The sequence below is a fragment of the Arthrobacter sp. ISL-95 genome (genome assembly GCF_018613695.1).
In the GTDB taxonomy this organism is placed as follows: domain Bacteria; phylum Actinomycetota; class Actinomycetes; order Actinomycetales; family Micrococcaceae; genus Arthrobacter.
Genome location: NZ_JAGGPR010000017.1, coordinates 56,571 through 113,829, shown reverse-complemented (window position 1 = coordinate 113,829; position 57,259 = coordinate 56,571). Strand labels below are relative to the sequence as shown.

Annotated in this window: 51 protein-coding genes (2 of these 51 only partly in view); 27 read left to right on the top strand and 24 right to left on the bottom strand. The window is 61.9% G+C overall.

The features are described from left to right. From J7I86_RS20645 to J7I86_RS20635, 3 genes are all read left to right on the top strand, one after another. Nucleotides 1-882, top strand: partial view of a GDP-L-fucose synthase gene (locus J7I86_RS20645; RefSeq protein WP_214822730.1) — the 3' portion only. It extends 84 nt beyond the left edge of the window; only the last 882 of its 966 coding nucleotides appear in the window; the start codon falls outside the window, past its left edge; it ends in the stop codon at nt 880-882. A gap of 33 nt (nt 883-915) precedes the next feature. Next, nucleotides 916-1,836 carry a nucleotidyltransferase family protein gene (locus J7I86_RS20640; protein ID WP_214822729.1) on the top strand — a complete coding sequence of 307 codons (921 nt, stop codon included), beginning with the start codon at nt 916-918 and terminating at the stop codon, nt 1,834-1,836. Nucleotides 1,837-1,905: 69 nt separating this feature from the next. After that, complete coding sequence (locus J7I86_RS20635) at nt 1,906-3,285, top strand: UDP-glucose/GDP-mannose dehydrogenase family protein (RefSeq protein WP_214822728.1); 1,380 nt, start codon at nt 1,906-1,908, stop codon at nt 3,283-3,285. 5 nt (nt 3,286-3,290) lie between these two features. Here the strand turns inward: J7I86_RS20635 and J7I86_RS20630 are convergent, their stop codons facing one another. The 8 genes from J7I86_RS20630 to J7I86_RS20595 form a co-directional block, all read right to left on the bottom strand. Next, the gene (locus J7I86_RS20630; protein ID WP_214822727.1) at nt 3,291-3,839 is read right to left on the bottom strand and encodes a hypothetical protein; all 549 of its coding nucleotides are present in this window, start codon (nt 3,837-3,839) and stop codon (nt 3,291-3,293) included. 67 nt (nt 3,840-3,906) lie between these two features. Further along, on the bottom strand, nt 3,907-6,477 hold the full coding sequence (locus tag J7I86_RS20625; protein WP_286180077.1) for a LuxR C-terminal-related transcriptional regulator: 2,571 nt from the start codon (nt 6,475-6,477) through the stop codon (nt 3,907-3,909). Between the two features lie 324 nt (nt 6,478-6,801). Beyond that, nucleotides 6,802-7,776 (bottom strand): acyl-CoA thioesterase, encoded by a 975-nt coding sequence (locus J7I86_RS20620; protein ID WP_214822725.1) that lies wholly within the window; start codon nt 7,774-7,776, stop codon nt 6,802-6,804. Between the two features lie 63 nt (nt 7,777-7,839). Continuing rightward, entirely contained in the window at nt 7,840-8,403 is a 564-nt protein-coding gene (locus J7I86_RS20615) for a hypothetical protein (RefSeq protein WP_214822724.1), read from the bottom strand. Further along, nucleotides 8,400-8,729, bottom strand: a complete 330-nt coding sequence (locus J7I86_RS20610; RefSeq protein WP_214822723.1) for a PEP-utilizing enzyme — start codon at nt 8,727-8,729, stop codon at nt 8,400-8,402. Before J7I86_RS20610 ends, J7I86_RS20615 begins: the two co-directional genes overlap by 4 nt. Before the next feature lie 113 nt (nt 8,730-8,842). After that, the gene (locus J7I86_RS20605) at nt 8,843-13,204 is read right to left on the bottom strand and encodes an SGNH/GDSL hydrolase family protein (RefSeq protein ID WP_309476772.1); all 4,362 of its coding nucleotides are present in this window, start codon (nt 13,202-13,204) and stop codon (nt 8,843-8,845) included. Between the two features lie 406 nt (nt 13,205-13,610). After that, the gene (locus J7I86_RS20600; protein WP_214822721.1) at nt 13,611-14,045 is read right to left on the bottom strand and encodes a DoxX family protein; all 435 of its coding nucleotides are present in this window, start codon (nt 14,043-14,045) and stop codon (nt 13,611-13,613) included. A 68-nt stretch (nt 14,046-14,113) separates the two neighbouring features. Continuing rightward, on the bottom strand, nt 14,114-14,701 hold the full coding sequence (locus J7I86_RS20595; RefSeq protein WP_214822720.1) for an antibiotic biosynthesis monooxygenase: 588 nt from the start codon (nt 14,699-14,701) through the stop codon (nt 14,114-14,116). A 41-nt stretch (nt 14,702-14,742) separates the two neighbouring features. Between J7I86_RS20595 and J7I86_RS20590 the strand changes: the two genes are divergently transcribed. From J7I86_RS20590 to J7I86_RS20580, 3 genes are all read left to right on the top strand, one after another. Next, nucleotides 14,743-16,083: an MATE family efflux transporter gene (locus J7I86_RS20590; RefSeq protein ID WP_214822719.1), complete on the top strand. Its 1,341-nt coding sequence runs from the start codon at nt 14,743-14,745 to the stop codon at nt 16,081-16,083. A gap of 9 nt (nt 16,084-16,092) precedes the next feature. Next, nucleotides 16,093-16,677 (top strand): DUF308 domain-containing protein, encoded by a 585-nt coding sequence (locus J7I86_RS20585; protein ID WP_309476771.1) that lies wholly within the window; start codon nt 16,093-16,095, stop codon nt 16,675-16,677. A gap of 68 nt (nt 16,678-16,745) precedes the next feature. Next, the gene (locus J7I86_RS20580) at nt 16,746-17,090 is read left to right on the top strand and encodes a hypothetical protein (protein WP_214822718.1); all 345 of its coding nucleotides are present in this window, start codon (nt 16,746-16,748) and stop codon (nt 17,088-17,090) included. 103 nt (nt 17,091-17,193) lie between these two features. On the opposite strand, the gene J7I86_RS20575 is transcribed toward J7I86_RS20580, so the two are convergent. From J7I86_RS20575 to J7I86_RS20555, 5 genes are all read right to left on the bottom strand, one after another. Continuing rightward, nucleotides 17,194-18,135, bottom strand: a complete 942-nt coding sequence (locus J7I86_RS20575; protein ID WP_214822717.1) for a class C sortase — start codon at nt 18,133-18,135, stop codon at nt 17,194-17,196. A gap of 112 nt (nt 18,136-18,247) precedes the next feature. Beyond that, nucleotides 18,248-19,729, bottom strand: coding sequence for a SpaH/EbpB family LPXTG-anchored major pilin (locus J7I86_RS20570; protein WP_214822716.1), 1,482 nt, complete (start codon nt 19,727-19,729; stop codon nt 18,248-18,250). Nucleotides 19,730-19,823: 94 nt separating this feature from the next. Continuing rightward, on the bottom strand, nt 19,824-22,553 hold the full coding sequence (locus J7I86_RS20565; protein WP_214822715.1) for a SpaA isopeptide-forming pilin-related protein: 2,730 nt from the start codon (nt 22,551-22,553) through the stop codon (nt 19,824-19,826). Nucleotides 22,554-22,721: 168 nt separating this feature from the next. After that, complete coding sequence (locus tag J7I86_RS20560; RefSeq protein WP_214822714.1) at nt 22,722-23,324, bottom strand: hypothetical protein; 603 nt, start codon at nt 23,322-23,324, stop codon at nt 22,722-22,724. Nucleotides 23,325-23,452: 128 nt separating this feature from the next. After that, nucleotides 23,453-24,001 (bottom strand): CGNR zinc finger domain-containing protein, encoded by a 549-nt coding sequence (locus J7I86_RS20555; RefSeq protein ID WP_214822713.1) that lies wholly within the window; start codon nt 23,999-24,001, stop codon nt 23,453-23,455. Between the two features lie 71 nt (nt 24,002-24,072). Between J7I86_RS20555 and J7I86_RS20550 the strand changes: the two genes are divergently transcribed. Beyond that, the gene (locus J7I86_RS20550) at nt 24,073-25,113 is read left to right on the top strand and encodes a DMT family transporter (RefSeq protein ID WP_214822712.1); all 1,041 of its coding nucleotides are present in this window, start codon (nt 24,073-24,075) and stop codon (nt 25,111-25,113) included. 148 nt (nt 25,114-25,261) lie between these two features. On the opposite strand, the gene J7I86_RS20545 is transcribed toward J7I86_RS20550, so the two are convergent. Further along, nucleotides 25,262-25,525 (bottom strand): WXG100 family type VII secretion target, encoded by a 264-nt coding sequence (locus tag J7I86_RS20545; protein ID WP_011776688.1) that lies wholly within the window; start codon nt 25,523-25,525, stop codon nt 25,262-25,264. Nucleotides 25,526-25,682: 157 nt separating this feature from the next. Between J7I86_RS20545 and J7I86_RS20540 the strand changes: the two genes are divergently transcribed. After that, complete coding sequence (locus J7I86_RS20540) at nt 25,683-25,955, top strand: DUF2277 domain-containing protein (RefSeq protein ID WP_214822711.1); 273 nt, start codon at nt 25,683-25,685, stop codon at nt 25,953-25,955. A 90-nt stretch (nt 25,956-26,045) separates the two neighbouring features. Here the strand turns inward: J7I86_RS20540 and J7I86_RS20535 are convergent, their stop codons facing one another. Genes J7I86_RS20535 through J7I86_RS20525 form a run of 3 tightly spaced genes read right to left on the bottom strand, consistent with a single transcriptional unit; the run spans nt 26,046 to nt 29,051 of the window. Beyond that, on the bottom strand, nt 26,046-28,394 hold the full coding sequence (locus J7I86_RS20535; RefSeq protein WP_214822710.1) for a cation-translocating P-type ATPase: 2,349 nt from the start codon (nt 28,392-28,394) through the stop codon (nt 26,046-26,048). A gap of 8 nt (nt 28,395-28,402) precedes the next feature. Then, nucleotides 28,403-28,636, bottom strand: coding sequence for a heavy-metal-associated domain-containing protein (locus J7I86_RS20530; RefSeq protein WP_286180075.1), 234 nt, complete (start codon nt 28,634-28,636; stop codon nt 28,403-28,405). A 49-nt stretch (nt 28,637-28,685) separates the two neighbouring features. Continuing rightward, nucleotides 28,686-29,051, bottom strand: coding sequence for a metal-sensitive transcriptional regulator (locus J7I86_RS20525; protein ID WP_105691299.1), 366 nt, complete (start codon nt 29,049-29,051; stop codon nt 28,686-28,688). Between the two features lie 290 nt (nt 29,052-29,341). Between J7I86_RS20525 and J7I86_RS20520 the strand changes: the two genes are divergently transcribed. The 7 genes from J7I86_RS20520 to J7I86_RS20490 are packed head-to-tail and all read left to right on the top strand — an operon-like array spanning nt 29,342 to nt 36,011. Then, complete coding sequence (locus J7I86_RS20520; protein WP_214822708.1) at nt 29,342-30,634, top strand: extracellular solute-binding protein; 1,293 nt, start codon at nt 29,342-29,344, stop codon at nt 30,632-30,634. Nucleotides 30,635-30,689: 55 nt separating this feature from the next. After that, a complete protein-coding gene (locus tag J7I86_RS20515) occupies nt 30,690-31,682 on the top strand; it encodes a carbohydrate ABC transporter permease (protein ID WP_214822707.1) in 993 nt (330 codons plus the stop codon). Beyond that, nucleotides 31,679-32,590 (top strand): carbohydrate ABC transporter permease, encoded by a 912-nt coding sequence (locus J7I86_RS20510; RefSeq protein WP_214822706.1) that lies wholly within the window; start codon nt 31,679-31,681, stop codon nt 32,588-32,590. Before J7I86_RS20515 ends, J7I86_RS20510 begins: the two co-directional genes overlap by 4 nt. Beyond that, on the top strand, nt 32,587-34,224 hold the full coding sequence (locus tag J7I86_RS20505) for a beta-N-acetylhexosaminidase (RefSeq protein ID WP_214822705.1): 1,638 nt from the start codon (nt 32,587-32,589) through the stop codon (nt 34,222-34,224). Before J7I86_RS20510 ends, J7I86_RS20505 begins: the two co-directional genes overlap by 4 nt. Then, nucleotides 34,225-35,040: an IclR family transcriptional regulator gene (locus tag J7I86_RS23195; protein ID WP_214822704.1), complete on the top strand. Its 816-nt coding sequence runs from the start codon at nt 34,225-34,227 to the stop codon at nt 35,038-35,040. Continuing rightward, on the top strand, nt 35,037-35,441 hold the full coding sequence (locus J7I86_RS20495; RefSeq protein ID WP_214822703.1) for a rhodanese-like domain-containing protein: 405 nt from the start codon (nt 35,037-35,039) through the stop codon (nt 35,439-35,441). The genes J7I86_RS23195 and J7I86_RS20495 overlap by 4 nt, the downstream gene beginning before the upstream one ends. A gap of 39 nt (nt 35,442-35,480) precedes the next feature. Beyond that, entirely contained in the window at nt 35,481-36,011 is a 531-nt protein-coding gene (locus tag J7I86_RS20490) for an alpha/beta fold hydrolase (RefSeq protein ID WP_286180074.1), read from the top strand. 133 nt (nt 36,012-36,144) lie between these two features. Here the strand turns inward: J7I86_RS20490 and J7I86_RS20485 are convergent, their stop codons facing one another. After that, complete coding sequence (locus J7I86_RS20485; protein WP_214822702.1) at nt 36,145-36,822, bottom strand: hypothetical protein; 678 nt, start codon at nt 36,820-36,822, stop codon at nt 36,145-36,147. Between the two features lie 91 nt (nt 36,823-36,913). Between J7I86_RS20485 and J7I86_RS20480 the strand changes: the two genes are divergently transcribed. Beyond that, on the top strand, nt 36,914-37,924 hold the full coding sequence (locus tag J7I86_RS20480; RefSeq protein ID WP_214822701.1) for a YdcF family protein: 1,011 nt from the start codon (nt 36,914-36,916) through the stop codon (nt 37,922-37,924). A gap of 6 nt (nt 37,925-37,930) precedes the next feature. Here J7I86_RS20480 and J7I86_RS20475 read toward each other — a convergent pair whose 3' ends face one another. Both J7I86_RS20475 and J7I86_RS20470 read right to left on the bottom strand, forming a co-directional pair. Next, nucleotides 37,931-39,973, bottom strand: a complete 2,043-nt coding sequence (locus tag J7I86_RS20475) for a glycoside hydrolase family 3 protein (RefSeq protein WP_214822700.1) — start codon at nt 39,971-39,973, stop codon at nt 37,931-37,933. A gap of 46 nt (nt 39,974-40,019) precedes the next feature. Beyond that, nucleotides 40,020-41,312, bottom strand: coding sequence for an exo-beta-N-acetylmuramidase NamZ domain-containing protein (locus J7I86_RS20470; protein ID WP_214822699.1), 1,293 nt, complete (start codon nt 41,310-41,312; stop codon nt 40,020-40,022). Nucleotides 41,313-41,488: 176 nt separating this feature from the next. Here J7I86_RS20470 and J7I86_RS20465 point away from each other — a divergent pair, with 176 nt between their 5' ends. Genes J7I86_RS20465 through J7I86_RS20450 form a run of 4 tightly spaced genes read left to right on the top strand, consistent with a single transcriptional unit; the run spans nt 41,489 to nt 44,218 of the window. Continuing rightward, on the top strand, nt 41,489-42,394 hold the full coding sequence (locus J7I86_RS20465) for a MurR/RpiR family transcriptional regulator (RefSeq protein ID WP_214822698.1): 906 nt from the start codon (nt 41,489-41,491) through the stop codon (nt 42,392-42,394). Nucleotides 42,395-42,447: 53 nt separating this feature from the next. Next, complete coding sequence (locus J7I86_RS20460; protein ID WP_214822697.1) at nt 42,448-43,032, top strand: GNAT family N-acetyltransferase; 585 nt, start codon at nt 42,448-42,450, stop codon at nt 43,030-43,032. 53 nt (nt 43,033-43,085) lie between these two features. Continuing rightward, complete coding sequence (locus J7I86_RS20455) at nt 43,086-43,544, top strand: hypothetical protein (RefSeq protein WP_214822696.1); 459 nt, start codon at nt 43,086-43,088, stop codon at nt 43,542-43,544. Continuing rightward, complete coding sequence (locus J7I86_RS20450; RefSeq protein WP_214822695.1) at nt 43,541-44,218, top strand: hypothetical protein; 678 nt, start codon at nt 43,541-43,543, stop codon at nt 44,216-44,218. Before J7I86_RS20455 ends, J7I86_RS20450 begins: the two co-directional genes overlap by 4 nt. A gap of 78 nt (nt 44,219-44,296) precedes the next feature. Here the strand turns inward: J7I86_RS20450 and treS are convergent, their stop codons facing one another. After that, nucleotides 44,297-46,591, bottom strand: coding sequence for a maltose alpha-D-glucosyltransferase (treS, locus tag J7I86_RS20445; RefSeq protein WP_214822694.1), 2,295 nt, complete (start codon nt 46,589-46,591; stop codon nt 44,297-44,299). A gap of 232 nt (nt 46,592-46,823) precedes the next feature. On the opposite strand from treS, the gene J7I86_RS20440 reads away from it, so the two are divergent. The 3 genes from J7I86_RS20440 to J7I86_RS20430 all read left to right on the top strand — a co-directional run bounded on the left by J7I86_RS20440 (nt 46,824) and on the right by J7I86_RS20430 (nt 50,122). Continuing rightward, nucleotides 46,824-47,798, top strand: coding sequence for an NAD(P)-dependent oxidoreductase (locus J7I86_RS20440; RefSeq protein WP_214822693.1), 975 nt, complete (start codon nt 46,824-46,826; stop codon nt 47,796-47,798). Nucleotides 47,799-47,863: 65 nt separating this feature from the next. Further along, the gene (locus J7I86_RS20435; protein WP_214822692.1) at nt 47,864-49,177 is read left to right on the top strand and encodes an LssY C-terminal domain-containing protein; all 1,314 of its coding nucleotides are present in this window, start codon (nt 47,864-47,866) and stop codon (nt 49,175-49,177) included. Nucleotides 49,178-49,426: 249 nt separating this feature from the next. Beyond that, the gene (locus J7I86_RS20430) at nt 49,427-50,122 is read left to right on the top strand and encodes a polyprenol monophosphomannose synthase (protein ID WP_396019925.1); all 696 of its coding nucleotides are present in this window, start codon (nt 49,427-49,429) and stop codon (nt 50,120-50,122) included. 225 nt (nt 50,123-50,347) lie between these two features. On the opposite strand, the gene J7I86_RS20425 is transcribed toward J7I86_RS20430, so the two are convergent. From J7I86_RS20425 to J7I86_RS20415, 3 genes are read right to left on the bottom strand one after another with little or no spacing between them, the layout of a single operon-like run. Continuing rightward, complete coding sequence (locus J7I86_RS20425) at nt 50,348-50,752, bottom strand: RidA family protein (protein WP_214822690.1); 405 nt, start codon at nt 50,750-50,752, stop codon at nt 50,348-50,350. Then, nucleotides 50,749-51,555: an IclR family transcriptional regulator gene (locus J7I86_RS20420; protein ID WP_214822689.1), complete on the bottom strand. Its 807-nt coding sequence runs from the start codon at nt 51,553-51,555 to the stop codon at nt 50,749-50,751. Before J7I86_RS20420 ends, J7I86_RS20425 begins: the two co-directional genes overlap by 4 nt. After that, nucleotides 51,515-52,522: a sugar kinase gene (locus J7I86_RS20415; RefSeq protein WP_214822688.1), complete on the bottom strand. Its 1,008-nt coding sequence runs from the start codon at nt 52,520-52,522 to the stop codon at nt 51,515-51,517. The genes J7I86_RS20420 and J7I86_RS20415 overlap by 41 nt, the downstream gene beginning before the upstream one ends. Nucleotides 52,523-52,655: 133 nt before the next feature. On the opposite strand from J7I86_RS20415, the gene J7I86_RS20410 reads away from it, so the two are divergent. The 4 genes in view from J7I86_RS20410 to J7I86_RS20395 are tightly spaced (at most 23 nt apart) and all read left to right on the top strand, a layout consistent with a single transcriptional unit that may run on beyond the window. Next, nucleotides 52,656-53,990 (top strand): alanine racemase, encoded by a 1,335-nt coding sequence (locus J7I86_RS20410; protein ID WP_214822687.1) that lies wholly within the window; start codon nt 52,656-52,658, stop codon nt 53,988-53,990. 8 nt (nt 53,991-53,998) lie between these two features. Then, nucleotides 53,999-55,654, top strand: a complete 1,656-nt coding sequence (locus tag J7I86_RS20405) for an amidohydrolase family protein (protein WP_214822686.1) — start codon at nt 53,999-54,001, stop codon at nt 55,652-55,654. Next, entirely contained in the window at nt 55,651-56,286 is a 636-nt protein-coding gene (locus tag J7I86_RS20400) for a bifunctional 4-hydroxy-2-oxoglutarate aldolase/2-dehydro-3-deoxy-phosphogluconate aldolase (protein ID WP_214822685.1), read from the top strand. The genes J7I86_RS20405 and J7I86_RS20400 overlap by 4 nt, the downstream gene beginning before the upstream one ends. 23 nt (nt 56,287-56,309) lie before the next feature. Next, nucleotides 56,310-57,259 carry the 5' portion of a GntP family permease gene (locus tag J7I86_RS20395; protein WP_214822684.1) on the top strand. Its footprint extends 442 nt past the window's final position, so only the first 950 of its 1,392 coding nucleotides appear in the window; the start codon lies at nt 56,310-56,312; the stop codon falls past the right edge of the window.

The window sequence follows — 57,259 nt, the reverse complement described above, 5'->3', positions numbered from 1 at the left end:
TGGCGGAAACTCTCGGCGGAGGGTTTCACGAACACTATCGGGCGGACGTCCAAGGAACTGGACCTCAAGGATCGTGCCGCTGTATTCGCTTTCTTCGAAAAGGAGAGGCCCCGGTACGTCGCTCTGGCCGCTGCCAAGGTTGGTGGCATTCTTGCGAACAAGACGTACCCGGTCGATTTCCTCAGCGAGAATATCCGGATCCAGGTGAATGTGATGGATGCAGCCCTGGAACACGGGGTGGAACGACTGCTGTTCTTGGGTTCATCCTGCATCTACCCCAAGCTGGCACCCCAGCCCCTCAAAGAGGAGTACCTTCTGACAGGCCCGTTGGAGGAAACCAACGACGCTTACGCAATAGCCAAAATCTCGGGAATCATGCAGGTCCAGGCCGTCCGGCAGCAGTACGGCTTACCGTGGATTTCAGCTATGCCCACCAACCTGTATGGCCCCGGAGACAACTTTTCAGCCCAAGGTTCCCATGTCTTGCCGGCCCTGATCCGTCGCTTGGACGACGCCCGGGTTCGGGAACTTGAGTCGGTTACCAATTGGGGAACAGGCGCACCCCGTCGCGAATTTCTTCACGTGGACGATTTGGCCGATGCCTGCTTGCACCTGCTGGAAAACTACGATGGCCCGCAACATGTCAATGTTGGCGTGGGGGCGGACATGACCATTAAGGAGCTCGCCGGTCTGGTTGCCACCACTGTCGGCTTCGAGGGCGCACTCGAGTGGGACGCTACAAAACCCGACGGAACACCCCGCAAGCTGATGGATGTTGGAAAGCTGGAGTCGCTCGGATGGACCGCGCGCATCTCCTTGAAGGACGGGATAGAGTCCACATACGCCTGGTTCCAAGCGCACCGCAACGGACTCAGGGACTAGCTTGTGGCGCGGCTTCAACTTCTGCTGGCGGTCATGAGGCCGCCGGCCCCGGTAACACCACCGGGCGAAATTCTCAGGATCAACGAGTCGGTCCTGCTCTCTGCTGCGTTGGTTTCCCATGTCGCCGTGGAGTGCAACATCCGAATGCTGCTCATCAAGGGCCCAGCGGCGACCCTCATCGGTGCCCGTCCCGTGAGAGCATCTCTGGACCTCGACATCCTCCTTGAGCGCTCCGACGTCGAGGTTCTGCTGAATGCACTTAGGCGAAGGGGATGGGAGGCCAGAATCCGTGAAGTCTCCGAAGCGTTCCCTGATCACTCCACGACTCTCATCAACCCGGGGTGGCCCTCCGATATTGATGTTCATTGGAGGTTTCCGGGGTTCTACGAAGATGAGTCTGAGGTTTTCGAGCGTCTTTGGGCTGACAGGCAGAGCATCGAGCTAGGCGGCCGACAGGTGTGGACGCTCTCGCACAATGACGCCCTCCTGGTTACCCTCCTGCATGCATTGCGAAGTCCAGCACAGGGTGTCCTCCACGACGACGTTTCATTCTGCCTCCGGGAGATAACGGCATCCCCGCAGAGGCACTATGACAGGGCCTTGGAACTCGGGGCCATGGGCCCCTTGGGGCCGTTGTTTGCGACGATGCCGGAGACTCGGGCCTTTGATGTCGGTGAGCCGCCCTTTGATTGGGTTCTTCGGACGACGGCACAACGGTCCGCCACGCTCCGTCTCTTCCACCTCATGGAGATCCCATGGTCCAGGAAGCCGGCAGCGCTGTGGCAAGCACTGGTCCCCTCCCGGGAATCCATCAGCTGGAATGACCTGGAACTTCGCAACATGAATCAGTGGCAACAAACTTCTTTCCGGCTCCGCAGACTGCGGCGGAGTTTGAGTGAAGGTCTCCAAACCCTGAACGAAGTACGCGAAATCCGTGCCCGCATCAGGAAATAGACGGACACCACCGCTCTTTGGCGGCCCCACACTTTTGATCATTGTTGTCACTCCGAAAAGCGAGAACTCATGCGTATAACCGTCATAGGCACCGGCTATTTAGGTGCTACCCACGCCGCCTGCATGGCCGAACTCGGCTTTGAGGTGCTTGGACTCGATATCGACCCCACCCGGGTCGCGTCCCTTTCAGAGGGGCTATTGCCGTTCCACGAGCCCGGCCTTCCCGAACTTCTTGGAAAGCATGTGAAGAGCGGACGCCTTCGCTTTACCACGTCCTACCAGGAAGTGGGAGCCTGGGGAGATGTGCACTTCATTGGTGTGGGAACTCCCCAGCGCGCCGGCGATGGTGGTGCCGATATGTCATTCGTGGATGCTTCCACCGTTGCCCTGGCCCAAAGCATCACCAAGGATGCCCTTATTGTGGGGAAGTCCACCGTCCCGGTGGGTACCACGAGGCGTTTGAAAACCCTTGTGCAGGACAACAAACGCCCCGGCGTCACAGTGAACGTTGCTTGGAACCCTGAATTCCTCCGGGAGGGCTTCGCCGTAGTGGACACCCTGACCCCTGACCGGCTGGTTATTGGTGTGGAATCGCGGGAGGACGAGGCAGTCCTGCGAAAGGTGTACGCAACAGCCCTCGCTGGCGGCGTGCCCCTGATCAGCACCGACTTTGAAACCGCAGAACTGGTGAAGGTTGCAGCAAATGCTTTCCTGGCGACAAAGATTTCCTTCATCAATGCCTTCTCCGAAGTAACCGAGGTCATTGGGGGAGACATCCGCACGTTGGCGGACGCCATAGGCATCGACACCCGGATTGGGCGGCGCTTCCTGAACGCAGGCATCGGGTTCGGTGGCGGGTGCTTGCCCAAGGACATCCGGGCCCTTCAGGCGCGCGCGGCCGAGCTCGGCGTGGATCGCAGCATGCGATTTCTCGATGAAATGGATGGGATCAATCTGAGGCGACGGGAGCGCGCTGTTGATTTGGCCCGCACGATGCTCGGATCCCTTTCGCAAAGCAGGATCGCCGTTCTTGGCGTCGCGTTCAAGCCCAACAGTGACGACGTCCGTGACTCACCGGCCCTGGACATCGCCAACAGGCTGTCTGACGAAGGCGCGCAGGTATGGATCTACGACCCGGCAGGCAACTCCAACGCTTCCCGGCGATCGCCTCAACATCACTACGTTTCCTCAACGGAGGATGCCGTCAAGAACGCCGACCTTGTCCTCCTTCTGACCGAGTGGGACGAGTTTAAAGCCCTGACGCCGGAGGGTCTTTCCGTGCAAACAGGAACGCGGAAGATCATTGACGGCCGAAATATACTGCAGGCCCGGGTATGGGAAGACTCAGGTTGGTCTGTTGCTTCGCTCGGCCGACGCTACGTAACGACTCAGACGACTCACAGGCCTCCCAGTGAGCAACTGCAGATGAGTTCCGGCCCAGCCGTATAGGGGTACTAAGCCGATTGCTTCGAAGGTGCCGCCTGCCTCACGGTAGCGCGGTACCTTCGGCTCACTGCCGAGCGGCTGGCCTGCGGGGGGACTCCCAATTTTCGTCTGACCGACGCCAGTTGGTTTCGTAGAGTCGAGTCAGCAATACCCAGCCGTTTCGCCACTTCACTCCGAGGTAGTTCCTCGTCATTGAGGAAGTAGGCATTGGCCGCTACTTCCTCAGCAGCGGTCAGCGGGACGTAATTCCGGCCGGAAGCAGGATCAAACGGCAGGTGTGTTCCGTCGGCGGCAACGCTCTTGACCGCGGCCAGCAGCACGGGGAGTGTGGCGGTTTCAGGTACGTAGCCCCGTACGCCAAGATCCATCAAACGTAAGACGCGCGAGCTGTGCAGCACGCCGCCGTAGACAAGCACCCTGTAGCTTTCATGGACTAGGTCCACCACATCGACTTCAAGTTCCGGCAACGTCCCATCAACCACAGCTACTTTGCCTGAGGACACGGTATGCAATGAATTGGTGGCCCAATGAATCAGCGCAGTGAATTGCCGATGCATGCTGACAACTAGTATCTGGGGCAACTCTGTACTCCTGTTTTGTGGATCAAAGGTTCTCGCAAGAGCGCTATGAGGTGGCTTGGGAAGCCGCAATGGTTCCTGCTGCCAGCGACTTGGGCGCGTTTCGAATGAGATCTGCTAGTTGTTTTCGGGTGGTCGTATCGGTTTTTCGCAGAGCATTTGATATGTGGCTCTCCACAGTCCGGATGCTGATGCCGAACTGCTCTGCGATGTCCTGGTTGCTCTGTTGCCCGGCGACGAGGGCAACTTCAATCTCCCTTAGGGTCAAGGAAGAGCCGGGAGGTTCCGACCTGAAATCAAGCAACGTCCCCACCACACCGAAACGGGCGGCGAAATCCTTGGCCGCCCTTCTGATCTCGCTCGCAACAGCAGGCTCGCCGCTGAGCTGACACCTCTGCTCTGCCCCGCGAAGAAGCATGGACACCTGGAACGTGTCTCCGTCCAGCACGTAAGAGTCCAGCAAATGACGTAGCCGCGGAAGGTCCATCTCTATTGCGGCACCCGCCACGGTAAGGAGCTGCTGGTGCACAGTCATGGCGCGGTCCTCCAGGATTCTTTGGAGGAGACTACGGACACGAGGGCCCGGGAGGAGTCCCAGCGCGAAAAGCCCCGTATGCATGGCTTCGAAGACAAAACCGCGCGCCAAGGACTTTTCGATGATTCGGCTGGCGCGTTCGTCGAAAGCTTTGGCGCTCGCGGGTCGGCTGGCGGCGAGGTCGTGCAAACCCGTTCCAAAACCGGGGAGCGGGCCATTTTCCCTTCCGTTGGATTCGGGTGTTAATCCCAAGGAAGTGGCCGGAACTGCGTCCCTCAGTGAGGATAGGCGCAGCATGGCCACGTGCAACGACTCAACCAAAAAACCAGGTTTGCCCAAGGAAAAGGCCCGGCCCGCGAGATATTCGGCTTCATCAAACAAACCGTGATGAAGAAGGGAAAGGGCAGCTATGTAACTCTGGCTGACGAAGGCAACCTGATCGACATTCTGTAAAGCCTTCTCCCGAAATTCGAGCGCCATCACAAGGGCTGCTTCTTCCCGACCGTCAGAGAGCATTGCCATTCCGCGAATAAAAGATTCGACGGGTGGGAAACCGGGGTTGCCCTCAGCTGAGTCCATGATGCTCTGGGCCTTCCGGGGGTTGAGATGATAAAGCTCCAGCATTGCTTTGATGGTTGGGATAATGCCGCCCTGCGACCCTTGCTCTGGGATATCAGCAAAAAGATGATCCTGGTTGACGGGGACGCCGCCATGGGATGTGCGTAGAAATGCGATGATTGCTTCGGCTTCGCGCCGCAGGCCCGGTTCCTTGGAAGACAGAGCCTGCATTGTGGCTATTGCGCCGGGCAGGTTCTTCTCATGTGAGAGCTGCCAGCAAGCCAGGGACATGGTGAACAGGACGAGATCTCCTGGTTCACCTCCGTCAGAGTCGGTTTGACGCAGCACCTCGTGGATTCGATGAGGATTGGCAGGCGCCCCCCAATAGACCTTCAGGATCGCGACGGCATTGGACAGGCTGGGATCGCGTTTCCAGCTCTGGTAGCACGACTCTTCAAAGGCATCGCGGCGCTGCTGGAAGTACCGGGTAGCGGCGGCGTGGTTGCTTCCCATTTGCTTGCGAAGGACGGAAATCGAGGCCGACAACATGTCATCTGCATCTACCGGCGCGGGGTGGTGGCCGGGTTCTGCAACGACGTGATCAGTTACTGCGCTCCGGAGAATTCTCCGGGAGCTAAGGGTGTGGGCCCGAAGGTAGTCGTCCACTATCGGCGGAAAGACAGCAGCGAGGAGGGCTCCATCCGGGCCTTCAATAACCGAGATCAACCCGTTGTATTCAAGGTTATCCAGGTTGTCCTCACCGACAGCTGCGACCAGACGGTCTACGGGGCTGGGACCAAGAAGCGACATCTTGTTCAGTGCCCGGACTTCCTCGGGCCGCAAACCTTGGAACAGAGCTTCCACGGTTCCGTGGAGATGTTCGTTGATCAACGTGGTGCCGTTCATGCACCACCGGCCGTCCTTGAGGATCACTCGCCCGCTGAGGGCCGATGTCTGGATGATTCGAATCGCCAACCGCAAGTTGCCGCCGGATTTAGTCAGAACATTTGCTACCACATCCACTTCGGCCGGATGACCAAGCGTTTCCACGATGAGTTTGCTCATTTGTTCGTACTCCAGCGGCGCAAGGGAGACTGTCGCTTCGGGAATGCTCCCGAGGTAGCCGGAGGTTCTGGGCTGGAACGGTCGGTCGTTCATGGTTGTGATCAGCGGGACGTTGCTCCTTCTCCGCAAAACGTCCACTACCGCCAAGGACTCGCGGTCCAGGTTCTCGAGATCGTCGATCGCGATCAGATGTACCCCGGTCCTGGCCATCTGGACTGAGAGAAGATCTACGATGCCAAGAATTCCGACTGTTCTGGAACGAAGATCCAAACCCAGGGAAAGCACGCCGGCAAAAGGCACGGCGGCAAGTGCCGGCGCAGCGAACATGGTGTAGACCGTGGCGCCATCTTCTTCCAGCTTGGCAACGACGCCCTTGAGGAGACTGGTTCGGCCACTACCGGGTGCCCCGACGATTCTCACGCCTAGACCTTTGGCGACATAGTCCAGGACGCTCGTCATCTTCCGCTTATACAAATGCTGACCCCTTATGGAAGCGGCTGCTGGACCATTTGACGCTGCCAATAGCCGTGCTTCTGTTCGACCTACCTGTTTGTCCGAGAGTCATCGAAGAAAGGAAGTACAGACCTTTCAACAAACGGAAGTGGGGTCCCGAAATGACATGCCTTCGCCCCCTTCACGTATTACTCAGATCTCAAGTGCCTCAATGACCTGATTCGTGTCGAGGAATCGGGATGTTGCTTAGTACTTCCGAATGGCAGCAAAAGGCACAGCGAAGCCGTCCCGGCACCTAAGCCGTGGCAGCGTTGAAGAAATAAAAGTCCGCTAGCTTCCAGCGAGTTTCTGCAGATGGTCCGGCAGCCGGTTACCAGGTGCCCGGCCTCGGATCTCCAGCAGCTCGCGGGCATGTGCGTGCAGCTTCTTGTCCTCGTCAGAGACTGGCTCCCAGGCAGGTACGGGGACTGCCGTCCCCGTTTCATCGCGCGCAACCATCACCGTGAGGCAGTAGGTGGTCAGGTTCATGACCCGGCTCTTGGGGTCACCCGAGCGGACGTGTACCGCGATGTGCATGCCCTTGGCGCCGGTGTAGACCAAGCGCGCCTCCACTTCGACGACGTGGCCGATCAGCAGGGGCCGATAAAAGCGGACGCCGCCGGAGAACACAGCTACGGCGTCCATGCCGCAGTAGCGGGAGGCACAAACGTAGGCGGCTTCGTCAATCCACTTCATCACAATGCCGCCGTGGACCTTGCCGCCCCAGTTCACATCAGTGGGTGACGCCATGAACCGCAGGACGACGCGCTCGGCGGTCCCGGCGTCGGTATATTCCTGCGCGTTCATCGCGTTGACAATCTGCTCCCGGACCTCGATGCGTGCCAAGGCGTGGTCGCGCTGCTCGATCTCCGCAGCTGTGGACGGGGCAAATTGCGGTACGGGAATCGGCTTGCCGTCCGGACCGACGGCAACGAAGATCACCATGCATTGGCTGTGCATGGTCTCCGGGCCGCCTTTAGGATCCCGGGAGCTGACCACGGTGTGGATATGCATGGAGGAGCGCCCCGTGTAAACGATGGTGGAGGTCACCTCCACCATGTCGCCGCTGTTGACCGGATCCGTGAAGTGAATGTTGCCGACGTACGCCGTAACGCAATATGCCTTGGCCCAGCCAACAGCTGCCGCATACGCTGCTTTGTCCACCCACTCAAGGACAGTGCCGGCGTCGACGGATCCGCTGTGTCCCACGTCCATGGGAGCCGCGAGGAAGCGGAGGGTCACTGAATTGGCGGCGTCATCGCTCATGCTTGGAATCTTACTGGCGCCACGTTTCTGTTACGTGACTAAGTCTGACTACCAGGGGCCAGACTACCGTCGCTGGATACCGAGGGTGGCGATAAGATCCTCGTGGAGCTCGAACCAGACCCGGTGGAAGGAATCGCGATCGGTGGCGGTGAGCCATGCCGTGTCCTGGACAGCGTGCTTGAGTGCGCGCAGCAGCCGCTCAGCGTAGCCCTCACAACGAGGCAGCACACCTGTTAGCTCAGCCTCGAGTGGACGCCATGACGCCAAGGCGCCCATCAGGACATCCATGGCATCCTCGCTGGCCTGAGTATGCAGCTGGATGGCACTACAGGCCTCCACGACGCCGGTGTTGATGTCCGCAAAATCATCATGCACGGCCAGCACCGCTTGCCGTGCCTGGGTCCGGTCCAACTCTTCGGCCAGTAACCGCTCATTTTCGGTTCTCCCGAGACTCGACAGCGACCAACCGCTGATCCCCGCGAAGGTGCTGTGCGAAACCAAGCCGTTCACGCCGGCGTCGATGAGCTGGGATTCCACTAGACCGGGCTCCTGGAAGAACCGGGCCGCCACCGTTTGCGTATCAGCGAAACCAAGGAGGCGGACCGCATGCAAGGTCAGGAGGGTCATTCGCTGTCCATCAGGGTGACGGTTCCCCGGGCTCCATCAATGGCCAACGATTCTCCGTCGGCAAGGAGGTCCAGCGCATCCCGAACACCCAGCACGGCTGGGATTCCGAACTCGCGGGCGACGATCGCAGCGTGCGACAACATTCCGCCTGTCTCCGTGACCACCGCTGATGCCATGCTGAAGAGGGGTGTCCATGCGGGGTCGGTGGTGCGGCACACCAGAACGTCGCCGGACTGGAATTGCGTGAAATCGTCCGGGCCGTGGATGAGCCGGGCAAAGCCATGGGCCGTACCGGTGCTGGCTCCCACTCCAATAAGGATGGTCATCCGGCTATTTCTACCACCGAAAGCTCCGGGTACCGAACAGCACAGCTTCGGCAGAAGAAAAGCACGGCCCCGCACCAACAGGTACCGGGGCCGTGCCCGCTAGGAAGGACGAGCTATTTGGCGCCCGTATATGCAATATTCGGCATAGAAGGCGCATCCATGCCTACACCGATATAGAAGCCCGGGTGCGGCGGCTGGTTGTAGGCGATGTTCTCGCGCGCAACCGAGAGCCGGTACACGGGATCGTGCATCAACGTCCGGAGCCGGACATCAGTACCGGAAGTGGTGGTGTAGATCCGGAGTTCCGTGCTGTCCGCTGAACGCCAGGCAATTTCTTCACGCCAGTCGCCCAACAGGTCGGCTTGGATTGCCGGGTTGCCCTTGGTGCTGTTGTTGGTCAGCGCACCCGAGGCCGTCAGCAGGCGATCGCTGCTTTGGGTGTTCCAGTTCCACTTGCTGATGCTTGGGGTGCCGCTGTTGCTTGCGACGTCCCAGTCGTGGTCCACGATTTCGCGGAGCAGATCTCCGTCCCACCAAGCAAGGAAGTTCGCTGCCGGGATGTTGGTGGAGATCAGCTCTCCCTTGGCCGAGCGGAGTTCGCCTACCGGTGAGTTCCATGCAGCGTCGCCGCCGACGGCCCATCCTTCGGCTCCCAGGTAGCGGGGGTCGATGTCTCCTGCGGCTCCGCGGCCGGTATCCCTGACGGCCGGGATGCTCCAGAGCACCTCACCAGTGGCGGAATCACGGAAGGTGGCTCCGAGATTTCCACTGGAGGCCATGTCTTCGTGGACTGCGAAGGTTTCCAGACCGGGACGCGATGGATCCAGGTCGCTGGTGTGGATGGCATCGCCGTGGCCGAGGCCGGTGGTGTAGAGCGGCTGACCATTGTCATCGATGGTCATGGAGCCGAAAATGAACTCGTCCTTGCCGTCGGCATCCACGTCAGCCACGGACAGGTTGTGGTTGCCCATGCTCCGGTACTGATCCCCGGAAACGTTGGAGTCGAACACCCAGCGCTTCACGATCTTGCCGTCCACCAGGTCATAGGTGGCCAGCACTGCCCGGGTGTAGTAGCCGCGGCTGAACATCATGGACGGGTGCTCACCGTCGAGGTAGGCAACAGCACCAAGGAAGCGGTCCACGCGGTTGCCGTACGTGTCGCCCCAAGCGCCCACGTCACCGCGAGGCGGGTCATACGCCACGGTGTCCATGATGGTTCCCGTCTGCCCATGGAAGACAGTGAGGAACTCCGGACCGGTGAGGACATAGCCGCTGCTGTTGCGGTGATCTGCGTTGGCATTGCCGATCACGGTTCCTGCAGCATCCCGGGTCCCATCGGCAGTCTTCATGGCCACTTCAGCCTTGCCATCGCCGTCGAAATCGTAGGCCAGGAGTTGGGTGTAGTGAGCGCCGGCGCGGATGTTCTGGCCGAGGTTGATGCGCCAGAGCTTGGTGCCTTCCATGGTGTAGGCGTCCACGTAACCGGTGCCCGTGTAGCCGGCCTGCGAGTTGTCCTTGGCGTTGGACGGAGACCACATCTGGATGATCTCGTACCGGCCGTCTCCGTCCAGGTCGGCGACTGTGGCGTCACCCGCCGAGTAGCTGTAGGGCTGCCCGTCTTTGGTGTAGTCGTCAGCCGGCTTGTCCAGCTTGATGGCCAGGTAGTCCTGCGCCAGAGGGCTGAACTCCTTGGTCTCCTTGTCGCCGCTGTTTCCGCCGCCAGCTGCTTTGATCACGTACTTCGAGGTGGCGGTCCCGGTGGTATCCAGGTAACTCGTGCTGTTGGTAATGGGCGAGGAGGTGATCTTCTTGCCGTCCCGGAAGACGTTGAAGCCGATCTTGTCTTCATCGAGGCCGAGCATGCGCCAACCGATGCGGATTCCCTCCGTCGTTGGAATTGCCACAGGCGCCCGGTCCAGCTTCTCCATCTGGCGGTCCAGGACAACCACGTCATCTGTGCCGACGGTTTCCGACGGAGCCGATTCTCCGCCGGGGTTCAGTGCCGTAACGCGGTAGTAGTACTTGATGGTGGTCAGGACTGTGGTGTCCGTGAACTTTTTGTCATCGGTTTTACCCACGTAGGTGAAGGTGCCGTCAGGTGCCGTTGAGCGGTAGACGAGGTACGCCGTCGAGCCCTTAACTTCGCCCCACTGAAGCGAAACGCTGGTCTTTTCAACCTTCTTGGTTTTCAGCTTTTCGGGTGCGGCGGGCGCTGCAGTTGCGGGGTCGACCAGCGGCACGTCCAAAGTGTTGGACGGGACGGACTCCAGACCAGTGCGGTCTACGGCCGTGACGTAGTACTTGTAGGGCAGGCCGGCCGTAGCGGTGGTGTCCGAATACGCCGGTTCGGAGACGTTCTCCGCGATCAGCTGCGCAGACGTCTCGAACGGTGCCTGACGGAACACGCGGTAGCTGGCGGCGTCGGCAACAACGTCCCAGGAAAGCCCGACGACGGGCGGCTGGGCGCCGGCGTCGACGGACGTGGTTTTGAGGTTGCTTGGGCCGACCAGGAGGGGCGTGACCTCGAGCCCGTTGAGGCGCTGGCCGGATCCGCTTATGCTCAGGTTGAGTTGACCGTCGGTTACCAAGACTTCGTTGATGACTTTGGTGGCTGACGCGGCTTTGCCGGAGGTGACGGTACCGAAGCCCTTGCCTTCCACGGCGATGTCAGTCCGCGTGGAGCCGATCCAGTCGCTGTGGTACGTCTTCAGGGCGTAGGTGCCGTTGGGAACGTCCAGTTGGAATTCGAAGCTGGCGCCGCTGAGGACGAAGTCCCGGAGCAGGTTGGTGGTGGTTGCACCGCGGTCGCGATCGCTGAGGACCGTGATGTCCTTGAAGCCATAGCCGCGCTCGGCAGAGTAAGGCATGGTGCGGTTGACCTCGGTGTAGCCGCCCTCCACGGGGGCGCCGACGGGTCCGAAGTCGAACTTGTAGGTGGCCTGCTTGGTGGTCAATGCCAACGCGTCGCTGTACTCGGAGAGGCCTTTGCCGTTCATCGCCGCCACGCGGACGTTGTAGGCGGTGCCTTCGGCGAGGCCACTGAGGTTGGTGGTGGGAATGGTGGAGGTGGTGGCCAGCTTGTAGGCGCTGTCCGGTTCAGTGGCCAGCTTGCGGTAGACCTTAAAGATGTCTGCTCCCTCTACCTGCTGCCACTTGAGCAGCGCGCCGGCGTTGGAGACGCTGCCGGCAACCAGGCCTTGCGGCTTGGCAGGAAGGTTCGACGGCGGTGTGACTTCCTGGACGCGCGATGCCAGCGGAACGTTGAGCTGCTTCATGCCGCTGGCGAGAAGGCGGGCGATCTGGATGGCGCCGTATTCCTGGAAGTGGGTGTCATCAGCGGTGCCGCTCGGACGCCCGGGGTACACGCCGGCGTCGACATGGAGGAAGACCGACTTGGTTTCTTCCGGTCCGATTTCGTCGTAGTAGCCACGGCTGAGGGCGGACAGATCCACCAGGGCTACGTTCTCTTCAGCGGCGAGTTCCTTCATCTTGTCCACGTACTCCGGGAAGCTGACGCGGAACTTGCCGGTGGTGGCGTCGAAGTCACGGCGTCCCACCGGAGTGACCAGGATGGGGGTGGCGCCGCGCTGGCGGGCACCGTTGACGTAAGTGCGGAGGTATTCCTTGTAGTCCGCGGGGGACGCGTAGCGGTCGTCGACGCCGATGGTTGCGTCGTTGTGGCCGAACTGGACCATGAGGTAATCGCCGGGGTTGATGACGCGGAGGATCTCGTCAAGTCGGCCTTGGCTGATGAAGTTCTTGGAGCTGCGGCCACCGATTGCGTGGTTGTACACGGGGACTTTGTCGTCAAGGTAGCGGTCGATCATCTGGCCCCAACCCGCTTGGGGAGCGTAGCCGGGATCGTAGGTCTGGACGGTGGAGTCGCCGGCCAGGTAGACGCCGGGATCCGTTGTCGCCGCGCGGGGAGCGCGGGCCGCAATGACCAGGGAGTTGATTTTGGCAGCCGTGCCGGTGATGTCCAGGTTGAGCTGGCCGTCCACCAGCGAGATGGGGAATTCCATCTCCAGGAACTGGCCGGCCGGCTTGTCAGTGAGCTGGACCTTGGCCATCTTCTCTGCCGTGATGGCGATATTGGTGGCTTCCGTTGCGTCGCCTGCTATGAGCTTTACCGTGTAGTCGCCATTGGGAAGGTCTACTTGGAAGGAGCTGCCCTGGGCTTGGACGAAGTCGCTGCGCAGGGTGTCCGGGGTGCCTCTGTCAGTTTCTGAGGTGAGGGCGGTGTCCGTGAAACCGAATTTTGTGGCGGCGGTATAGGCGCTGCCCGCGTTCACTTGCGTGTATCCGTCGGCCACGACGCCGGGCCCGAAGTCGAATTTGAAGCCGCTTCCGGCCGGGGGGAGTGATGTCTCGGCGTGCGCTGCAGGAAGCCCGGTAAAGGCGAGAGCAGCCGAGGCGACGGCGGCAGTCAGGGCAGTAGCGCCCGTTCTGACCGCGCGTTGAGGGGGGTGTTTCACGAACATCTCCTTTGATGACGCGTGGGGTGTGTACCAACCACACTGTCGGACTTTGTATCGTTTCATTGACGGGGTAAGCGCATCCAGAGTGGTTTGGCGGGGGACCGCCGGTCGGAAGGGGGATGCGGGTGGAACAGCTGGAAAACGCTTGCCCGGTGGGACATGTTTACCAGTGTTTGAAATCGCGAGTCAAGGAATTGACGGGAGAATTTGTTGTTTTGTGTTCGAAGTCGTGAAGTATGACATCAGCCCGCCGCCCTGGAAGCCGATCCTCTCTCACTTCCCATGGCCTAAACGCCATCGCTCTCTCCCTTTCTTGAAGCAAGGGAGAGAGCGATGGCGTTTAGGGGCTGTTATGTGGAAGAGCGTCCGGGGGTGTTGGTGGAGGCTGGCGGTGCGGGGCGGCTTAGGCGAGGACGCGCAGCTTGGAGCCGGAGCGGCCAAAGAGTGCGGCGTCGGCGGAGATCTTGCCGGCACCTGCCAGCGCGAGGGCCAAAGCGGCGCCGGCGAAAAGCAGAACCAGTTCGTATCCCCCGTTGCCAACAAAAACGCCGGCCGGGGCATGCACCAGGAACAGGGCGCCGAGCATGTTGACGGCCAAGAGCGCGGCGAAGATGCGGGTCAAGAGGCCGATGATCAGCGCGACGCCACCCACCAGCTCAAGGGTTGCTACTACCGGGGCCACTGCAGACGCGCCGGGCACGCCCATCTGGGCGAACGATGCCTGCGTCCCGGCAATGGTGAATTCGTTGAACTTCTGCCAACCGTGCGCGGCGAAGAGAAATCCTGCAATAACGCGCAGGATGGTCAGGGCTGTGGTGGTCATGCTGGACTTGTTCATACCTTCAACCCTTCCGGAGGTAAGTTGAAGTGTCAACTAATTGAGGCTCTGTATGACCAAAGCCTCAGCTACCTGCTTTGTCTCCCTGCCACATTGCGCGGTTTCGCCTGTAGCCACGGCTGCAGCAGCCTCGTGGTGATCGGCAGGAAGATGTAGGTCATCAGCGGTGTGAGGATCACGATGTTCAGCAGAACCGCAAGTACCAGAGGCCAGTCCTGCGTCAACGGGTGCAGCAGGAAGTTGGCCAGCAGGCTGAGCGGGAAGAACGGCAGGAAGATGCTGATGGCCTGCTTCCACCGCGGTGGCACCACCGTTTCGGGCACAACTACCGAGACGTCGCCGGGCCGCGCGAACCAGCCCTCAATGCCTGTGTGCCGCTCCACCCGGGTGGTCTCCATCATGTCCCTGGCGCTATCGATCCACCAACGGCGCTCCTCAGAGTCTTCCCAGTCCTGCAGAGACTCAGCATCTGAGAAGCGGTAAAGCATGTGCCATTCAGTAGAATCCACACCATTGCGCACCCAGCCCGACCCCAAATATCCGGGCCATTCGCGGGCAAGCTCCTGACCGGCATGGGCCCAGGCATTGGCTTGCCGGGTATAGCCGGGGAGGATGGTGCGGGCGACTGAAACGGTGACGGGATGCTCGTGTGACACGGCCCAAATGTACCCGGCCATCGGCGGACTAGGCTTGTTTAGTGCCTCAAACCACAACCACACCCACTCGCTCCAACGCCCACGAGATCCTGCGCCTGGCCGTCCCGGCCTTCGGTGCACTCATCGCCGAGCCGCTGTTCCTGCTGGCTGACTCCGCCATTGTGGGGCACTTGGGGGTCGACCAGCTGGCAGGTGTCGGCCTCGCGTCCACCCTCCTGCACACCGCCGTAGGGCTCATGGTCTTCCTCGCATATTCGACAACGCCGGCAGTGGCCCGGGCCATCGGCGACGGCAAACTGGGGAAGGCTTTGGCAGCAGGGCGCGACGGCGTGTGGCTGGCTCTACTGCTCGGATTCGCGCTCGCCGTGGTTGGTTTTGTGGCGGCCGAGCCGCTGGTTGGCTTCATGGGAGCTACCGGTGACGTCCGCCAGTTCGCCGTCGATTATCTGCGATGGTCCATGCCAGGCCTGGCCGCGATGCTCCTCATCTTCGCCGGCACCGGTGTTCTCCGCGGCTTGCAGGACACCCGGACACCGCTGGTTGTGGCAACCGCAGGCTTCGCCCTGAACATCGCCCTCAACGTGTTCTTCGTCTACGGATTGAACATGTCCGTAGCCGGCTCCGCGATCGGCACGAGCATTGCACAGTGGGCCATGGCCGCCGTCTACCTGGTGATGGTCAGCCGGAATGCGCGCCAACATGGGGTGTCCCTTAAGCCCGACTGGCACGGCGTCCGGGCCATGACCAAAGTGGGTTCCTGGCTCATGCTCCGTACGCTGAGCCTCCGCCTCGCCATATTGGCGACAGTCCTGGTGGTGACCGCGCAAGGCGCCGTGAACTTGGCCGCGCATCAGTTGGCCATGACCATTTTCTCCTTCCTCGCCTTTGCCTTGGACGCGCTGGCAATCGCCGCGCAGGCCCTGATCGGCAAGGAACTGGGCGCCAGAAACGCCCAACGCGTCCGCGAACTGACCCGCACCATGATCCGCTGGGGCCTCGGGTTCGGTGTGATCACCGGCGTGCTCCTGGCCATCGCGGCGCCCTGGGCCGGCTATCTCTTCACGTCCGACGCCGGCGTCCGGTCCGCTCTCACCGTTGCCCTCTGGGTTCTTGCGGTGGGACAGCCGTTGGCAGGCTACGTCTTCGTCCTGGACGGAGTCCTCATAGGCGCCGGCGACGCACGCTACCTGGCGATTGCCGGCGTCGTAAATCTGGTGGTCTATCTGCCGCTGCTGGTGGCAATCCACCAGATAAAGCCCGACGGCGAGGCGGGGCTCCTCTGGTTGTGGGCTGCGTTCGCGCTGGGCTACATGCTGGCCCGCGGGGTGACTTTGGGGCTGCGCGCGCGGACGGATCGGTGGATGGTGCTGGGTTCGCACTAAACTGGACGGGTGACTCTCCCAGCGACTCCTGCCCAGACTCCTTCTGCCACTGCGGCCGGACTCTGGAAACCCGTGCTGATCCGCTCCACGGTCGCCCTGGTGTTCGGCGCGGTCACCATCTTCTGGGCTTCTCCGTCCGTGAACGTCCTGGCGTGGGCCGTGGGTCTGTATCTGTTGGCGACCGCGGCGGCTGTGTGGATGTCCCGCGCTTTGCCTGTTGCTGTTCCGGTGGTCGTTGCGCTCGGAGGCATCGGAGCTTTGGTCACGCAGTCGGACCAGGGCGTTGCGCTCTCGGCCATGTTTGCGCTGCTGGTGCTGGGCCTCCTTGAGTTCGTCCATGGCCTCCGGAAGCGGGATCCGTTGGCGCGCGACTGGCTTGTGTCCGGCGTCATTGCTGTGGGCACCGCAGTGCTGCTGCCGTTCTTCACGTCGTTGGGTGCGCATGCGCTGTTGGGTGTGGCTGGTGGTGGGGCCATCATTTCCGGCGTGCTGTGGATTCTCTCCGGGTTGACGCTGCGCCACGAAGCCCGGACCGCTGTGGGCGGACCGGCTCAGGCTGCTGCTCCCGGCGCTTCGCCCGAGGCCGTAAACTAGTAGCTGGACGTTCTACTCGTTGTAGAACTTTTGCTGACCGGCGGAGACCAACCGCCATCATTGGAGGAATGACCGTGGCAGACCAGACACCAGGAGAACCGCGCAGGATGCGGACCTCGGTCAAGGGACCCCTCATGTTCTCCGCGTTCTTTGCAGTGCTGGCATTCGTTGCCGTGCTGATCTTCGCCTCCGGCGGCAGCGCCAAAGCCCCGCGGTTCGACCTCGCCTTCACCGGCGCGGGCATCGCGTTCATCGTGAGCCTCGTCGTAGCGGCCATGTTGTCCATGAGCCACAAGGAGAACGCCGATCACCTCGGCAAGGGTTCCGGCGTCAACCTCAGCTCCAAGCGCCCCAGCCATGGCGGTCCGGGTGCTCCGGACGACAGGCCTGAAACGCCCGACGCCGGCCGCTAACCTTCAGGCGCTTCCTCACCTTGGGTGGGGGAGCGCTTTTTTGTGGTCTCGCCTGGTCTTCCGCACACGTCACGCGGTGCACACTTCGGCCGGACAACGCGAGCTAGTGCAGCAGCGAGTCGGCCAGATCCTCTTCACGGGTGAGGGCCGTCCGTTCGGTCCGGGATTTGCGGGGATGGGTGACTACCACCATGAGAATTGCGGTGCCAACGAGCGCTAACGCCCACCAAGGGAAGCCCGGGTCCAACGCTTGGCTGGGCAATGTTTGGGCGGAACCAGCGGATGGAGGGTCAACGCGCCCGCCACGTACCAGGAGCCTGTGGCTGTTGACCCCTGTTGGCGTGCACGTCACCAGAGTGACGTAGTCCTTGTCCAGGACCTTGCGGAGATCGTCCGTTTCCTCCGGCAGAACGGTCTTGATCTGATCCACTTTGTAATAGAAAGACTCGCCGAGCACGGTTACGGAGAAGACATCGCCTTCGCGTACCTGGTCCAAGTCATCGAAGAGAGTCGCGTTGACGAAGCCGGAGTGGGCAGTCAGGACACTGTGGGTTCCCGTCCCACCAACGGGCAGGCCGGAGCCGAACAAGTGCCCGGCGCCCTTGGCGAGCGTTTCCTCATCAGTGCCGTGGAAGATCGGCAAGTCAGAGTGGATGGAGGGGATGCTGAGGCGGCCCATCATGCCGCCGGGGCCGACGCTGAGCATCTTTTTATACGCCTCCGAACCAGCTCCGACGACGGTCTTCTCGCCGTCTTCGTTCAAGGAGTACGGGTCGCGAAGCGGCCCGGATGGCAGGTCCTTGTTGAACTGCCTCGCCTCAACCAGAAGGGTCTTTTGGGCTGACGCGGAAAGGTTCTCCACGCTGTCCACATAGCCGCTGATCTCTGTGGCGTGAACCCGGTCGGAGAACCATGCGGCGGCGGTGGGATACAGCATCACTCCCACGCCCAGGATCGCGACTACAACGATAATGATGCGCTGGGTGGTCCATCCGGCGCGGAAAGTTCCCTGCGACCGCTGTTTGGAGTGTTGGTGCTTTGACATGAGAGTCCTGGGGGGATTTGTGCTCTGGGGGAACAAAGCGGGGAAGAGCGCGTGTTCGGCGTTCTTCCCCGCTTTGGTGTTCAGGCTGCGAACCTTTGCAAGTTGGCAGTGACTAGCTGTTGGTGCTGCGGCGTGAGCGGACCAGCAGGAGTCCGGCGCCGGTTACCAGGAGTGCGCCGGCTGCGTACAGCAGTCCGGTTCCCACACCACCGGTGAGCGGCAGCTCGAAGCCACCGTTGGACGGGATGTTCTTGACTTCAAGGTCAACACCCACCGTGGTGCTCGTCGCGTTGACCAGGAAGGAGATCGGCTCTGCGAGCAGCTCGTAGCCTTCCGGTGCGGTGGTTTCCACCAGGTAGTACGTGCGGAAATCGGCGGAGCCGGGAAGTACTGCAGCGCCGTTGGCCCAGTCGGAGTAGCGCAGGCCGGAGACGGTCAGGGTTCCGTCGACAGCAACGGTGAAGGTGCTCTGGCCGTTCAGGACAATCGCGTTGGTTCCAGCCAATGCGTCAGCCTGGTTGGCGTAGACGGAGAAGGAAGCGCCGGCAAGGGCAGCGCCATTCTCGTTGGTCTTCAGGAGGGTCATCTCGCCCCACTTGGTGACAACCGGGGGAGTGACAATCGGGCCGCCGGGCTGGCCGGGAACGGTGGTGAAGCTGCCCAGGTTCGGATAAACCATGGCATCGTTCTCGATTTCACCGATGGTGTTTACGGTGGTGTTTACAACAACCTGTACTTTGGTGTCGCTGTGGGCGGCCAGTACTGCGAGGCCTGCAGGGGTGAAGACGATGGAGACCGTGTTGGTGGCTGCGTCGAATTCAACCGTGTAGTGAGTGCCTTCGGTGATGACCGTGCCATCAACCAGTGTGGCGGTGGCATCAAGGTAGGTCAGTTTGGCGTCCAGCTGGTCCACGATCTTGTAGCCGTCAATGACTGCTTCGTTCGGGATGTCACCGGTGATAGTGAAGTCGATCTGATCGCCGAGCTTGACGTCAGGAGCGTCTGTGACGGTCTTCTGTGCGCCCGTGATGGAGTTCTTGGGGTAGACGTGGACGTTATAAATCCAGTTGGCCTTGTTGTCCGGGTCAGTCAACGGCACTGAAACCAGGAACGGAGCTGAGGGGGTTACACCTGCCGGGTAGTTGGTTTCCGTTACCAGGTACAGGCCTACGGGGAGGTTGCCGAAGGCCGCAGTGCCGGCGGCGTCGGTGACCTGAGCTTGGCCGGCACCCAAGGTGAACCCGGCGCCAGTGATGGAACCTTCAGGGTTGGCGGGGGAGAAGACGCTGCTCAGGTTATGGGCAGCGTCCCAACCGGCATTCGTGGAGAGGTCGACGGCGTTGACCTGCTGAATGGTGAATTCGATACCGGCCAAGGCGGTTAGCCCCGTGGAGTCCACGGCCGTGCCGTTATTGGGCAGGCCCGTGGGCGTATCCGGGCGTTCGAACTTATGGACGGTAATGGAACCGATCTGGTCCCCGTCCACCAACGGAGCGGCCAAGGCCGGGGCAGCGGAGAAGGACATTGCCAACACCGCTCCGGCAATGGTGGTGGCGGCGGCCTTCCAAAGGCGCCGGGAGCTTTGATTACTCACTTTTTCCTCTTTCATGGGTGATGCGATGCTCGGGAGCGAACATTTTTCTGGGGGGTGAGGCCTGCCGCTTTTGCTGCAGGCCGGGGAATGACGTTTATGGGTGGTTTCGAGTGCGCCGGGCATTGCTGGATGCAAGGGCCATGGCCACCAAAAGCAGCGACGTTCCAGCGGCCGCAAACGGCCACCAACCGGTGCCACCGGATTCCGGCATTTTCAGTGCAGGCACGTCACGAACAGTGACCAGGAAGATGCCGTTGCCGTCGGCGTCGCTTGTTGTCACGACTCCGGCGCCGCTTCCTTGGCCGAGCGTCACGGCACCGTTGGGAGCCACTGTGAACTGCACGGCTTCGGCCAGCAGGTTGAAGCCATCCGGAGCTGTGGTCTCTTCGAGCCAATACACGCCGGGCTGAATGCCTTCGAGTTGGAACTGTCCGGTTTGGGACGGGATGGGAGCTACCGTAACGCTGGTATTGACGGCCCCCGGGGCTCCGGCTGCGTCATTATGGATGGCCCAGGTAGAGCCGGCCATGGGAACCCATTCCTCGTCTGAGGATTCACCGAGTTTTTCAATGAGGATTTTGGCCGGCGTCAGGTGGGTTGTGGTGCATTCCGCTGCCAACGGTGTGGTGCCGGTTGCGCAGCGGATGGGCGTGACGCTGCCTGCGCCAGTGACGACGTTGACCAGTTGGGCACTCCAAGCGTCTGCCTTGACGGTGACCCTGTAGCTGAGAACTGCAGTCTGACCGGCCGGCAGCGTGAACGGCTGGGTGGTCAGCGTGGTGGACGGGGCTACGGGATTGGCGACGGCGGCCGGTGCCGCGGTGCCGATGGTCAGCACTGCGGATCCCGGAACGAATGTGCCCTGATCCAGGACATCGGCGAGGTTGTCAGTGAGGACGACGTTATTGATTTGGCCGCGGTTGCTGGTTGCGGTCACGGTGTAGGTGATCGTGTCGCCGGGCTTTACCCATTGGCCGTTCGAGGACGTGCCGGCCACCGTGGCGGTCTTGGCGATGGTCCATTGGGGATCCACGGGTGTATTCACCGTTGCGGAGCAGCCAACCCCGGGCAAGGGCGGGCAGGCCAAATCCACGGTGGGAACCATGGTGGATGATCCGGGAACAGGAACGGTTCCGCCGCCCGGCATGTTGGGAACAGACGTCTGGGCTGCTGGCGCGATGGTGGCGTTGTTGGTCATGATTCCGGTGGTGCCCGGTGCCACAGTGCCCTTGACGGTGTACGTCAGGGTTCCGCCAACGTTGATTCTTACGGTGCCGGATATGTTGCCGGTGCCGCTCGGAGCGTTACATGCGGTGGGTCCGGCCGGCGCAAGATTTGAGGTTCCTGCGATGGTGACAGCGCAGGTCCATGTTGCACCTGTGATGGATGCGGGCAGGGGATCGGTGAACACGGCGTTGACAGCATCGCTGGGCCCGTTGTTGTGGACTACAACCGTGTATGTGATTGGCTGGCCCGGGATGTAGGCCGTGATGTTGGCACTCTTGGTGATGGAGAGGTCCACTACCGGCCGCACGGTCAAGGTCGCCGTCCCGGGAGAGTAGAGTCCCGTTATTGTGGGGAAGTTATTGGTGCAGTTCGGAATGGCCGCACCATCGTTAGCCAGGCATCCTGAGTTGTTGTAAACGCCGGGGATGTTGCTGGTAACGGTTACCGTGATGGTGCACGAGGCGCTGCCCTGTGCGAGGTTCCCGGTGACGTCCACGGTACGGCCGGAGACAGTGCCCGCGGTGAGGACGCATGTGCCGCCGAGCGGGCCAACTGCAGCGAGGCCGGTAGGCAGTGTGTCAACGAAGTGCCAGCCATTCTTGGCCATCAGGTCACTGGTGTTGGTGACGGTATAGGTCAAGGTGGTGTTCTGGCCCTGGAAGATGCTGGTGGGGCTGAAGGCCTTATCCAATTGCGGCGTAACGTCTACCAACTGCGGGAGGTCGAATCCGACGTCGTTGCCGGTGCCTGTCGCCTGCAGGTTCCTTACGCGAATACCGAGCGTGGGCGTGGTGCCGGTGATGGGCACCTGGATGGCGCCGGACTGCAGTTTGGCCACGCTGAAGTTGGTGTTGTCAACCACGATGAGTTGACGGCTGGCATCCGTGCAAGGATCCAAATTGGTTCCAACGACCGTGGCAACACCGTTGACCAGGATGGAGAATTCCTGAAGGGCGTGGTTGGAGAAGCAGTTCGTTTCGCCGAAGATTCCTGAGACTGCATAGTAGTGCCCGGCGATGGTGGGAATGGTGTTCTTGGTGGTCTGCAGCTGCAGGCCTGCGGACTGCACTCCACTAACGCTGTTGGTGTATTCGCTGAGGATCTGGTTTTGAGTAGCCTGCGCGTCGGTCATGCCTTGGTACTTGCCCATGGCGTAGGCCATGTTGCCCAGGATGGTGAAGGCCGTGTTTCGACCGCACTGATCACTGTTTGTGATAGCTCCACCGTTAACGGGCAGGGGAGTACCTTGCCTAAGAACCCAGCCATTGCATGCCTGCGCCCCGGGAAGCCAGGCGGAATCTGCCGTGTATTGCTCGTTTTGGGCCGCCGTGCTGCCCGTATAGGAGCCTAAGGGGAGCGGTGCAGTGGCCGCGCTCACATTGGAGAAGTCTTCGCTGTAGATCAAGGAGCCGGACTGAGTCACTCCGGGGGAGCCGGGTAGTGCGATCCCGGGCGTGGGGGCGTTCACCACTCCATAGGCGGTCATCCCCACTACGACGAGAAGCGCGCATGCAATGAGCGCTAGCAGCGATCTGCCCTTGCCTTCACCCCGTCCACCCTGATCATGGGCACGTTTGTGCTCAAACTGCTTCCGCATGGAGTCCCTTTTCTTACTGCCCTAGCCAATCAACCCTTCTGGAGGGCTGCCCTTTTTCACTACTGAGGAGTAAGTACGGCCAGAGCGGGAATCGTGACGCACTAGGGAATGTGGCGCTAATCACATACAGCTCGGGGATGGGAAAGCCGATGCCTGGAGAGGTGGGTTCTAAGAACCGGCCCGGTTCGTCCAACGCAGCGGTAGAGAGGCGTTGACCAGAAGCAACGCCAAGAGAAACCAGCCGCCGCAAACGAGGGTGGGATCCGGAGTCACCGTGTCGTAGGGAATTCCGTCCATTTCGCCAATCTGGCGCACGGTTTTGATGAATCCGGCTGCAATGAGGCCTACGGCGATGGCTGCGATGGAGACGTAGGTGCGCGCGTTGCCTGCCCACCAGCGGTTTATCGCCGGGACAAGGCGAAGCGGCAAGCCGACGGTGATGGCTGCAACGATTGCGATAATTGGCATGATGACGGTGGTCAGTATCACGCCGATCATGCTCAGCAGCCCGTCATAATCCACCATCAAGGATGCCTGCAGAATAAACCAGCTCGGCGCGAGCACGGCGAAGGCCAATGCCAGTTGGCCCACCGGCATTATGCCCGTGCTTCCGTAGTGCTTTCGTGGAAGGGTGCCCAATGTTTGGGGCCGCATCGGCGGTGGCGCCACGAAGCGCTGCCGGTTGGCGTCTTCGTAGTGCGATTTCGGGCTGACGGGGTAGCGCGGGGGCCCTTGCGGGGCAGGCGTCGATTCCGAGTCGTGTTCGGTCATGGCAGCCCTACGCCGGCCTTGCCGGGCGGCCGCACCCAGGCGCGCGGTTCCAGCGCTCGCGCCCCCGGATTCCCTCGCATATGTGCATGTGAGTCTGCGTGTTCCCCCATGCCGTCATTATGCCGGTATTACCCGCCCTCGGCGGCTTTCCTTGCCCGGTATGCCGCGACGTGGGCGCGGTTGGCGCAGTTGCCGGTGTCGCAGTAGAGCTTGGAGCGGTTGCGGCTGAGGTCCAGGACGACGGCGTCACAGTCGTCCGCTGCGCACACGCGCATGCGGTCCATTTCCTTGCTTCGGATGACATCGATGATGGCCATGGCAGCTTCGGTGCCCATTCGATCTGCCAAGGGGGCTTCCGGGGTTGTGGCGTGGAGATGCCAGTCCCAGTGGTCATGTTTCACGAGCTGTGGGAGTGCCTTTGCGTCGGCGAGCAGCTTGTTGACGGACTTCGCCGCCGTGTCCTCATCGGCGCTCCACAGCGCTGCCAGTTCGCTGCGTAGACGCTTGACGCTGTTCAATTCCGCTGGCGTGTTCACCCGTGAGCCGGTGAACTCTTCCGCGTCCAGGAATGAGTTGAGCTCCTGCGCGGTGGCCAGGGCTTCTTCACCGTTGGCAGCAGTGTTGATGAGATTGACGGCGCTACGGAGGGCTACCTCGGTGTCAGGCGCAAAAAGCACTTTGACTCCTTACATATTCCGGGAGTACTATCATGACCATAAGCCCACTTTACTCCTGACAGGAGGCTGCTGTGTCAGCTCCAACGACGAAGGCTGATGCAAAGAGTTTCCTGGCATCAGGACTCGGCATCGCACTCTTTTCCTCCGCTGTTTTCGGCACGTCCGGCTCGTTTGCCAAGTCGATGCTTGAAACCGGCTGGTCACCCGGCGCCGCAGTTGCCGTGCGCCTCACCGGTGCCGCACTGATCTTGGTGATTCCCGCCGTCGTGGTTCTGCGCGGACGCTGGCATCAACTTAAGGACAACTGGCTCACCATCCTGCTGTTCGGGCTGATCGGAGTAGCAGGCTGCCAGCTTTTCTACTTCAATGCCGTGGCCCGGTTGTCCGTGGGCGTAGCGCTGCTGCTCGAGTACCTGGCTCCGGTAATGATTGTGCTGTGGCTCTGGATCGCAAGCCGACGGCGGCCGCGCGCGCTCACTGCGGCCGGCGCCCTGTTGTCCTTGGGTGGCCTGGTTCTGGTGCTTGACCTGACGGGTGCCGTGAAGGTGGACTTCGTTGGTGTTCTGTGGGGCATGGCCGCCGCCGTCTGCTTGGTGATCTACTTCTTCATTACCGCGAAGGAGAACGACACCCTCCCGCCACTGGTGCTTGCTTCGGGTGGTCTCCTTGTGGGAGCGCTGGTCATGTGGCTTGTGGGCCTGTTGGGGCTCCTGCCCATGACGTTCAGCACCACAGACACAACCTTGGGACCGTGGACCACCCCGTGGTGGGTCTCCGCAGTCGGGCTTATCATCCTGGCCACAGTGCTTGCGTACGTTAGCGGCATCATGGCCGCACGCAGTCTTGGGTCCAAGGTGGCGTCGTTCGTGTCCCTGACCGAAGTGCTCTTCGCCGTGATCTGGGCCTGGCTGCTGCTGGGCGAACTGCCGGGGCCGATTCAGCTGCTGGGCGGTCTTCTCATTGTGGCCGGCGTGGTCCTGGTTCGCGTCGATGAGCTGCGCGGAGATCGCAGGGAGGCCCGTGCCATTCGGGAAGCTGCCCGCGAATTGGACCATCCGAATGATGTTGAACCCGTCCCCTCCGGGCGGGCAACCAAGCTTCCGGGCAATTAGCTAGCCGGGCAACTAAGCCGCAGGACTCCCGGGTTTGATCGAAGTGCCCGCGCACAACGACAGCGTGCGCGAACAACCCCCGGTCCTAAGGCCAGCTTTAACGGCGAAAACCCCGGACGCTGTTGCGTCCGGGGTTTTCCCAACTGTCTTAGTTGGAGGCCTGCTGCTGCTGCTCAGCGTTCTTCTGAGCGCGATCGCCGGCTTCGCGAAGTGCGTCGGCAACCTTCTTCAGGTTCGAAGCGTGCTGGCTGTCCCACTCGCCGCGGAACTTGTCAGCGTCCGGGCCCTTCCAGTCGGTGCCGTCAAGTGCGCCCTTGAGCTGTGAACGCTGCTGCTCGATGTTCTCAGCACCAGCCTTCAGCTTGTTACCGAGCTGACGAAGCTGATCAACATCTGCACCCCAAATAGCCATGAGATTCTCCTTCATTATTCGGACCCGAGCTCTTCGGCATCCCCAGCGGCCTCCGGCTCATCCGGAAGATCCAATAACTAAAACCTATCCCGGGAATCCAAAAACCGTCGATGGGCACCCCTCCCCATGTAGCACTGCCCATAGTTAGCATGGGGTTATGTGCCGCAATATCAGGACCCTGCATAACTTTGAACCGCACGCCACGAGCGCTGAAGTGGAGGCCGCTGCCCTGCAATACGTGCGAAAAATCAGCGGATCCACCAAACCCTCCAAGGCCAACGAGGAAGCCTTCGCAGAGGCTGTCCATGAGATCGCGCATATTACGCAGCATCTCCTTGACTCCTTGGTAAGCCATACCCCGGCCAAGAACCGTGACGAGGAAGCCGCCAAAGCGAAGGCCCGGGCTGCGGTCCGTTTCGGGGCTGCGTAGCCTCAGCTGCCACGGCAGACGACAGACAGCAGAAAGCAGTTGCGGGTGATCTGAAGTTTCAGAACACCCACAACTGCCCAGCAGTTGGGTCTACTTCCCGAACGAGCGCAGCCTCAGCGAGTTCGCAACCACCAGCACTGAGCTGGCTGCCATTGCTGCGCCGGCGATCATGGGATTCAGGAATCCCAGCGCTGCCACCGGGATGCCGATCGCGTTGTAGAAAAAGGCCCAGAACAAGTTGGTTTTGATGGTGGACAGGGTCTTGCGCGATAGCTCAATCGCCTGCACCAGCTGACCCAGATCACTGCCCATCACGGTCAGGTCCGAGGCCTCAATGGCGACATCAGTTCCGGAACCCATCGCGATGCCAAGGTCAGACTGGGCCAAGGCTGCGGCATCGTTTACGCCGTCACCGGCCATGGCAACAGTTGCACCTGAAGCCTGAAGCTTCCGGACCGCCTCAACTTTCCCCTCCGGCAGAACGCCGGCGAAGACGTCTTCCAGTGAAATCCCGACGGCGGTAGCTACTTGGGCGGCTACTGCGGCATTGTCTCCGGTCAGGAGGATGGGGCGGATTCCCAGGTCCTTCAACTTCCGGATTGCCGCAGCCGAGCCGGGCTTGATGGTGTCGCTCAGGCTCACGATCCCTGCAGCTTTGCCGTCCACCGCAACCCAGATGGCCGTGGCGCCACTGTTTTCCTCTGCCGCCAAGGCGTCCCGTTGGTCTGAATCGAGCGGGATGCCGTTCTCCTCCAGCCAACCGGAGCGCCCAACGACCACTGTCTTGGAGTCTCCGTCAACGGAAACAGTCCCCCTCACGCCGCCGCCCGGGGCGGAACTGAAGCCGTCAACACCCGGGAAGGTCCCGGCGTCGGGCATGGCGTCCTGCGCTGCGGCCGCTATCGCATGCGCGATCGGATGCTCGGAGGCTGATTCAACAGCCCCAGCCAAGGTCAGGACGGTTTCCGGGGAGTAGCCATTCAGGCCGACTGTGTGGTCCACAGCGAGCTTGCCACTGGTGACGGTACCCGTCTTGTCCAGCAGGATGGTGTCCACGTGGCGGGTATCCTCAAGGACCTGTGGGCCTTTGATGAGGATGCCCAGTTGAGCTCCACGGCCCGTCCCCGTCAGCAGCCCCACCGGAGTGGCCAGACCCAAGGCGCAGGGGCAGGCAATCACCAGAACGGCAACGGCTGCCGTAAAGGCTGCGTTGAGGTCGCCCGAGAAGAAGAGCCACAGAAGGAACGTGACCAGGGCGATGACCAGCACAATGGGGACGAAGACAGAGCTGATTCTGTCAGCGAGCCGCGCAATGGGTGCCTTTCCCGTCTGTGCTTGGCTGACCAGCCGTCCCATCTGAGCGAGAGTCGTGTCCGAGCCCACGCGAGTGGCCCGGACCAGCAGCCGGCCGGAGGTGTTGATGGTAGCGCCCGTTACCAGGCTTCCCGGCCCAACCTCAACCGGCACCGATTCGCCTGTGACTAGTGAAGCGTCGACGGCGGAAGCACCGTCCATGACCAGGCCGTCCGTGGCAATCTTCTCGCCGGGGCGGACAACAATGACGTCGTCCACAAGGAGTTGATCCGCCGGGATCTTCTGTTCAACGCCATCCACCAGGATGGTTGCGTCCTTGGCGCCAAGATTCAGCAGAGCTTTGAGCGCATTGCCTGCTTTGGCTTTGGCGTTCGCTTCAAGGTAGCGGCCCAGAAGCAGGAAGGTTGTGACCACGGCTGCGACCTCGAAGTAGAGGCCGCCGCCCATGTTCTCCATGCCGGGATGCTCGGTCATGCGGGGATCGGCGAATAATTGCCACGCCGAGTAAAGGTACGCAGCAATCACACCGATGGAGACGAGCGTGTCCATGGTGGAAGCGAAATGCCGGGCATTGATGGCAGCCGCCCGGTGGAAAGGCCAAGCCGCCCAGCTCACCACCGGTAAGGCCAGAGCGCCGGCAACCCATCCCCAGTGGGCGAACTGGAGGGCGGGAATCATGGAGATTGCGAACACGGGAATGGTGAGGAGAGCCGCAAGGATCAGGCGCGGACGCAGCGTAATGGCCGCTGGTCCGTGAGCCATGTGGTCTTCGTGCATAACGCCGTCGGCGCCGTGCTCTGCATGCTCGGTGTGTGCGTCGACGTGCTCCTGGGTTTGTTCGGAGGGAGTGCTTTCGTGGGGTTCTCGGGTGTGCGGCGCCGGTGCGTGGCGGACGGTGGCTTTGTAGCCCGTTGCGTTGACGGTGTCCACGATTTGCTGGTCTGTCACGGTTGCCGGGACTGTGACGTGGGCTGATTCGAGGGGCAGGTTGACGCTGGCCTCTACGCCTTCAAGTTTGCCCAGCTTTCGTTCTACTCGATTGACGCACGAGGCGCAGGTCATGCCCTCGATGTCCAGTTCGATAACCCGTTGTGCGGGTCGGTTGAAAGTCTCCTGGCTACTCAAGACGACTCCTAAGCTTCGTTGGCTACCACCAAGTAGCCGGCTTCTGCCACGGCCTCGCCGATTTCCGACGGCGAGAGCTCCTTGGTTGATGTGATGGTCACGGTGGACAGGCCACCGGGATTGAGGTCTACTGCAACGTTTTCGACGCCGTTGAGTGACTCAAGTTCTTCGCTCACGCTGGATACGCAGTGGCCGCAGGTCATGCCTGAAACGTTGACGTTGGTCTTGATGGTCTGGCTCATGGCTGTCTCCTTGGTGATGAGTTGAATGGTGTGGTGGTTGTTGGCGGAATTACCGCAGCAGGCGCCCGATGGCATCGGTGGCCTCCTTCACTTTGGCGTCGATCTGTTCGGCGCGGGCTTCCGGGTTGGGCTCGGAGGCGGCACCCACGACGCAATGGCCGATGTGCTCCTCTACAAGTCCCAGGCTGACGGCATGGAGGGCCTTGGTAGCGGCGGCTATTTGGGTGAGGATGTCGATGCAGTATTTGTCATCCTCCACCATTCGGGCAATGCCGCGGACCTGCCCTTCGATCCGTTTTAGGCGCTTGAGGTATGCGTCCTTGTTGCTGGTGTACCCGTGGGGCGCGGCGTGCTCCAAGTCCACCTCGATGATGGGTGCATCCGGATGGCTCATGCTCAGGTCTGGCGTGCTCATGATTCGAAACTATACCCGCAGGGGGTATGCTGTCAACTACCCCCAGGGGGTATCTGGTTGGAATTTGAGACGGCAGTCCAGAGAACGTCTGCCAGACCCCGCCGGGGCTAAAGGACTAGGCCAAAGACTTGAGTAGGTATAGACCAAAACCACCAAAACATGGATTCTTGTTTTGCATTGCAAACCATTTGGCGAATGTGCTTCCGCCCACACCCGGGCGTTCATAGTGTTTGGTTCCATAGCCGCGGAGGGGGAAGTCCCGCGGAAGCCACTTTCTCCATGGAGGACACTTGAAACTCGCACGCTCCGCCGCGGCCATAGCAATCGCGGCTCTCGCATTGACCGCCTGCGCTCCACCCACCTCAAACAATGCAGCCTCAAGCTCGGACGAGCAGACGGGCACAGTCCGCGTCTGGCTCTTCTCCGAGGTCAACCAGGATCCCAAGTCCGCAGTGGTCAAGGAAGCCGTCACTGAATTCGAAGCGGCACATAGTGGTGCCAAAATCGAGGTCCAGTACATTCCCGTGGACAGCCGCGCCGAACGATTCAAGGCCGCTTTCAACGATCCTTCCAGCGCGCCGGATGTGGCTGAGTTCGGCAACACGGACCTCGCCAGTTATGTGGCATCCGGTGGCTTGGCTGACGTCACCGAGGACATCAAGTCCTGGGATGAGGCGAAGGACCTGGATGCAAAGATTCTGGACACCACCGAAATCGACGGCAAGAACTACGGCGTGCCCTGGTTCGTCGGTGTCCGCGCCCTTTACTACCGCACGGATCTCCTGCAGCAGCTCGGCCTCCAGGTCCCCAAGACCTTGGATGAGGTAGAGACAGTGGCCCGCGCTGTTCGGGCAGCAAACCCGGATCTTCTGGGCATCTCGGTCGGTGGGGCCGCGCAGTTCTCTGCCATGCCGTATCTGTGGGCCAACGGCGGTGAAATCGCTACGAAGGAAGGCGACACCTTCGTTTCGGGATTGGATTCCGTGGAGTCACGCGAAGGCGTGGCCGCCTATACCCGCCTCCTCAAGGACGACATCTGCCCGGCCCAGACCTGCGCGGAGTTCGGCGGCAACGCCAGCGTCCAGCAGTTCATTGCGGGTAAGTCGGCCATGACCATCGGCGGCGACTTCAATTACAAGGCTGTTGCAGCCAGCGCCATCAAAGACAAGTTCGCCGTGGTTCCCGTTCCCGGCAAGACTGCCGGTTCCATCGCTCCGGCCTTCGCCGGCGGCAACAACCTGGGCGTTTTCAACAGCAGCAAACGCCGCACCCTCGCGGCCGACTTCGTGAAGCTCCTGGCCAGCAAGAAGTATCAGCAAAAGATGTTCGATTCCATGGGCAACCTCCCTACGTTCAGTGACGTCCAGAAGTCCGTTGCGGAGAATAACAAGCAGGTTGAACCGTTCATTAACACCCTGGGTGCCGGCACCAAGTTCGTCCCGGTCACGGAAAATTGGTCCACCATTGATGCGCAGGGTGTCTTCACGGGCATGTACCAGAAGGTTGTCACGGGCAAGGCTGACGTCAACGCGGCAACCACCGAGGCCGCAACGGCCATGAACGCGGCATTCGGGTCCAAGTAATGCACTGCACTCTGATATCCATCAACTGCTCTCCAGAAGCAGTCAAAGGCGCATCATGACAGCGCTCACCCCGGTTCTGCCCGATGCGCCGCAGGGCGGCACCCCAAGCAAAGGCTCGACGACGGCGGCACGCAAATCCCCGCGTTTCTCCAACGGAAAGCGCGGCCTGGAGCCCTGGCTCTACCTTGCCCCCGCGTTCATCGTCCTGATCGCGCTGCTCGGCTACCCGATCTTCCAGCTGATCAACGTCTCGCTCTACGACTACCGTCAGGCGCAGGTCAGCGGTAAGGCGCCTCTGAACTTTGTGGGTTTGGAGAACTACCAGAAGCTCTTCGCCGACCCGCAGTTCTGGACTGTCCTTGGCAACACGGTGGTGTTCGCCACGGCCTGCGTGGTGTTCACGTTGCTGGTGGGCAGTTCCCTGGCGGTGCTGGCCACAAGACTGCGCCCTTGGGTCCGTTCGATGCTGTTCGTGGTTTCGCTCGGCGCGTGGGCTACCCCGGCGGTCACGGGCAGTGCTGTTTGGCTGTTCCTGTTCGAGCCAACCTTGGGCCTGGTCAACAAAACCCTGGTGGCAATAGGGCTGACGCAGTTTGAAGGCTACTCCTGGACCTACGACAAATGGTCGGCTTTCGGACTTGTCGCAAGCGAAGTGGTGTGGTGCTCGTTCCCGTTCGTGCTGGTCACGGTGTATGCAGGTATTCAGGCCATCCCCACGGAGGTTATTGAGGCGGCGCGAATCGATGGTGCTTCCATGCCACGCATCGCGCGGAGCATCATGCTCCCCATGCTCAGGCCAATCGTGATCGTGGTGACCATCCAGTCCATCATCTGGAACTTCAAGATCTTCTCGCAGATCTACATCATGACCAACGGTGGTGGTATCGCCGGCCAGAACCTGGTGCTGAACGTTTACGGCTACCAACAGGCTTTCGCGGCCAGTCTCTACGGGCTCGGTTCGGCCCTCGGCGTGATCATGACGGCCCTGCTCATGGTCATCACACTGGTCTACCTCCGGATCCTCAAAAGAACAGGCGAAGCCCTATGACCGCCGTCGACGTTTCATCAGTGTCCCGCAGCGCCACAGCAGCTGATGCGCCGCAGAAGCTGCGCAAGCAAGGCAAACGCCGCTTCGGCGCCGATGCCGCGGCCATCGTGATCGCCCTGATAGTTGCTTTCCCGCTGTTCTGGATGGTGCTGTCCGCGCTGAAACCCAAAACAGCGCTCGACGCCGGTGATGCGGCGCCGTACACACTGGAACCCTCGCTGGACTCGTTCGGTCGCGTCCTGGGAGTGAACAACTTCGGCCAGTATTTCCTGAACAGCGTGATCGTGGCCCTGGTTGTGGTGGTGCTGTCCACCGTCCTGGCGTTCCTCGCGGCGGTGGCCCTGACCCGCTACAACTTCAAGATGCGCACCAAGTTGCTGATCATCATCCTGGTCTCGCAAATGGTGCCTGTTGAAGCCCTGACCATTCCGCTGTTCTTCCTGTTGCGCAACGCCGGCGAGGCCATTCCGTTGGTGGGCCTGAACCAGTTGGGTTCGCTGGTGCTGGTCCATGTGGGATTCAGCATTCCGTTTGCCATCTGGATGCTGCGTGGATTCGTGGCCGCTGTACCGCTGGAAGTTGAGGAGGCCGCCCGTTTGGACGGCGCCAGCAGCTTCCGGTTTGTCCGCTCCATCCTGTTCCCTTTGGTGGCGCCGGGGGTGGTGGCATGTTCGGTTTTCTCGTTCATTTCCACGTGGAACGACTTCCTGTTCGCCAAGACCTTCATCATCTCCGCCCAAGAGAACCAAACGCTGCCCATGGCCTTGCTGACGTTCTTCAAGCCCGACCAAAACGATTGGGGAGCCATCATGGCCGGCTCGGTCATCATGACCATTCCTGTGCTGATCTTCTTCGTATCAGTCCAGCGCAAGCTCGTGTCCGGACTGGCCGGGGCGGTGAAAGGATGAGTGCCGTTAACCAGGTGATCCCGGCCCGGTTGGTCCCCGCGCCGTGGTCCATCTCCGCGGGCTCGGGCGAGTTGGAGCTCGACGCCGGCACCACCTTGGGCGCCGATCCTGAACTGCGTGGACCTCGCCGCTGGCTTTCCCGGGCTTTGGGGGCAGCGACGGGTTGGGATCTGGCCCCTGCAGAGGCCGGCGAAGCCGGCATTCGGCTCTTGCTTGACCCCACGTTGGACGCCGAGTCGTACCGCCTGGACGTGAGCGACGCCGTCGTGATTTCTGCGGGTGGTGCCGCTGGCGCCTTCTACGGTGCGCAGACGCTTCTTCAGTTGATGGGGCCGGCGGCCCTGCGGCAGGCTCCCGTCGCTGCCGTTGCCGGTTGGTCTGTGCCGCGGGTTTCTGTGGAGGACAAGCCGCGTTTCGGTTATCGGGGGACCATGCTGGACGTCGCCCGGCACTTCATGCCCAAGGACAACCTGCTGCGGTTCATCGAGGTGATGGCCATGCACAAACTCAACGTCCTGCACCTGCACCTCACGGACGATCAAGGTTGGCGGATCCAGATCAACCGGTATCCCAAGCTGACTGAGACTGGTGCGTGGCGCCGTGAATCGTCTCTCGGTTCATGGCGGGCAGGGGTCTTCGACCACCGCCCGCACGGTGGTTTCTACACGCAGGATGACCTCCGCGAGATCGTTGCCTTCGCCGCTGAACGGCACATTACGGTGATCCCGGAGATCGACGTTCCGGGCCACAGCCAGGCCGCCATCGCCGCGTATCCGGAGCTCGGCACGGCCCCGGCAGACGGTTCAGCACCTGTGGAGGTGTGGACGCGGTGGGGTATCAACGAGTCCGTCCTGGAAGTGTCCGAAACCTCGCTTGAGTTCTACCGGAATGTGCTGGACGAAGTAGTGGAGATCTTCCCCTCCCCATGGATAAGCCTGGGTGGGGACGAAGTTCCACTCACGCAATGGCAGGCCAGTGCGCAGGCTCAGTCAAAGGCGAGCGAGCTTGGCCTGAGCGATGTGTCGGGCCTCCACAGCTGGTTCGTCGGACAACTGGCGCAGCATCTGATGCATCACGGCCGCGCCACGTCCGTATGGGATGAAATCGGCGACGGCGGCCTGCCGGACGGTGCGCTGGTGGCGTCCTGGCGCGGATACGAAGGCGGAATCGATGCCCTGAAAAAGGGGTACGACGTTGTGATGTGCCCTGAGCACAAGCTGTACCTCGACCACCGCCAAGCCGAGGGTGATGACGAGCCGGTTCCCGTGGGCTTCGTGACCACGCTGCAGGCTGTCTACGAATTTGAGCCGTTGCCGGACGTTGACAACACAGAATTCCCGGGCCGTCTCCTGGGAGCCCAAGCCAACATCTGGAGTGAGCATCTGGATTCACCACGCCGTGTGCAGTTCGCAGCGTTCCCGAGACTCAGCGCCATTGCCGAAGTGTTCTGGTCCAAGCCTGAGGGCCGGGACTACCATGAGTTCCTGACCCGTCTTACTGGCGCGCACCTTGCACGGCTTGAGGCCATGGGAGTGGAATACCGTCCGTTGGCCGGACCTGCGCCGTGGCAGCAGCGGCCGGGTGTGGAAGGTTGGAAACGAGATTATGACGCCGAGCAGCTCGTGAGGAACTGAGTGACTATTGAAGGCAAGGATGCCCGTAATTCCTCGGCATCGCTTCGCAAGGCGCTGGCTTTGTTGACTGTTGTGGCTGAGGAACCCGGCAACGGTGACGGGCTGGCGCTCGTGGAACTCACCCGTCTTTCGGGTCTGAACAAGAGCACTCTGCTGCGTTTGGCCGCACCACTGTTGGAGGAAAACCTGCTGGAGCGTGACCACGAGACAGGCAAGTTCCGCCTGGGCCACGGCTGCTTACGGCTGGGACAGTCATACCTTGACCGTGTAGACCTCCGCAGCGTGGCCAACAGTGAACTCCGAGCCCTCATGCGTGCCACGGAAAGCACCTGTCACTTGGTGGTACTTTCCGGGCACGACGTCGTCTACCTCGACAAGGTGGAGGACGAGGCCACTGTTCGGATGGCCTCGCGGGTAGGCGCAACCATGCCGGCCTATTGCACCGCAGTGGGCAAGGCCATGCTCGCCTTCAGCCCGGAGGAAGTGGTGGGACCGATCCTCGCCGAGGAGCTCCGCCCCCTCACTGAAAAGACCATCACGGATCCTTCCCTGCTGCGGGCCGACTTTGAAGCCATCCGGCGACGCGGGTATTCAATTGACGACCGCGAGAATGAACCGGAAGTCCGTTGCGTAGCCGCCCCCATCTTCGGCCACGATGATCACGTGGTTGCAGCGCTTTCTGTATCATCGTTGTCCTCCCGGATGACCGCCAAGCGCGTGCGGGAAGTTGGGCCCATGGCTGCCGAAACCAGCCTCCGGATTTCCGCCAAGCTTGGCTCCCGGCGGGCAAGCGCGAAACTGGCGAAGCTCGCATGAGCATCAGCGCATCGGACTTTTTTCGCGCCAAGCTGCAATGCGAGATCGACGTCATGGAAGTGGCTGAATCCGAGCCCGGCTCATTCGTTGTGGTGGATACGCGCCGGCAATCATCATGGGACCACGGACATATTCCAGGGGCGGTACATCTTCCGACAGCTCAGATACAGGCACGTGCACGGGAACTTGTCCCTGCAGGTTCACACGTAGTGGTCTATTCCTGGGGTCCCGGCTGCAACGGCAGCACGTTCGCTGCGCTCGCCTTCGCGGAGCTGGGTTACTCCGTGAAGGAAATGATCGGTGGTATTGAGTATTGGATCAGAAACGGACTGCCGGTGGAAACCGCCGCGGGGACCGTTCAAAGTACGCCGGATGCGCTGGTAACGGCACACACGTCCTAGCTTGGAACCAGCTTGCGCCCGGCTTGAAAAGGGGAAACGATGGCGGTTTTCGTACTGATTCACGGTGGTGGGTCAACAGCGTGGGACTGGCATTTGGTCAGGCCCCTGCTCGAAGCATCCGGGCATGGCGTCGTGGCCGTCGACCTTCCCATCGAGGATAAGAATGCCGGGCTTGAGGACTATACCCGTGCAGTGACGGATGCAGTTGGTAATGCTGAGCACACCATCGTTGTGGGGCACTCACTGGGAGGCTTTACGGCGCCGTTGGTCTGCGATGAACTCCACTCCGACGGTCTGGTGTACCTCTCAGCAATGATCCCGATGCCCGGGGAGACCTTCGGCGACTGGTGGACCAACACAGGGCATGACCGTGAAAGCATCCCCGAAGAGGCGTTCTTCAACCTTGTACCGGAAGAGTTGGCCCGTGAGGCCACCAACAGGGAGCGGGACCAGCAAGGCGCTTGGATGTCAGGCCCTTGGTGTGGCCGGCATCCGGAGGTGCCCACGTTGGCGATTCTGTGCCGTGACGATCAGTTCTTCCCGGCACCTTTCATGAGGAGACAGGTATAACAGCGGCTTGGAACCGAGCCTGTGGAAATCCCCGGGGGCCATTACGTAACGCTGAGCCATCCGGAGGCTGTAGCGGCGGCCCTCAACAACTTTGCCCAACAGACCGCCCGGGAACGGCGCTAACGGAAGGCTGCTAAGCAGGTTTGATGTACTCAGGGTCTATTTCGGCTACCTTTGCCCGGACGATGTCTTGGGCGTCGGTGACATCGGACGGCTCGGGAGCAGGCACGAACAAGGCGATAGGTGGGGTGGCAGTACTGCAATCCAGATCGGGAAGAGTGACCACACTGCTGATTCGTAGCTGCCCGTCGGCGAGGTGTTCCATCCGGAACAACACGCCGGAGGCATTAAGTTCATCCGGAACGTCACCTGTTTCGGATGCCCAACGCACCACGCAACCCCGCACCTCGGCAGTGCCGGCGGCCGGGCCCGGCTTGACCTCCATAGGGAGGAACGGATCGGGCCCCGGGCGGATATCCGGGCGTCGTTTCTGCTCGACATCGTTCCGGGGGTGCCTGGAAAGACGAACACGGAGGTCCAGGCTGGTGGTCTCCACCAATTCGGGCAGCGTGAAGTCCGTAATGTTCTGTGCTACTGCTTGAGCCTCAAGGGACTTGCGGGCCGCCATGACCCACGGATCGGCCTCTATGGCTGCGTTGGGCGCTGAACCTTGCCATTCAACCGCCGGGTAAGGGGGTGCCGGCTTCGTCTCCTCACGGCACGCTGAAAGCCCGCCGGTTACCGTGACCAGCAACAGCGAGGCTGCAACCGCCTTGAGATACCGCGGCCGGAATGTCCGTGCAGCGCCCATGATCAACCCCTCGTTTGCGTTTTTTCGCCTATCGAATCTACCACGGGCGGGCCCGGGAGGGGCGGATGGGTACAGCGCATAGGCTTGGATCATGCTGAACCTGGTCCTTGGACTTCTCTTTGCCGGGCTCTTCCTTGCCTCGTTCCAGTCGGACCGGCGTCGGCTTCGCAACGGTGTGTTCCTGCTGGTGGCGGCGTGGTTTCTCCTGCAGGCGGTGTTGGACTTCCTCGTTGACCTGAACCCGTGGTTCGAATGGCTGAACCTGGTGGTGTTGGTGGTGCCGGTGGTGAGCATCTTCGTGTTCGCGGGCTTCCTGATAGCCAACGGCGTCACCATGGTCCGCAGGGAAGGCCCCGGGATCACCAGCTTCCTGCCCATCGCTGTGGGCCTTGCAGTATTCCTGGCGCCCGTAGTTGCGTTCCTTTTCGTGCTGAGCGGGCAGCCTGTGTTGGCCGGCGTCGCTGCCTTCGCGTTCTTCCTCTGCGCTTACTTGGGCTGCGCGTTTGTGGTGTTCCTGGGGTACGCAGTGGTGTATTCACGGATGCGGTTCAGCCCAAACCCGGCGGCCGTCATAGTCCTGGGCTCCGGCCTGATTAACGGCAAGGTCCCGCCGTTGCTCGCCGCACGCTTGAACAAGGCCTTGGAAATTTACGACGGCGGCACGCCGGCCAAGCCGGTTTTGGTACCTTCCGGGGGCCAAGGCCCGGATGAACCCCGGCCCGAGTCCGCCGCCATGAAGGAGTACTTGGTGGCTAAAGGGGCGGTTGCCACGGATGTGCTGGAGGAGAACCGTGCCACCACCACCCGTGAGAACCTTGCCTACTCCGTTGCACTGCTTGCAGAAAAGGGCATTCAGGGTCCGGTGCTTGTGTGCACCAACAACTACCACGTGCTGCGTGCGGCGCTCCTGTCCCGGCGCCAGAAAATCAACGCCGAGGTTGTGGGTGCTCCTACGGCCAGGTACTTCGTACCCAGTGCTTTCCTCCGGGAGTTCGTGGCCGTGATGAGGGACAATCGCCTGACCAACACCATTCTTTGCCTGCCGATGTTGGGGATTGCCCTGCTCATCACGGTGGCACTGATGAACTCGCCGGTGGTGTAACTCTTCCTAGGACTTGGGGAGCCCGGTGGTGAAGGTGTGGCTCCATTCGGTGACGGAGCCGTCGGTAAAAACGTACCCGGGTCGCCGTTCCGCTGTGACGGTCACGGTGCCGGAGGGCTTCCTGTAACTCCCGGCTGCCGCTTCCTTGCCGTCAATCAGGTAGGCCACACCCGGGACGGAGGGGATGGTGTAGTTATCCTGCCCGTGACCCCGTCGGTCCGTAAAGGTGACGGCGGCCGGCGTCGCGGTTTCATAACTGAGGCCAAGGCCCAGCGGCAACAGGACACCACTTGCGTCGGCCTTGGGAACATTGACCGGCAGTTTGCCGCTCGGGTTGACCGCACCGGAAATGGCACGGACAGCACCGTGGAAGTTGACCTCCTTGACCCCGTAACTGTTGAGCACGGCGTCGGCGCCGGGGAACACGTTGATGTCATAGGGGTTGCGTGTTGCCACAACGATCACGGGCGTCCCAGTGGCCGCGAGTTCAGCCACCATTTGCTGCTGCGCAGCGTTGCCGGATGCGTTGTACGAAGCGAAGACCACAGCATCAACGTTGCCGGCGGCGGCTACTGCACGCGAACGGTAGGCCGCGGAGGGTGAGGCCCCATCCTCGTAGTCTTCAGTGACCGTGAATCCCTGCTCCTTCAGCATTGGTCCCGCGAGCTCCGGCCACGCTGAACCAGCACCCACCATGAGTACCGAGCTGCCCGACGCGAGCGGCAACACCCGGCCCTCGTTGCGGAGCAGCGTGACGGCGCGCTCGGAGATCAGCTTGGCTGTGGCGAGGTGCTCTGCGCTTCCAACCAAGGTGTCTACGGCGGCAGGGTCGGCCAAAGGCTGTTCAAAGACTCCGCGCTTGACCTTCCATTCAAGGATCCGCCGGACTGAGTCGTCCAGGCGGGCTTCGCTGAGCTCGCCGGACTCGACGGCGGCGCGAACCCCAGCGAACGACGCGTCCACATCCGGGGAGTTGAGGAGGATGTCAGAACCGGCCTGAATGGCCTTGACGGCGATTTCCTCCTGGGGCCATTCGGCGGCCATGGCTGCCATATCCAAGGCATCTGTTGTGACCAAGCCTTTGAAGCCCATCTCATCGCGAAGCAGGCCTGTCAGAACCTTGTGCGACAGGGTGCCGGGCATGTCCGGGTCAATGGCCTCCACAATGATGTGTGCGGTCATGACCATGTCTACGCCGCCGTCTATGGCGGCCTTGAACGGTTTCAGATGCCGGTTGAGGGTTTCGCGATCGTACGTGACTGTGGGCAGGCCGTAGTGGGAATCCACTGAGGTATCGCCGTGACCGGGGAAGTGCTTGGCGGCGGCTCCCACGTTGTACGCCTGAATCCCTTCTATCTGAGCGACCCCGAGTGCACTGACCAGCGCGGGGTCCTCGCCCATGGAGCGGATTCCAATCACGGGATTGTCCGGGTTGGAGTTAAGGTCCAGGACCGGTGCGAAATCAACGTTGATACCCATGGCGCGCATTTCGGAGCCCAGGATTTCACCCTGTGCCCTGGCAAGATTCGCATCTGCCGTGGCGCCGAGGGCCATGTTGCCCGGGAGCACCGTGGCAGGCGGCCCGATGCGGGCAACCAAGCCACCTTCCTGATCGATGGTGACTGCCAGCGGGATGCCGTTGCCGTCTTCCCGCAGTGCCGTTTGCTGCAGTCCGTTGGAAAGGCCCGCCACCTGCCCGGGGTTGTTGGTATTTCCTGACCACGCGAAGTAGAGGACGCCGCCGAGGTTGTACTTTTCCACCACCTCGGCGGGCGTATTGACCCCGTACCGCTCTTGATTCTTTGCTGCCATGGAGGTGTCGTCCGCTGATGAACCGTAAACGTGTGTCCACGTCATCTGGCCGATCTTTTCGTCCAGCGTCATGCCGGCAATCATCGCCTCGATATCGGGTGAGGCGGAGGCCGTCGTCGTACTTCCTGTAGTTGGTACTGCCGCAACGGCAGTGCCCGCGCCGGTCGACACCCCGGCACCCGTCATCAACAGTGCAGTGGCGGCCGCGGTCACCAGTGACGTTCGTTTTCTTTGCATGTGAATCCCCATCCCATCGTCCTTGTTGTTTTTGAGGTCTGCGCTGCTAGCGCTTGCCGTTGTACAGGAGGTACCCGCGGGTATCTCGCACGAACTGGTCCAGTTCGGAGCGCCAGCTGTCCATGATGGTCCTGGCGTCAGCGCCGGCGTCGAGCTGGGCAGCAAAGCGGGCGGAGCCGCTCAACAGTCCCATCCAGCGGCCGGCATCGCCGCGCCAACCGAAGCCGGGGTACAGGCGCTTGGCTTCGACCAACATGTGGGTGCCCACTTCCAGGGCTTCCACACGGGTGGGGTCGGTGATGTGAACCTGTACGCCGCCACAAATGAGGCCCTGATTCTTGGAGAGGGTGGGCTGGAAGTATGCCTCGCGGAAAGTGACGCCCGCCAGGCCTCTGCTGTTCAGGGCTTCTGCCCAGCGGTAGTCCACGTAGGGTGCGCCGATGAGTTCGAAGGGCCGGGTTGTTCCCCGCCCTTCTGACATGTTGGTGGCCTCGAATAGGGCTGTGCCGGCGTACAGGGTGGCGGTTTCGGGTGTGGGCATGTTGGGGCTCGGCAGGATCCACGCGGACCGGTTGTCCGGTCCCGTCATCTCGCGGCGCCATCCTTGGACCTCCACCACCTGCAGGTCCGGGATCGGCTTGAGGCCAACGGCCGGAAGATGAACTGCATTGAAGTATGTGGCGAGCTCACCCACCGTCATCCCATGCTGGAGGGCAATACCCAACTGGCCGACGCCGGACTCGAACCCCTTCTGCAGGACCGGTCCGCGGGCCTGGCCACCGATGGGATTAGGGCGGTCCAGGACAACAAACGTGGCACCGGTCTTCGCCGCCGCTTGCATGGCGCCCCACATGGTCCAGATGTAGGTGTAGAAACGTGCTCCCACATCCTGGATGTCAAAGCAGATGGTGTCCACCCCGGAGGCTTCAAAGAAGCCCGCATAATCGGCAACGGTGGCGCCATAGGTGTCATAGACCGTGATGCCGGTCCGGGGGTCCACTGATGTTCCTTCGCTGGCACCATCCTGGGCGGTCCCACGGAAGCCATGCTCGGGCCCAAAAACTGCCCTGACGTCCACGTCTTTGGCCGACATGTCATCCACGATTGAGCGGAAGTTTGCCAGGACGCCGGTGGGGTTGGTGATGACTCCTACCTTGCGGCCGGCGAAAACGCTCCAGTTGTTGGCCGCGGCCACATCGGCGCCGCTGAGCGGAGATCCCGGTTTGCCCGGGCGGGTCTGGTTAGTGCCGGCAGTTGCGCTGGGAGCAAAGGGCGCGACGACGGCGGCAGCGGCCGCCAGCCCGGATGCATGGAGCAGTTTTCTACGGTCGAGTGCCATGAGGAAGCCTTTCGGGCTGAGCGAGGAGCATGACAGATTCTGTGACTTTCGTTACATGGACCGTATTCGTTTGCCGCGAGTGCGTCAATGACTTACCTTCCTGACGGCGTCTGTGTAACTTAATGACAAGACTCGGACGGTACCTTGGATCGGGTTCGAGCCATCGGAGGGAAGCCATGAAGGAAGCGCCGGGAAACGAACAGTTGTCCCGTACTGTCCTGGTGCGGATTCGCTCCGTCCTGCCTGGCTTACGGCCCTCGGAGCGGGCTGTTGCCGAATTGGTCCTCTCGGATCCGTCGCGGGCTGCCACTCTGTCCATCGGAGACCTGGCTGAGGAGTGCGGAACGTCCACTACCTCGGTGGTCCGGTTCTACAAGAAGGTGGGCTACGGCGGATACTCGGATCTTCGCCTGGACCTTGCCCGCGAAACGGCTCGCGAGGGTGTGGCGCATGGCGTTCCGGCCGAGGTCTACGAGGACATAAACACCGCCGACTCGCTTCAGGACATCGTTGCCAAGGTTGCTTTCAACGAAACCATGTCCATCGCCGATACCGCCCAGGTGCTGGATGTCGAACAGTTGGCTCGGGCAATTGACGCGGTGTCCGGCTCCCGCAAGATCGACATCTTCGGAGTGGGAGCCGGAGGCCTGGTGGGACAGGATCTGCAGCAAAAGCTGCACAGGATTGGACTCACCTCTTTCAGCTGGTGGGAGCCGCACGCGGCGCTGGCTTCCGCGGCGCTCTTGGATTCCGACGGCGTAGCTGTCGCCATCTCGCACTCGGGTGCCACCGTGGACACCATCGATTTCCTGCAGTCGGCCAAGGCGGCCGGAGCCGCCACCATCGCCATCACCAACCATGCCGATTCGCCGCTGGGCAAGACGGCCGACATTGTGCTGGGTACGGCGGCCCGGGAGACCCCTTTCCGGCCTGGAGCCATGGGTAGCCGGATAGCGCAGATGATGATCGTCGACTGCCTTTTCGTGGGGGTCGCCCAGCACTCCTACGATGCCTCCATAGCCGCACTCCAGAAGACGCACGCAGCTGTGCAGTATAGGAAAATGTGGCGGGCGAATCCGTAAACCCGGCAAGCCCTTGTGCCTGACGGAATAGCGCTCTCGGGTAGGGTCGGTCCATGTTTACCCTCGTCGCTCCTCATACCTCCTACCATCAGTCGTTCCTCGAGTCCCACCGTGAGTGGGCCGGCGCCCACCAGGACGGTGCCGCCGTCTTCCTGGCGGAGGACGTCACCAGCGCCGAGGGTTTTGCCGATTGGGTAGGCAAGCTGCTGGACGCTGAAACCGCGCCCGAGAAGGACGGCATTGTTCCGTGCACTTTTCGCTGGATTACCGAGAGCTCACGGTATGTGGGTGCCATCGCTTTCCGTCACCATCTGACTCCGGCCCTCCTGAACTCCGGCGGGCACATAGGCTATGGAATTCGGCCTTCCGATCGCGGGAGAGGGGCGGCTTCCTGGGCGCTGCGGGAACTGTGCAGCCAGGTGGCCGCGCAGGGGGAATTGGAGCGGGTTCTGCTGACGTGTGATGACCACAATGCGGCATCGGCTAAGACCATAGAGCGTTGTGGTGGGCTGCTTGAGGATGTGCGCACGGACGAGGACGGGACCGCTTTCCGCCGTTACTGGATTGACCTGCGGGCGGCGGACGTCAGGGCAGCCGCCGTCGGGACAGCCGCCGTCGGGACGGCCCCCAAAAACTAGTCTTGTCACCCTAGGGTTGACACTTAGGCCCGGCGCGGCGCACCATGGGATGCATGAGCAGTCAACCCCGGGGTGACAAACCAGTTGCCAGTACCACCGATCCACAATGGCAGCAGGTCCTCACGCACCGGCCTGCGGATGACGGCTCCCGGGATGCCGCGGCCGCAAGATTCGCCGAACGCGGCATCACCCCGGACCAGGTCACCGCCGTGATCGCTGATTGCGGGGATGCCCTCTATGCTGCTGCCGCCGAGGGCAAACCGGGCTGGGCAGAACCGTTCGGGGGCCCGCTCGCCGTGGCTCTCCTCGCAGCCGAAGTCAGCATTTTCGCAGCGCATTTGAACTCAAGGGCGTCTGGAGTGCGGTCAGCAGCCGTCGCCGAACTCCTGGACGAATACAGCGCGGTAACCGTAGCCGGTGAGCTCGGTGTGGCGCGACAGAAGGTCTACGAAATCGCCAGAGCGGGTCTCCGCCCGCCGTACATCGAGCAGGTCCCGTGGAGGGCGTCATGAATCCCATCGAAGAAAAGGTTCAATTACCGGACCCGGAAACCCAATTCCTTGTCCATCCCCTTGACCTCCCAGGAGCTCGCAAGGAGTTCCTGATGGGCTGGTGGCTCGGAATCGTTGCCACCCCGCAGGTCTACACCGCACTTCTGGCGTTCTTTTGGGCAGTCAGCAACAACTACGTAACGCCCGTCCTGGTCCCACTGGTCCTGGTGGTGATTGCGGGCTGGATCAGCTCCAAACTCACTCTTGGTGCGTGGGACTACATCCCCCGGAAGCGCCACGACAAAGACCGGCGGATGACGTTGATGACCATCGCTGCCTCGCTTATCACCTCACTTGCACTCTTCGCGGGCCTGCTGACCTTCATGGTGTGGGCTGCATCGCAGGGCCTGGTGCCGGGCTTCAGTGCTTACCCGCTGGGCATGGGTGCTGCAATCGTGCTGATCAAGGCCGGAGAGCTGGTGGTCAAACTGGTGCGGAACCGGTCAGTTGAGTTGGCTTCTGATGCCATCAGCCTGGTTGTTGTGGCCGGCGCTGTTGGAATCGGGTTCGGAATACTCCCCGCCGGGCGGGAACTTGCTCCCGTGGAGCTGCTGCCTGGCGCCGCGATCCTTCTGGGTGTCTGGTTGAGCTGGCTGCTCTTCACACAGGTAGAGGCCCGCCGCAACCACGGCTAGCTGCTGAATTACAGCCCAAGAGTGATTAACGCCAAACCTCGACGTCGGCACCCACCGCAAGTGCCGACGTCGTGCTTCCTATTCCGTAACCTCGTCCTCCACTACCGGGTCCTTCAGCAGGAGGGCCGTGCCCTGGAAGGCGGGCAACTCGAGGAAGAAGCTGCACAGATCATCCACCTGGGCCACTTCTTCTTCACCGGAGAACAAATCATGGACGGTAGCGCCCGGAACAAGGTGTGAGGACTGGATGCTGCCGGCGATGTCCTGATCAGAGAAGTTCAGGACCGTGACCTGCAGCGCTCCGTCTGCTAGCTGATTGACCAACACCAGCAGCCCGCGGTGGGAAACGTCGGGCACATCCAGCAGCGTGCTGGTGGCGATCCCGGATTCTTCCCGGACCGTAAGGATTTGCTGGAGGCGCCGCGCATAGGAATTCGGGTCCTTCAGCTGATCGGGAAGCGCCCCGTAGAGGCTCCGGGCGCGGGGCATGCCGGCCAAGGAGGTCTTCGCATCCGGGCTGGTCCCCATGAGATCGTGTGCACCACGGTTGATCCACCGCGTGTCACCCTGCGAGGTAAGCTCGCGGACCGTCTCGCGGTCAATGGCGGTGATGCCCGTGAGGTCCCAGCCGGACAGCGCGAAGACGCCCGGCTGCAACGCGTTGTACATGGACAACAGCACGTGCGCGTCCAGGACCTGCGCTTCCTGCTCCTTGGTGATGGCATCCGGATCCTTGATGCCCAGAGCGGCCATGATAAAGCTGACAGTGGTGCAGGCGATGCCGTTGGTGGTGAAGACCGCGTTGTAGGGCCCGTTCTCACCTGTGAGCCGTTCCCGCATAGTGTTCTGGACCTTCTCGGCCACCTCTGCGCCGCTGAGCTCCTCGCCGGCAAGTTCAAAGACGTCGTCCCTGTGCCCCGCGGCAAAGTGGAGCAGTTCATAGGTGAGTTCGTCGTGGTTCTGGAGGGCGTGAACCAACGATGCCTGGTCAACACCGATCTCCATGGAAAGCCGCAAGGTGAGGCGTAGGAACTCGGTATCCCCTATGACCAAGGCGTAGTGATAGGCGGGCCTGGTGATGAAGTCGTAGGACAGGTCCGGGCCGGACTCGGACTGGGTCTTGATGTCATCGATAGTGAGGTTGAGCTCCTGGAAGGAGAACCCGCCCACCTTGCGGATCATGGAACCGATCAGCTGATTAGCGGCCTCGGACAACGGGTGGCCCTCGGACCAGCCTGGTTCTTCCTCGGCGCTCTTCTCCACGCCCAGGAAACCATTGGCATCAAGCCGGAGCGCACCGGTTCCAAGGTCAAGCAAGGAGTGCAGGGCGTCGCCAACCACCAGGCGCATGCCGGCGAATGTGGGGTCCAGCCAGTTGATGGAAGGCTGGCCGGCCTTGAAGTAGTGGAGATAGACCCAGCGGCGTTTCTTGCCCGTGGTGTCGATGATGGGTTTGGTGGCGCTCCAGTTGGTTTCCTTGACACCGGGCTCGTAGAAGATCACCCGCTGAAGACGCCCAATGATGTAGCCGGCCTTTTGCAGGGCCTCCTCAGCCGCGGGGCTGATGTTCACCGAGTCTTCGCCCTCGGGGACCTCCGGCAACAAATGCCAGTCTTCCTCGGGGATGTCCACCATGTGATAGATGCCGGGGTAGTCCCGGAAATTCATTTCGGCGAGGCGGAAGTCCGCTCCCTTGCCGGTGTGTCCCGGGACGATGTCGTCAATGACGGTGCCGCCGTGCTCATTGGCAACCTCGCACATCTGACGGAACTCTTCCTCCGTGCCGAAAGCGGGGTCGATCGCCATACTGATCCGGTCAAAGTGTCCATCCACGCTGGGCGTCTGCGACCATCCGCGGATACCACCGGCCAGCTTGACCGGGCCCGTGTGCAGCCCCCTGATGCCGATCTCGCTGAACGCGTCCCACAGTGCAGGATCGCCCAGCGCAGAGAGGAAGGACTGGCCGTCCTTGGTGATGAAGGAGAGAGGGTAGGCCGTGAACCAGACGGGCGCGCGCTCCACCGCTGCACGCGGGTTGGGCCGGGCATACGAGTTCTGCCACATGCTGGCCTGCCCGGACAACTGCCGGGCCATGGTGTTGGCATCACCCAGCATGGACTGGTTCCGGAGCCAGTCCACATAGGTGGAATTCAGGCCATCGAATTCCAAGGAGGGCCGGGCGGCAAAGAACTGCCGCCTCCGGGCGATCGGCCGCAGCGCCTTGGGCCGGGCCGGGTAGAACTGTTCATCAAACGTGATTTCCACCGGTTCGCTTGCGGTTTCATCGGGCGTTTCCTGTTGCGTCTCCTCCGCATGATCTTCCGGGGTTTCGCTGATTTCTGACACGCTCTCGTTGACTGCAGGCTCCCGCACAGTTTTCTCCTTTACGTGGTCGCCGCGTCAACGCCGACCGTCCGAGGGGGTCGTTCAAGAGGTCACGTACCCGGGCGACCCCGGACTATTCATGCTAGTCGGGGGAGCCTGCCGTTTGTCTAACCCGGGAACAAGTAAGTCTCGTTATTATGTGCCGAATTGACATGGGCGCCCGGACCTACCGGTAGGTACCGAACATTCAGTACCGTGGCTCGTGGAGATCGGAGAAACCATGAAAATCGTAGTTATCGGCGGCAGCGGCCATATAGGGTCCTTCCTGGTGCCCAGGCTTGTGCGCGCTGGACACGAGGTCATCAACATCAGCCGTGGAAGCCGTCCACCCTATGCCGACGTCTCTGAATGGCAGCAGGTCCGCCAGGTCACCGCGGACCGCACGCAGGAGGAACTTGAGGGCAGCTTTGGTGACCGGGTAGCGGAACTGGGTGCCGACGTCGTTGTTGACCTCATTTGCTTCACGCTTGAGTCGGCCACTGCACTGGTGGAAAGTCTCCGGAACGAGACGGGCCATCTGCTGCACTGCGGGTCCATTTGGCGCTACGGCGTCAGTTTGAAGTTGCCCATCACCGAAGGACCGGACTCGGCTGCTGAACCGACTGATGACTACGGGATCCGGAAGCGGGACATCGCCAGGATGCTCAAGGACGAGACTGCCTCAGGGGGCTTGGCCACAACATCCATCCACCCCGGACACATCGTGGGGCCCGGGTGGTTCCCGATCGGGCCACTGGGCAATGTGGATTCAGGAGTGTGGCACACGGTTGCTTCAGGGCAGCCACTCCGGGTTCCCGGAAGTGGGACCGAGCTGATGCACCACGTGCATGCCGACGACGTCGCCCAAGCCTTCGAGAAAGCCATCCACAATCGTGACGCTGCGGCCGGGGAAGACTTCAACATTGTTGCGCCCACTGCCCTGACGGTTCGCGGATACGTCAGCATCGCTGCGTCCTGGTTCGGGCAGGAGCCGCGCATGGAAACCGTGAGCTGGGAGGACTTCCGCCGAACCACCACCCCGGAATTTGCCGATTCCAGCTGGGCCCATCTCTCCCGCAACCACTGCATGAGCATTCACAAGGCCGCCTCCCTCATTGGCTACGCGCCCGGATATGAACCCGAGCAGGCCGTCCACGAGTCCCTACAATGGCTCATCAGCAACGGGCAGCTCCAACTGCCAAAGTTGCTGACTTAAGCCGGCAAACCATGTACAAGGTGCAGTGGAAGCCCGAAGCTTAAGGGGCTACCAGGGGGAGCTATATGTACAAGGTGCCGAATAAAGAAGTCACAGACAGCTGGCTGGACCACGGATTCTTCATCCTCGGCGGCGCGGCCGCTGTGTGGCTGGCTTTCCTGTTGGTGGGGGAGAGCTTCCACCTGGGGTGGGGGCAGTTGTGGTTTTCGGTGGTGTTCTGGGCGTTCCTGGCGTACTTGCTGTTGCCCAGACTGCACCGGATCCTCACCACCATTTACGTTCCGGGATACTTCATTGGCCGCGCGCGCACCAGCGACGGCCTGCTGGGTGACCCCGTCAATGCTGCACTGCTGGGGGCCGAACCCCAGATCCACGCGATCATGAGGGCCGCCGGCTGGACTCAAGCGGACGAGGTAACGCTGGGCAGCAGCCGGCGCATCATCAGCTCCACGATCTTCCGGCAAAGTTACACGGAGGCGCCGGTGAGCCCCCTGTATCTATTCGACCGGCAGCAGGATTTCGCCTACCAGCAAGAGGTCAACAACACCCCCGGCAAACGCCACCACGTCCGCTTCTGGCGCTGTCCTGAAGGCTGGCTTCTCCCGGGCGGCCACAAAGTGGACTGGCTCGCGGCAGGTACCTACGATCGCAGCGTCGGTTTTTCCCTGTTCACCCTCCAGATCACGCACAAAATTGAGCAGAACACCGACGTGGAGCGGGATCACATTGTTTCCACTGTTTCGGCCGCGGAGTCTGCCGTCACGGTCCAGGTCATCGAGGACTTCTCCACCGGATATCACACGAGAAACGGCGGCGGTGACTCCATCTCCACGGACGGCGACCTGCCGATCATCGACGCACGCCGCGTCCGGGTCCCCTCGCATCAGCCGCCCGGCCGAACCGACAGCCGGGACCGCCGACCCGCTCCCATCATGATGGGAGCCGCGTTGGTGGTGGCCAGGGCAGTAGCGGCCCTGGTCCTTGCGATAACGTTGTTCAGCTCCGGCGGTGACATCTCCGGACTCACCGCGGATTACGACTCCGCAGACCCGGAAAGCACGACGGCGGCAATCGCCTTAATAGCGGGCGTGGTCCTGGTGTTCGGGCTGGGGGAAGTTTTCCTTGCCTGGCGCATTTTCCTGGGCAGCAACGGCGCCCGCGTGATTGCCATGGGCCTGAGCTCCATCTCCATCCTGGTGCAGGCAATCGACTACTCCACGGGCAGCGCAAATATCACCCTCGAAGCCGGCCTCTCCGGGCTGGCGACCGACATCCTGGTGCTCCTGGCACTCTCCAGCCAACGGGCCCGGGTGTACGCCAAGCGTCAGCGCGTCCCGGCGGTCCCGGCGTCGGTGGTCGGCCGGCGCGTGGCTTCCTGACCTTCTTTGAGCGCTGATCGTCGGCGACACGCAGTCTTTCGCGGCATGTCGGGTGATTTCAGAATCAAAGTGGGTGGTGGCGGTACACCCATCACTGCAACCAGCGCCCCTGTGCTTTTTATGTTGTGGGGCCAGGATCAATAGACTGGCCAGGCCTATCGCGTCCAGCGACACCGCCATGCTCGGGCCAGATCCGAAAACGAATTGGGGACCCACGTTTTGACTGCAAATCCGAAAATTACCGTTGTTGTGCCCACCTACAATGAGCGGGAAAACTTGCCCGTCCTCGTTGCCCAGCTCGATTCACTTGGGATCGTGAACCTCAATGTCCTCGTAGTGGATGACAACTCCCCCGACGGCACAGGAACGGTGGCTGACCAACTGGCAGCGGAATCCAAGGGAACGGTGTCCGTCCTGCACAGGAAAGTAAAGGATGGGCTGGGGCGTGCCTATGTAGCCGGAATGACCCATGCTCTGACGGAAGACTCCGACGTTGTCATCCAAATGGATGCAGATCTATCCCACCCCACGTCGGCAATTCCTACAATGCTTGACCGGATTCGTAATTCCGGTGCTGCGCTCGTGATCGGCTCGCGCTATGTCGCCGGTGGGTCCACGGCCGCGGAATGGCCGTGGCATCGCAAGGCACTCTCAGCTTGGGCCAATTTCTATGTAGGCGCCATCCTGGGTTTGAAGGTTAAAGATGCAACAGCGGGTTTCAAGGCGTGGACGGCCGCTGCCCTCCACCAAATTGACGTAGCGTCCGTCCGAAGTGACGGTTACTCATTCCAGGTTGAGATGAATTACCGGGCAGCCCGGCAAAGCCTGAAGATCGCGGAGGTACCCATCCATTTTGAAGAACGCGTGGAAGGGGCGTCCAAGATGAATCTCCGCGAACAGCTGGAGTCCGCGCTCACCCCGTGGAAGCTTCGGTTTCAAAAGTAGGCGCGTGCCGCCACCACCCACTCTTAGCCCGAGGAAGCTGAGACGCGCCGTCATTCGCGACGTTTCGGGGTGGTTTCAGCTTCAAAGTGGGTGGTGACGGTACGCAGCAAAAAGGCCAGCCACCCAAAGAGCTCGACGGCGGCACTCCAGGGGGAGCGCCCCCGTCGTGCTTTCGCGCGGATGTGAGAGAGCGTCCGGTGGAAGCTGTAGTTATGTGAGAGAGGGCTAGGCGGTAACCGCCAGGGCGTCGATCTCCACCAGCATGACCTCGTGCGGCAGGTCCACGAACACGGTGGTGCGGCTCGGCAACAGACCGCTGGGCACGTTCTCCCGGATGAACTCGCCGTAGACCTCGTTCATGGCCGCGAAGTCGTCGCGTGTGGTGAGGTAGACGCGGAACATGAGGACGTCTTCAACGGAGGACCCGCCGGCCTGGAGGATGGCCTTGACGTTCTCCAGTGTCTGACGGGTCTGGACGCGGACGTCACCTTCGCCGATGTACTGGTTGGTGGCGGGATCCATGGGGCCCTGGCCGGAAACCTGGAACATGCCGCCCTTCTTGATGCCCTGCGAGAATACGTGCGCCGGGGCGGGGGCGTTTTCGGTGAGTACTACTGTTTTTTCACTCATGCTGAGTTCCTTTCGTGGCTGATCCAGCCGAGGTCGTTGGAGATGGCCTCGGTGCTGGCTTTGAGGTGGGGCAGCAGCTCAAGCAAGCCTTCATAGCTGAGCATCACTACCGGTACCGAACAAGAGGCTGCGGCTACAACGGCGCCGCTGGCGTCGCGGATGGGGGCCGCGATGCAGTGCACGAAGGCTTCGTGCTCGGCGTTGTCGTGGGCCCAGCCCTGTTCCTTGACCTGCTCCAGTTCGGCCAGCAAGGCCTCCGGCGAGGTCAGGGTGTTCTCGGTAACTTTTACGTAGTCCAATCCTGCGGCGATCTTTTCCTGCCGGCTTCGCGGCATGTCGGAGAGGAGGACTTTGGCTACAGCGGCGGAATGCAGCGATGCTGTCAGGCCGATGCGTGAGTACATGCGGACGGGGTGGTGCGACTCGAATTTGTCGATGTACACCACCTCATTGCCTTCAAATGCTGCCAGGTGCACGGTGTGCCCGGTGCGTCCGTTGAGTTCGGCCAAATGCGGGTGCGCCACTTTGCGGATGTCCCGCTGTTCCAGGGCCAGCGAGGACAGTTCGAAGAGCTTGGAACCGAGCATGAAGCGCTGATCTTCGTCGCGGACCACGAAGCGTTTTTCTTCCATGGCGTGCAGCAGCCGCATCACGGTGGTTTTGTGCACGGCGGCTTTGGAGGCCAGCTCATCCAGGGTTGCGGGTTTGGCGGCGAGTTCGCCGAGCAAATCGATGGCCCGCATAAGGCTTTGGCTCACGGTGTCACGCTCCGGTTCTGGTGTTGAATTGTCCGTCTTCAACATGGATAGCAGCCCAGGCAGCGTCCGAAGAATCGAGGATGGCGGCAAGCTCGGCGGCGTCGGGCAGCGGGCCGCGATCGCCGTGGACCGTCAGGGTGCAGGCAGCAGCAACATGCCCACGGCGAAGGCTCTCTTTTTGGCCGAGCCCGAACAGCATGCCGCTGAGGTACCCGGCAGCGAACGAGTCACCTGCGCCAACGGGTTCGACGACGGCGACAGACAGTGCGGGCACCTCTTCCCGGGTGCCGGTCCGGTCCAAAGAGATGGCGCTGATCGCCTCGTTCTTGATGATCAGCACCTGTGGGTCGGGCATCATGCGGCGGAGTTCGGCTTCGTCGGTGGTGCCGAAGGCGTGTTCGGCTTCGTCTTTTCCAACAAGCACGACGTCGGCCAGGTTCGCCAGCCGCTGCAGGACGGAACGATCCTGGCCTGCCCAGAGAGCTTCGCGCCAGTTGACGTCGAAGCTGATGGTCCGGCCGTTTCTTGGCTCAGCCAGGATGGCTTCCAGCAGTGAGAGGCACTCGGGGGAGAGGGCAGCGGTGATCCCACTCAGGTGGATCAGTGCAGCCTTTTCCAGCAGTGCGGAAACGGCGGGGTTGGACAGTGTGTCCCGTCCCATGGCGGACGCCGCGGATCCTTGCCGGTAGTACAAAACCGAGCTGCCGCCGTCGGGGTCTGAATCCTGGGCGGGGACCTTCACGTAGAGGCCGGTGGGCAGGGACTTGTCCACTTCCACGCCGGAGGTACCCACGCCGTGATCCTGAAGTTCGTGGAGGATGCGGGTGCCGAAGCCGTCGTGGCCAACGCGGCTGACCCAGTGCGTGTCCAAGCCCATGGCTGCGAGCCCCATGGCGACGTTGGATTCCGCACCGCCGATCCCGAAGTGGAGCTCGGTTGCCAGGTGCAGGGGGACGGCGTGGACAGGGGTAAGCATGGCCATGGTTTCGCCCACGCATACAGCTGAAAGCATCGTTCTCCCACTAGTTCGTGCGCTTCTCAGCGGCCTTGACTCTCGATCCGCCACCATGTTAGACATATCACCAGCAGGTTTGCAACCAGCGTTGCAAAATACGCAACGAAGCACCGCGAAGGGAACCAAACGCGTGAACACCTCCGAAGCCATCTCGGCATCTGCCGTGGCGGGCCTGGCTGAACGCCGTCTCGACTGGCGCCACAAAGCGGTGCCCGCAACCGCGAACGGAACCACCCACGCGGACTTCCTCGCCGCCAAGCACACGCTTGCCGATCTCCAGACGCCGCTGCTCACCCTCGATGCCGGCGCGCTCCATGCCAACGCGGATCGTTTGGCTCAGTGGTGCGCAGAACGCGGCGTCCTGCTCGCACCGCACGGCAAGACCACCATGTCCCCCCAGCTCTGGACCGAGCAGCTCAACCGAGGCGCGTGGGGCATCACGCTGGCCAACTTCGCACAGCTCCGCGTGGCCCGCGAGTTCGGCGTGCGGAACCTGCAGCTTGCCAACAGCCTCACGGATCCGCGCGCGATTACATGGGTTGCCGGCCAGCCCGCGGACACCACCATCCTTTCCTGGATCGATTCGCCGGGAACCGTAGACATCATCAATCGGACGCTCGCCGGCAGCGATGCCGTTTTGGACGTGCTAGTGGAGCTGGGCGCCCACGGCGGCCGCACCGGAGCCCGGTCCGCGGACGCTGCCCTGGACATTGCACGCGCTATATCCGAGTCACCGAACCTCCGCTTGGTGGGCGTCAGCGGTTATGAAGGCTCGCTCGCGCATACAGCGGACGACGCCGGACTGGCCGCCGTTCGCGGCCACCTCGCCACAATGCGGCTGCTTCACGAAGAACTTCTCGCCGCGGACCTCTACGGTTCCGGCTCCGTGATCATCACCGCCGGTGGCAGCGCGTACTTCGACGACGTGGTCACAGTTCTCTCACCGTGCATCAGAAAAGCAGCTGAGGCCGGTGGGACTGGATCTGATTCCGTATCCGTGGACCTCATGATCCGCAGCGGCGCGTACATCATCCACGACGACGGTTTCTACCGGGGAATCTCGCCATTTTCCCGCGAAGGAGACCAGCCTTTCACCGCCGGGATGTACGGCTGGGCCCGCGTTGTTTCGCAGACCGAACCCGGCCTGGCCATCCTCGACGCCGGCAAACGCGACCTCCCCTTTGACGAAGGCCTGCCTGAGCCGCAGCTCATCGGCCCGGTCCTTGGCGGAGCCATGAAGCCGCTGCTTGGCGCCGAGATCACCTCGGTCAACGATCAACACAGCTTCATGACTTACGACGCCGACACCACCACCGTCCGTCCCGGCGACGTCGTCCGGCTGGGCCTGTCCCACCCGTGCACCGCGTTCGACAAATGGACCGTCATTCCGGTGCTCGCGGACAGTGCGTCCGCCAACACCACAGGTAATCAAACCGTCGTCGACCTCATCCATACCTTCTTCTAGGACCAACCATGAAGACCCTCATCAGCAATGCCACCTTGGTGGATGGAACCGGAGCGGACCGCCGCCGTGCGGACGTCCTGCTGGACGGCGCGGTGATTGCCGTCGTCGCCGATGCCGGAACTCTCACCGCTGGTTCTGCCGCGGTGGAAACCGGTGCCGACCGCGTCATCGACGCCACAGACCTGGTCTTGAGCCCCGGCTTCATCGACATGCACGCGCACTCCGACCTCCAGCTGCTGATTACCAGGGATCACTACGCCAAGCTCAGCCAGGGTGTCACCACGGAATTGCTGGGCCAGGACGGTCTGTCTTACGCGCCGGTGGACGATGCCACGTTGGCGGGTGTCCGCGAGAAGATCGCCGGTTGGAACGACAACCCGGCCGATTTTGACTGGAATTGGCGAAGCGTGGGGGAGTACCTCGACCGGCTGGACGCGGTGAAGGACGGAGGCCGAATCGCCACCAACGCCGCCTACCTCGTTCCCCAGGGAACCGTCCGGGCCATGGTGATGGGCTTCGCCGAAGGTGACCCCACGCCGGAGCAACAGCAGCAGATGCAGGACGTAATCCGCGCGGCCATGGAAGAGGGCGCCGTGGGAATGTCCTCAGGCCTCACCTACACCCCGGGAATGTACGCACAGACCGAGGAACTCGCTGGTCTCTGCCGGGCCGTGGGCGAACTGGGCGGTTTCTACGCACCACACCACCGCTCCTACGGCAAGGGCGCATTGGGTGCCTACGCCGAGATGATCGAGCTCAGCCGCGACACCGGCTGCGCCCTCCACCTATCCCACGCCACCATGAACTTCGCGGAAAACAAGGGCCGGGCCGGGGAACTCCTGGAGCTGATCGATTCCGCCCTCGATGAAGGCGTGGACATCACCTTGGACACCTACCCGTACCTCCCCGGGGCCACCACCTTGAGCGCGATCCTGCCGAGCTGGGCGTCATCCGGCGGAACCGAGGCCACACTGGCGCGCCTGGCAGACCCGGTAACCCGCGCACGCATCCGCGAATCCGTGGAGATCTACGGCTCCGACGGCTGCCACGGCGTGGTTGCCGAGTGGGACACCCTGGAAATCAGTGGAGTCCAGAACGCAGCGCTCGCAGGCTACGTGGGCAAGACCATCCGGGACATCGCCTCCACAACCGGGTGCGAGCCCTTCGACGTGTTCGCGCAGATCCTCACCAAAGACCGCCTGGGCACCGGCATCCTCCAGCACGTGGGCCACGAGGAAAACGTCCAGGCCATCATGAAGCACCGCACCCACACCGGCGGCAGTGACGGGCTCCTGGTTGGCGCCAAGCCACACCCTCGCGCTTGGGGCACGTTCCCGCGCTACCTCGGCCACTATTCACGGGACCTCGGACTGTTGAGCCTCGAGGAAATGGTCCATCACCTCAGTGGCCGTCCCGCCGCGCGGCTCAAGCTCCACAACAGGGGACTTGTCCGCGAAGGGTTCGCCGCCGACGTCGTGCTCTTTGATCCGGAAACCGTCCGCGATGAAGCCACTTTTGAGAACCCACGCCAGGCCGCCAGCGGCATCCAGTACGTCTTCGTCAACGGCACGGCAGCGATCGACGGCGGCAAGCCCACCGGCGCCCGCACCGGCCGTGCCCTTCGCCGCAGCAGCGACGGCCTCACCAGAGAAGGACAATCATGACCCCCGAACAATTCCTCCAGCAGCTCGAAGCCGACCGTACCCTGGCCGTGGTCCGTGCCCCGTCCATCACGGACGCCGCTGACCTCTGCCGGGCACTGGCAGACGGCGGTATCCGCAGCGTCGAACTGACGTTCACCACCCCGGATGTGCTCAAGCACGTGCAGCGCGCCGCGGACACGGCAGCAGAACACGGCGCCGCCGTCGGAATCGGCACTGTGATGACCGCCGACCAAGCCCGCGCAGCGATCGACGCCGGCGCGCAGTTCCTGGTGACGCCGGGCCTCAGGCCAGAGGTCGCCGCCGTCGCAGTAGCCGCAGGCATCCCGTTCAGCCTCGGCGCCATGACCCCTACCGAGGTGGCGCAGGCCCTGGACCTGGGGTCCGCCGCCGTCAAAATTTTTCCCGCCCGACAGCTCGGACCGGCGTACTTGAAGGACCTGCAGGGCCCCTACCCGGGGATCCGCTTGCTGCCTTCGGGAGGCATAGACGCCTCCAACGCCAAGAGCTACCTCGACGCCGGTGCTGCCGCAGTCTGCTGCGGCACCAGCGTAGTTCCGCCCGCGGCAGTTGCTGCAGGTGACTGGGCAGACATCGCGGCCCGTGCCGCAGCCTTCACCGGCACCCTCAAGTAGGACTCACCCAGAAAGAAACGTCCATGAATGAATTTCTCGAATGGCTGCGGCACGATACCGCCGGCCTGCTCCTCCTCGCAGGCGCCGGCATCGCCCTTCTGCTCTTCCTGATCATCAAGGTTAAGCTCGAACCGTTCATCGCCCTGGTGGGAACCGGTGTGATCGTGGCTCTGGTGGGCGGGATCTCCGTGGAAGCCTTGGTGGGCTCAGCCACCAAGAGCAGCGACGCCCTGATTGAAAAAGGCTTTGCCGGCATCCTGGGCCACATCACGGTGATCATCGGGCTCGGCACTGTCCTGGGTGCCATCCTGGAACGGTCCGGCGGCGCCGAGGTGCTGCTCGGAAGGCTCGTGAAGATCTTCGGTGAAAAGGGCACCCCTCTTGCCATGGGCATCACCGGCTTCGTGCTGGGTATCCCGGTGTTCTTCGACATCGGCATCTTCGTCCTGGCGCCGTTGGTCTATGTTGCCGCGATCCGTGGCGGCAAGTCACTGGCCCTGTACGCGCTGCCGCTGCTGGCCGGCCTCTCTGTGACACACGCCTTCCTTCCGCCGCACCCCGGCCCCGTTGCAGCGGCCGGACTGTTCGGCGTGGACCTCGGCTGGATCATCCTCATGGGCCTCATTTGCGGCATCCCCGCATGGTTCGCTTCGGGCATCCTGTGGGGTACGTACATCGGCAAGCGCGTCATGGTTTCCGTTCCGGAGGACAGGATCGTTCCTGAAGCGGATCAAGCCAAGGGCAACGAGCCGTCCATCGGGCTGGTTCTGCTGGCCATCGGGTTGCCCATGATCCTCATCCTCGGCGGCACGTTCGGCAACATCTTCGCTCCAGCAGGCACCTTCCGCGACATCCTCCAGTTCTTCGGCAACCCCGCTATCGCACTGACCGTCGCCGTGCTCATTGCCATGTGGCTCCTGGGAATCCGCCGTGGAATGACTTCCGCTGAACTCAGTGAAATCACCGGTTCCTC

What these genes read in the sequence shown, in the direction of transcription:
- J7I86_RS20640 (WP_214822729.1), top strand. Translation starts at nt 916, where the DNA reads ATGAGGCCGCCGGCCCCGGTAACACCACCGGGCGAAATTCTCAGGATC.
- J7I86_RS20635 (WP_214822728.1), top strand. Translation starts at nt 1,906, where the DNA reads ATGCGTATAACCGTCATAGGCACCGGCTATTTAGGTGCTACCCACGCC.
- J7I86_RS20630 (WP_214822727.1), bottom strand. Translation starts at nt 3,839, where the DNA reads ATGCATCGGCAATTCACTGCGCTGATTCATTGGGCCACCAATTCATTG.
- J7I86_RS20625 (WP_286180077.1), bottom strand. Translation starts at nt 6,477, where the DNA reads ATGACGAGCGTCCTGGACTATGTCGCCAAAGGTCTAGGCGTGAGAATC.
- J7I86_RS20620 (WP_214822725.1), bottom strand. Translation starts at nt 7,776, where the DNA reads ATGAGCGATGACGCCGCCAATTCAGTGACCCTCCGCTTCCTCGCGGCT.
- J7I86_RS20615 (WP_214822724.1), bottom strand. Translation starts at nt 8,403, where the DNA reads ATGACCCTCCTGACCTTGCATGCGGTCCGCCTCCTTGGTTTCGCTGAT.
- J7I86_RS20610 (WP_214822723.1), bottom strand. Translation starts at nt 8,729, where the DNA reads ATGACCATCCTTATTGGAGTGGGAGCCAGCACCGGTACGGCCCATGGC.
- J7I86_RS20600 (WP_214822721.1), bottom strand. Translation starts at nt 14,045, where the DNA reads ATGAACAAGTCCAGCATGACCACCACAGCCCTGACCATCCTGCGCGTT.
- J7I86_RS20580 (WP_214822718.1), top strand. Translation starts at nt 16,746, where the DNA reads ATGACCGTGGCAGACCAGACACCAGGAGAACCGCGCAGGATGCGGACC.
- J7I86_RS20575 (WP_214822717.1), bottom strand. Translation starts at nt 18,135, where the DNA reads ATGTCAAAGCACCAACACTCCAAACAGCGGTCGCAGGGAACTTTCCGC.
- J7I86_RS20565 (WP_214822715.1), bottom strand. Translation starts at nt 22,553, where the DNA reads ATGCGGAAGCAGTTTGAGCACAAACGTGCCCATGATCAGGGTGGACGG.
- J7I86_RS20560 (WP_214822714.1), bottom strand. Translation starts at nt 23,324, where the DNA reads ATGACCGAACACGACTCGGAATCGACGCCTGCCCCGCAAGGGCCCCCG.
- J7I86_RS20545 (WP_011776688.1), bottom strand. Translation starts at nt 25,525, where the DNA reads ATGGCTATTTGGGGTGCAGATGTTGATCAGCTTCGTCAGCTCGGTAAC.
- J7I86_RS20540 (WP_214822711.1), top strand. Translation starts at nt 25,683, where the DNA reads ATGTGCCGCAATATCAGGACCCTGCATAACTTTGAACCGCACGCCACG.
- J7I86_RS20530 (WP_286180075.1), bottom strand. Translation starts at nt 28,636, where the DNA reads ATGAGCCAGACCATCAAGACCAACGTCAACGTTTCAGGCATGACCTGC.
- J7I86_RS20525 (WP_105691299.1), bottom strand. Translation starts at nt 29,051, where the DNA reads ATGAGCACGCCAGACCTGAGCATGAGCCATCCGGATGCACCCATCATC.
- J7I86_RS20515 (WP_214822707.1), top strand. Translation starts at nt 30,690, where the DNA reads ATGACAGCGCTCACCCCGGTTCTGCCCGATGCGCCGCAGGGCGGCACC.
- J7I86_RS20510 (WP_214822706.1), top strand. Translation starts at nt 31,679, where the DNA reads ATGACCGCCGTCGACGTTTCATCAGTGTCCCGCAGCGCCACAGCAGCT.
- J7I86_RS20505 (WP_214822705.1), top strand. Translation starts at nt 32,587, where the DNA reads ATGAGTGCCGTTAACCAGGTGATCCCGGCCCGGTTGGTCCCCGCGCCG.
- J7I86_RS20495 (WP_214822703.1), top strand. Translation starts at nt 35,037, where the DNA reads ATGAGCATCAGCGCATCGGACTTTTTTCGCGCCAAGCTGCAATGCGAG.
- J7I86_RS20490 (WP_286180074.1), top strand. Translation starts at nt 35,481, where the DNA reads ATGGCGGTTTTCGTACTGATTCACGGTGGTGGGTCAACAGCGTGGGAC.
- J7I86_RS20485 (WP_214822702.1), bottom strand. Translation starts at nt 36,822, where the DNA reads ATGGGCGCTGCACGGACATTCCGGCCGCGGTATCTCAAGGCGGTTGCA.
- J7I86_RS20480 (WP_214822701.1), top strand. Translation starts at nt 36,914, where the DNA reads ATGCTGAACCTGGTCCTTGGACTTCTCTTTGCCGGGCTCTTCCTTGCC.
- J7I86_RS20475 (WP_214822700.1), bottom strand. Translation starts at nt 39,973, where the DNA reads ATGCAAAGAAAACGAACGTCACTGGTGACCGCGGCCGCCACTGCACTG.
- J7I86_RS20470 (WP_214822699.1), bottom strand. Translation starts at nt 41,312, where the DNA reads ATGGCACTCGACCGTAGAAAACTGCTCCATGCATCCGGGCTGGCGGCC.
- J7I86_RS20465 (WP_214822698.1), top strand. Translation starts at nt 41,489, where the DNA reads ATGAAGGAAGCGCCGGGAAACGAACAGTTGTCCCGTACTGTCCTGGTG.
- J7I86_RS20460 (WP_214822697.1), top strand. Translation starts at nt 42,448, where the DNA reads ATGTTTACCCTCGTCGCTCCTCATACCTCCTACCATCAGTCGTTCCTC.
- J7I86_RS20455 (WP_214822696.1), top strand. Translation starts at nt 43,086, where the DNA reads ATGAGCAGTCAACCCCGGGGTGACAAACCAGTTGCCAGTACCACCGAT.
- J7I86_RS20450 (WP_214822695.1), top strand. Translation starts at nt 43,541, where the DNA reads ATGAATCCCATCGAAGAAAAGGTTCAATTACCGGACCCGGAAACCCAA.
- J7I86_RS20440 (WP_214822693.1), top strand. Translation starts at nt 46,824, where the DNA reads ATGAAAATCGTAGTTATCGGCGGCAGCGGCCATATAGGGTCCTTCCTG.
- J7I86_RS20435 (WP_214822692.1), top strand. Translation starts at nt 47,864, where the DNA reads ATGTACAAGGTGCCGAATAAAGAAGTCACAGACAGCTGGCTGGACCAC.
- J7I86_RS20425 (WP_214822690.1), bottom strand. Translation starts at nt 50,752, where the DNA reads ATGAGTGAAAAAACAGTAGTACTCACCGAAAACGCCCCCGCCCCGGCG.
- J7I86_RS20420 (WP_214822689.1), bottom strand. Translation starts at nt 51,555, where the DNA reads ATGTTGAAGACGGACAATTCAACACCAGAACCGGAGCGTGACACCGTG.
- J7I86_RS20415 (WP_214822688.1), bottom strand. Translation starts at nt 52,522, where the DNA reads ATGCTTTCAGCTGTATGCGTGGGCGAAACCATGGCCATGCTTACCCCT.
- J7I86_RS20405 (WP_214822686.1), top strand. Translation starts at nt 53,999, where the DNA reads ATGAAGACCCTCATCAGCAATGCCACCTTGGTGGATGGAACCGGAGCG.
- J7I86_RS20400 (WP_214822685.1), top strand. Translation starts at nt 55,651, where the DNA reads ATGACCCCCGAACAATTCCTCCAGCAGCTCGAAGCCGACCGTACCCTG.